Origin of the sequence: Flavobacterium amnicola (assembly GCF_004122165.1) — a bacterium.
Taxonomy (GTDB): Bacteria; Bacteroidota; Bacteroidia; order Flavobacteriales; family Flavobacteriaceae; genus Flavobacterium; species Flavobacterium amnicola.
In genome coordinates this window covers 173,015-226,964 of the sequence record NZ_SBKO01000003.1, presented here as the reverse complement: position 1 = coordinate 226,964, position 53,950 = coordinate 173,015, and the positions used below count along the sequence as shown (strand labels likewise).

43 protein-coding genes and 1 tRNA gene (1 of these 44 only partly in view) are annotated in these 53,950 nt (G+C 33.6%); 22 read left to right on the top strand and 22 right to left on the bottom strand.

Going from position 1 to position 53,950, the window contains the following annotated elements; translation table 11 throughout:
- Nucleotides 1-194: 194 nt before the first annotated feature.
- Complete coding sequence (locus tag EQG63_RS09310) at nt 195-920, bottom strand: DUF4294 domain-containing protein (RefSeq protein ID WP_129436099.1); 726 nt, start codon at nt 918-920, stop codon at nt 195-197.
- An 81-nt stretch (nt 921-1,001) separates the two neighbouring features.
- Here EQG63_RS09310 and EQG63_RS09305 point away from each other — a divergent pair, with 81 nt between their 5' ends.
- Nucleotides 1,002-2,090 (top strand): M42 family metallopeptidase, encoded by a 1,089-nt coding sequence (locus tag EQG63_RS09305; RefSeq protein ID WP_129436098.1) that lies wholly within the window; start codon nt 1,002-1,004, stop codon nt 2,088-2,090.
- 89 nt (nt 2,091-2,179) lie between these two features.
- Here EQG63_RS09305 and EQG63_RS09300 read toward each other — a convergent pair whose 3' ends face one another.
- Nucleotides 2,180-2,971, bottom strand: a complete 792-nt coding sequence (locus EQG63_RS09300; protein WP_129436097.1) for a hypothetical protein — start codon at nt 2,969-2,971, stop codon at nt 2,180-2,182.
- A 114-nt stretch (nt 2,972-3,085) separates the two neighbouring features.
- Here EQG63_RS09300 and EQG63_RS09295 point away from each other — a divergent pair, with 114 nt between their 5' ends.
- Both EQG63_RS09295 and EQG63_RS09290 read left to right on the top strand, forming a co-directional pair.
- The gene (locus EQG63_RS09295) at nt 3,086-3,547 is read left to right on the top strand and encodes a DUF1801 domain-containing protein (RefSeq protein WP_129436096.1); all 462 of its coding nucleotides are present in this window, start codon (nt 3,086-3,088) and stop codon (nt 3,545-3,547) included.
- 28 nt (nt 3,548-3,575) lie between these two features.
- Nucleotides 3,576-4,115, top strand: coding sequence for an SRPBCC family protein (locus tag EQG63_RS09290; protein WP_129436095.1), 540 nt, complete (start codon nt 3,576-3,578; stop codon nt 4,113-4,115).
- Nucleotides 4,116-4,175: 60 nt separating this feature from the next.
- On the opposite strand, the gene EQG63_RS09285 is transcribed toward EQG63_RS09290, so the two are convergent.
- From EQG63_RS09285 to EQG63_RS09270, 4 genes are all read right to left on the bottom strand, one after another.
- Complete coding sequence (locus tag EQG63_RS09285) at nt 4,176-4,589, bottom strand: ankyrin repeat domain-containing protein (RefSeq protein ID WP_129436094.1); 414 nt, start codon at nt 4,587-4,589, stop codon at nt 4,176-4,178.
- A gap of 173 nt (nt 4,590-4,762) precedes the next feature.
- Nucleotides 4,763-5,710 (bottom strand): phosphoribosylaminoimidazolesuccinocarboxamide synthase, encoded by a 948-nt coding sequence (locus tag EQG63_RS09280; RefSeq protein WP_129436093.1) that lies wholly within the window; start codon nt 5,708-5,710, stop codon nt 4,763-4,765.
- 77 nt (nt 5,711-5,787) lie between these two features.
- Nucleotides 5,788-6,603 carry an SDR family NAD(P)-dependent oxidoreductase gene (locus tag EQG63_RS09275; protein WP_129436092.1) on the bottom strand — a complete coding sequence of 272 codons (816 nt, stop codon included), beginning with the start codon at nt 6,601-6,603 and terminating at the stop codon, nt 5,788-5,790.
- Between the two features lie 115 nt (nt 6,604-6,718).
- Nucleotides 6,719-7,669 carry a PhoH family protein gene (locus EQG63_RS09270; RefSeq protein WP_129436091.1) on the bottom strand — a complete coding sequence of 317 codons (951 nt, stop codon included), beginning with the start codon at nt 7,667-7,669 and terminating at the stop codon, nt 6,719-6,721.
- Nucleotides 7,670-7,763: 94 nt separating this feature from the next.
- Here EQG63_RS09270 and EQG63_RS09265 point away from each other — a divergent pair, with 94 nt between their 5' ends.
- From EQG63_RS09265 to dnaN, 5 genes are all read left to right on the top strand, one after another.
- Nucleotides 7,764-8,591: an SAM hydrolase/SAM-dependent halogenase family protein gene (locus EQG63_RS09265; protein WP_129436090.1), complete on the top strand. Its 828-nt coding sequence runs from the start codon at nt 7,764-7,766 to the stop codon at nt 8,589-8,591.
- 21 nt (nt 8,592-8,612) lie between these two features.
- The gene (locus EQG63_RS09260) at nt 8,613-8,909 is read left to right on the top strand and encodes a putative quinol monooxygenase (protein ID WP_129436089.1); all 297 of its coding nucleotides are present in this window, start codon (nt 8,613-8,615) and stop codon (nt 8,907-8,909) included.
- Between the two features lie 76 nt (nt 8,910-8,985).
- On the top strand, nt 8,986-9,717 hold the full coding sequence (gene gldF / locus EQG63_RS09255) for a gliding motility-associated ABC transporter permease subunit GldF (RefSeq protein ID WP_129436088.1): 732 nt from the start codon (nt 8,986-8,988) through the stop codon (nt 9,715-9,717).
- On the top strand, nt 9,717-11,372 hold the full coding sequence (gene gldG, locus EQG63_RS09250) for a gliding motility-associated ABC transporter substrate-binding protein GldG (RefSeq protein ID WP_129436087.1): 1,656 nt from the start codon (nt 9,717-9,719) through the stop codon (nt 11,370-11,372). Before gldF ends, gldG begins: the two co-directional genes overlap by 1 nt.
- 100 nt (nt 11,373-11,472) lie before the next feature.
- On the top strand, nt 11,473-12,591 hold the full coding sequence (gene dnaN / locus EQG63_RS09245) for a DNA polymerase III subunit beta (protein WP_129436086.1): 1,119 nt from the start codon (nt 11,473-11,475) through the stop codon (nt 12,589-12,591).
- Between the two features lie 62 nt (nt 12,592-12,653).
- Here the strand turns inward: dnaN and EQG63_RS09240 are convergent, their stop codons facing one another.
- Nucleotides 12,654-13,052, bottom strand: coding sequence for a response regulator (locus EQG63_RS09240; protein WP_129436085.1), 399 nt, complete (start codon nt 13,050-13,052; stop codon nt 12,654-12,656).
- Complete coding sequence (locus tag EQG63_RS09235) at nt 13,049-16,375, bottom strand: PAS domain S-box protein (RefSeq protein WP_129436084.1); 3,327 nt, start codon at nt 16,373-16,375, stop codon at nt 13,049-13,051. The genes EQG63_RS09240 and EQG63_RS09235 overlap by 4 nt, the downstream gene beginning before the upstream one ends.
- Before the next feature lie 130 nt (nt 16,376-16,505).
- Here EQG63_RS09235 and EQG63_RS09230 point away from each other — a divergent pair, with 130 nt between their 5' ends.
- From EQG63_RS09230 to EQG63_RS09215, 4 genes are all read left to right on the top strand, one after another.
- The gene (locus EQG63_RS09230; RefSeq protein ID WP_129436083.1) at nt 16,506-17,852 is read left to right on the top strand and encodes a DEAD/DEAH box helicase; all 1,347 of its coding nucleotides are present in this window, start codon (nt 16,506-16,508) and stop codon (nt 17,850-17,852) included.
- Nucleotides 17,853-17,869: 17 nt separating this feature from the next.
- Nucleotides 17,870-20,161: a T9SS type B sorting domain-containing protein gene (locus EQG63_RS09225; RefSeq protein ID WP_129436082.1), complete on the top strand. Its 2,292-nt coding sequence runs from the start codon at nt 17,870-17,872 to the stop codon at nt 20,159-20,161.
- 33 nt (nt 20,162-20,194) lie between these two features.
- Nucleotides 20,195-25,246 (top strand): T9SS type B sorting domain-containing protein, encoded by a 5,052-nt coding sequence (locus tag EQG63_RS09220; RefSeq protein ID WP_129436081.1) that lies wholly within the window; start codon nt 20,195-20,197, stop codon nt 25,244-25,246.
- Nucleotides 25,247-25,357: 111 nt separating this feature from the next.
- Complete coding sequence (locus tag EQG63_RS09215) at nt 25,358-25,606, top strand: GlsB/YeaQ/YmgE family stress response membrane protein (protein WP_129436080.1); 249 nt, start codon at nt 25,358-25,360, stop codon at nt 25,604-25,606.
- A gap of 71 nt (nt 25,607-25,677) precedes the next feature.
- Here EQG63_RS09215 and typA read toward each other — a convergent pair whose 3' ends face one another.
- Nucleotides 25,678-27,474: a translational GTPase TypA gene (gene typA, locus EQG63_RS09210; protein ID WP_129436079.1), complete on the bottom strand. Its 1,797-nt coding sequence runs from the start codon at nt 27,472-27,474 to the stop codon at nt 25,678-25,680.
- Between the two features lie 180 nt (nt 27,475-27,654).
- On the opposite strand from typA, the gene EQG63_RS09205 reads away from it, so the two are divergent.
- Nucleotides 27,655-28,416 (top strand): DUF5995 family protein, encoded by a 762-nt coding sequence (locus EQG63_RS09205; protein WP_129436078.1) that lies wholly within the window; start codon nt 27,655-27,657, stop codon nt 28,414-28,416.
- Between the two features lie 77 nt (nt 28,417-28,493).
- Here EQG63_RS09205 and rpsT read toward each other — a convergent pair whose 3' ends face one another.
- From rpsT to proS, 3 genes are all read right to left on the bottom strand, one after another.
- Entirely contained in the window at nt 28,494-28,745 is a 252-nt protein-coding gene (gene rpsT, locus EQG63_RS09200) for a 30S ribosomal protein S20 (RefSeq protein WP_129436077.1), read from the bottom strand.
- A 155-nt stretch (nt 28,746-28,900) separates the two neighbouring features.
- Nucleotides 28,901-28,972 (bottom strand) — tRNA-Glu (locus EQG63_RS09195).
- Nucleotides 28,973-29,068: 96 nt separating this feature from the next.
- Complete coding sequence (proS, locus tag EQG63_RS09190; RefSeq protein ID WP_129436076.1) at nt 29,069-30,547, bottom strand: proline--tRNA ligase; 1,479 nt, start codon at nt 30,545-30,547, stop codon at nt 29,069-29,071.
- A 99-nt stretch (nt 30,548-30,646) separates the two neighbouring features.
- Here proS and EQG63_RS09185 point away from each other — a divergent pair, with 99 nt between their 5' ends.
- The 3 genes from EQG63_RS09185 to rimO all read left to right on the top strand — a co-directional run bounded on the left by EQG63_RS09185 (nt 30,647) and on the right by rimO (nt 34,678).
- On the top strand, nt 30,647-31,696 hold the full coding sequence (locus tag EQG63_RS09185; RefSeq protein WP_129436075.1) for a hypothetical protein: 1,050 nt from the start codon (nt 30,647-30,649) through the stop codon (nt 31,694-31,696).
- Nucleotides 31,697-31,731: 35 nt separating this feature from the next.
- Nucleotides 31,732-33,252, top strand: coding sequence for an OmpP1/FadL family transporter (locus tag EQG63_RS09180; RefSeq protein WP_129436074.1), 1,521 nt, complete (start codon nt 31,732-31,734; stop codon nt 33,250-33,252).
- 121 nt (nt 33,253-33,373) lie between these two features.
- On the top strand, nt 33,374-34,678 hold the full coding sequence (rimO, locus tag EQG63_RS09175) for a 30S ribosomal protein S12 methylthiotransferase RimO (protein ID WP_129436073.1): 1,305 nt from the start codon (nt 33,374-33,376) through the stop codon (nt 34,676-34,678).
- 61 nt (nt 34,679-34,739) lie between these two features.
- On the opposite strand, the gene EQG63_RS09170 is transcribed toward rimO, so the two are convergent.
- Nucleotides 34,740-35,108, bottom strand: coding sequence for a DUF1573 domain-containing protein (locus EQG63_RS09170; protein ID WP_235827827.1), 369 nt, complete (start codon nt 35,106-35,108; stop codon nt 34,740-34,742).
- Nucleotides 35,109-35,274: 166 nt separating this feature from the next.
- Here EQG63_RS09170 and EQG63_RS09165 point away from each other — a divergent pair, with 166 nt between their 5' ends.
- Together EQG63_RS09165 and EQG63_RS09160 are read left to right on the top strand one after the other, a co-directional pair.
- Nucleotides 35,275-36,531: a sensor histidine kinase gene (locus EQG63_RS09165; protein ID WP_129436072.1), complete on the top strand. Its 1,257-nt coding sequence runs from the start codon at nt 35,275-35,277 to the stop codon at nt 36,529-36,531.
- 3 nt (nt 36,532-36,534) lie between these two features.
- The gene (locus EQG63_RS09160) at nt 36,535-37,218 is read left to right on the top strand and encodes a response regulator transcription factor (RefSeq protein ID WP_129436071.1); all 684 of its coding nucleotides are present in this window, start codon (nt 36,535-36,537) and stop codon (nt 37,216-37,218) included.
- Between the two features lie 3 nt (nt 37,219-37,221).
- On the opposite strand, the gene EQG63_RS09155 is transcribed toward EQG63_RS09160, so the two are convergent.
- The 4 genes from EQG63_RS09155 to EQG63_RS09140 all read right to left on the bottom strand — a co-directional run bounded on the left by EQG63_RS09155 (nt 37,222) and on the right by EQG63_RS09140 (nt 44,728).
- Nucleotides 37,222-39,357 (bottom strand): response regulator, encoded by a 2,136-nt coding sequence (locus EQG63_RS09155; RefSeq protein WP_129436070.1) that lies wholly within the window; start codon nt 39,355-39,357, stop codon nt 37,222-37,224.
- A gap of 87 nt (nt 39,358-39,444) precedes the next feature.
- Nucleotides 39,445-40,206, bottom strand: coding sequence for a hypothetical protein (locus EQG63_RS09150; protein ID WP_164974491.1), 762 nt, complete (start codon nt 40,204-40,206; stop codon nt 39,445-39,447).
- Between the two features lie 101 nt (nt 40,207-40,307).
- On the bottom strand, nt 40,308-42,419 hold the full coding sequence (locus tag EQG63_RS09145) for an ATP-binding protein (RefSeq protein ID WP_129436068.1): 2,112 nt from the start codon (nt 42,417-42,419) through the stop codon (nt 40,308-40,310).
- Nucleotides 42,420-42,529: 110 nt separating this feature from the next.
- Nucleotides 42,530-44,728, bottom strand: coding sequence for a B12-binding domain-containing radical SAM protein (locus EQG63_RS09140; protein WP_129436067.1), 2,199 nt, complete (start codon nt 44,726-44,728; stop codon nt 42,530-42,532).
- A gap of 106 nt (nt 44,729-44,834) precedes the next feature.
- Between EQG63_RS09140 and bshC the strand changes: the two genes are divergently transcribed.
- The 3 genes from bshC (at nt 44,835) to EQG63_RS09125 (ending at nt 47,840) form a co-directional block, all read left to right on the top strand.
- The gene (bshC, locus tag EQG63_RS09135; RefSeq protein ID WP_129436066.1) at nt 44,835-46,418 is read left to right on the top strand and encodes a bacillithiol biosynthesis cysteine-adding enzyme BshC; all 1,584 of its coding nucleotides are present in this window, start codon (nt 44,835-44,837) and stop codon (nt 46,416-46,418) included.
- A 98-nt stretch (nt 46,419-46,516) separates the two neighbouring features.
- Complete coding sequence (locus EQG63_RS09130) at nt 46,517-47,344, top strand: formylglycine-generating enzyme family protein (protein ID WP_129436065.1); 828 nt, start codon at nt 46,517-46,519, stop codon at nt 47,342-47,344.
- A 76-nt stretch (nt 47,345-47,420) separates the two neighbouring features.
- On the top strand, nt 47,421-47,840 hold the full coding sequence (locus tag EQG63_RS09125; protein ID WP_035654699.1) for a nucleoside-diphosphate kinase: 420 nt from the start codon (nt 47,421-47,423) through the stop codon (nt 47,838-47,840).
- Between the two features lie 87 nt (nt 47,841-47,927).
- Here the strand turns inward: EQG63_RS09125 and EQG63_RS09120 are convergent, their stop codons facing one another.
- Nucleotides 47,928-48,224 (bottom strand): DUF721 domain-containing protein, encoded by a 297-nt coding sequence (locus EQG63_RS09120; RefSeq protein WP_129436064.1) that lies wholly within the window; start codon nt 48,222-48,224, stop codon nt 47,928-47,930.
- Entirely contained in the window at nt 48,205-48,642 is a 438-nt protein-coding gene (locus tag EQG63_RS09115) for a hypothetical protein (RefSeq protein WP_129436063.1), read from the bottom strand. Before EQG63_RS09115 ends, EQG63_RS09120 begins: the two co-directional genes overlap by 20 nt.
- Nucleotides 48,643-48,718: 76 nt before the next feature.
- Between EQG63_RS09115 and EQG63_RS09110 the strand changes: the two genes are divergently transcribed.
- Nucleotides 48,719-49,807: a serine hydrolase domain-containing protein gene (locus EQG63_RS09110; protein WP_129436062.1), complete on the top strand. Its 1,089-nt coding sequence runs from the start codon at nt 48,719-48,721 to the stop codon at nt 49,805-49,807.
- Nucleotides 49,808-49,840: 33 nt separating this feature from the next.
- Here EQG63_RS09110 and EQG63_RS09105 read toward each other — a convergent pair whose 3' ends face one another.
- The 3 genes from EQG63_RS09105 to EQG63_RS09095 form a co-directional block, all read right to left on the bottom strand.
- Complete coding sequence (locus tag EQG63_RS09105) at nt 49,841-50,434, bottom strand: glutathione peroxidase (protein WP_129436061.1); 594 nt, start codon at nt 50,432-50,434, stop codon at nt 49,841-49,843.
- A gap of 1 nt (nt 50,435) precedes the next feature.
- The gene (gene ccsA / locus EQG63_RS09100; RefSeq protein WP_129436060.1) at nt 50,436-53,576 is read right to left on the bottom strand and encodes a cytochrome c biogenesis protein CcsA; all 3,141 of its coding nucleotides are present in this window, start codon (nt 53,574-53,576) and stop codon (nt 50,436-50,438) included.
- Between the two features lie 143 nt (nt 53,577-53,719).
- Nucleotides 53,720-53,950, bottom strand: partial view of a hypothetical protein gene (locus EQG63_RS09095; RefSeq protein WP_129436059.1) — the 3' portion only. The gene runs 213 nt beyond the window's last position; 231 of the gene's 444 nt are visible here — the last part of the coding sequence; its start codon lies off the right edge, out of view; it ends in the stop codon at nt 53,720-53,722.

Here is a 53,950-nt window from a genome sequence, read left to right as displayed (position 1 = left end):
AAAACTCACGAGGGACGCGTGAGGGATGATAGCGGCATCCTTTTATAGTTGTCTTCGAGAACCTCAGACAACTTATAAAAGATACAGCGAACAGCCCGGCCCGAAGGGACACGCCCAAATAAGAAATACACTTATATATAGTAAATAAAAATCCCATCTGATACAGATGGGATTATAACAATATAAGTAGTGTGCTATTTGTTTTCTTCTATTTCTTTTTGCTTGGCTTCTTGCTCCGCTCGAATGGCTTTTACTTTTTCACGCCATATTTTTTGCAATTCAGTATAGTTGTGTCCGAGTTTTGATTCTTGCTTTTGCAAACGACCATCTATAAACGATCGGTACAAAATACTTTCAATTAAATAATCCTCGGCTACATTATTGGGTTCGTATTTCGATTTTAAATTAATATCAAACAAGCTAGCGGTATTGTTTGCCCAAAAGGCTTTCCATCCGCTTTTTAAATCATGAATCAAATCGAATGTTGTGGTTCCTGTTTGGCGATGAATTAATTTTACCAATATTTGTCCGTCCTTGCGACTTAGTTTTTTTAATTGTGCCTCAAATTCATCGGTTAGATAGCCTTCCACAATTTTGAAATACTTCTTCTTGTCTCTTTCTGATTTTAATAATTTCATTCCTTTATTTAACGCTACCAATCGATCGGCTGCAATTTTAGCATAAGGATAGGTTTTTTGCACGCGTCGTTGCAAAATCATAAATCGCTTTCGTTCCTCATCGGTTTTGAAATTATAAGCACGATTGGTCACCACAACCTCTTCCAGCTGATAGGACACTTGGGCAAGAGTATCTTTATCTTCTAACTTCTTCTCAACTTCAAGCGAATCAATCTTTATTTCTTGAGCATTGGATTGTAGCGCACCAAATAGCAAAACTATATATATAAGTAGGTGTTTCATAAATGAATTAAAATTTTCCAAATTTATAGAAATATCTATCAACTGTTATACCAATTTTATAAATTAGCAAAAAAATAATTTATGGCAACAAAATCGATACTAAATAAGAAGTCGATTGACTTTTTAGAAAAATACCTTAATAATGCATCTCCAACCGGATATGAAAGTGAAGGACAGAAAATTTGGATGGATTATATCAAACCTTATGTAGATACATTTATTACCGATACTTATGGAACTGCGGTTGGAATCATCAACCCAGATGCTAAATACAAAGTTGTCATTGAAGGACATAGTGACGAAATTTCTTGGTATGTGAATTACATTACGGATGACGGATTAATATATGTGATTCGAAATGGAGGTTCTGACCATCAAATCGCGCCATCAAAGCGAGTAAATATTCATACCAAAAAAGGAATCGTAAAAGGTGTTTTTGGTTGGCCAGCTATTCATACACGTGGAAGAGGAAAAGAAGAAAATGCCACTCAGTTTAATATTTTTATCGATTGTGGTTGTTCTACTAAAGAAGAAGTGGAAAATTTAGGCGTTCATGTGGGTTGTGTGATTACCTATCCAGATGAGTTTATGATTTTAAACGAAAACAAATTTGTATGTCGTGCCATTGATAATAGAATGGGTGGATTCATGATTGCCGAAGTCGCTCGTTTATTAAAAGAAAACAAAAAGAAACTGCCTTTTGGTTTGTATGTAGTCAATGCGGTTCAGGAAGAAATTGGACTTCGTGGTGCCGAAATGATTACTCAAACCATTAAACCCAATGTAGCAATTGTGACCGATGTTTGTCACGATACCACTACCCCAATGATTGATAAGAAAATTGAAGGAGATTTAAAAATTGGTCGTGGTCCTGTAGTAGCTTATGCTCCAGCGGTACAAAACAAGTTACGTGAATTGATAACCGATACGGCTGAAGAAAATAAAATCCCTTTCCAGCGTCATGCCACTTCAAGAGTTACCGGAACAGATACGGATGCTTTTGCATATAGCAATGGTGGAGTTGCTTCGGCATTAATTTCACTTCCGTTGCGTTATATGCACACTACTGTAGAAATGGTTCACAAAGAAGACGTGGAAAATGTAATTAAACTGATTTATGAAACTGTTTTAAAAATTGAAAACAACGAAAGCTTTTCTTATTTTAAATAAAAAATAAAAAGTTTGTCCTCAATAAAAAAACAAACCCTGTTAGAGTTTTTTAATTCTGACAGGGTTTTTATAATATTCTTTAAATACTTTTACTGATAAAAATAATTTAAAACTATAGAATTAACTGAACTTGAACTACTAATAGGATAATTATTTGAATTGTAACTGTAATGCTTTACACTATGTTCTATAGCGGTTCCGTTTTGTACGTCGTATAATCTCATTTCATTATTTATCGTACTTCTAGCTTGAACCTCATAACCAACAGACATATATTTTATTTTATCCAATCCTACAACATTTTTAAAAGGATTATTCTTATTATCATATTCAAAAGTTACTGTTGCATTGTATGAATCGTTTGCACTATCATAATCATAATCTTTACTTATTACATCACGGTTTGAATTTAAAGAAAGTTTTGATTGATCAAGTAGACTGAATGTAGTTCCTCCATTTGTACTTTGAAAAGCTCGAATAATTATTACACTATTAGCTAAAGAATACGACAAATATTCTTCTATTATATTGTTGGTTGAAATTTCATTTTGGGTTCTTTTAGAAAGTTTACCATTAGAATATTCATATGTTGTTTCATATTGTATTTGTCCAAGATTATCTCTTTTAATTACTTCTGTTATATAATTACCTTCATAAGTTATTTCAACTTTTTCCAAATTATAATTATTAGTAATACTAATTAATTTATTCCCTTCATAATTATAATACGTTTCATTTGAACTATCTCTATTTTTAGTTTTAATCAATTTTATTACTTTTGAAGTAGTTGGAGGAAGGTAATTGTTAGTGGAAACTTCATCACTTGAGCACGAAGTTGATAAAACAAACACACACAATACGTAGGCCATTATTTTTTTCATAAAAATTCAATTTGAGGGTGCAAATAAAAATAAAAAAAACAACAACCAATCAATGTAATTAAGATTTTAACATTTAGCATTTTTTATTAAATTTACAATACTAAAACCGACCAAATGCAATCGAAAGCTTTAACTGTAACTGACTATTTGAATGAAATTCCTGAAGAACGAAAAGATGGATTTAATAAGTTGAGAGATACAATTCTTAAAAATATACCCGAGGGTTTTCAAGAAGGAATGGGTTATGGCATGATGGGCTATTCTGTTCCACATAGTATTTATCCAAGTGGCTATCATTGCAATCCGAAAGATCCCCTTCCATTTGCTGGACTTGCGTCACAAAAAAACTTTATTGCCTTTTATCATATGGGGATTTACGCCAATCCAGAGTTACTGAATTGGTTTACTGCTGAGTTTCCGAAACATTCAAAAAAGAAATTAGACATGGGAAAAAGTTGTATCCGATTTAAAAAACCTGAAGATATTCCGTTTGAATTGATTGGCGAATTAATGCAAAAAGTAACCGTTCAAGATTGGATCACAACCTATGAAATGGCTTTCAAAAAATCAAAATAGCAAATAAACAATCTAAAACTATAAAACTATGAGAATTTTAAAGAGAATCCTTTTTGTCTTGCTGGCTCTTGTTGGAATTGTATTGCTAGCAGGATTAGTCATGACCAAAGATTATGCGGTAGAAAGAGAAGTAACGATAAACCAACCTAAAGACAGTGTTTTTAATTATGTTAAAATGATGAAAAACCAAGATTATTTCAGTGTTTGGAACATGAAAGATCCTAATTCGAAAAGAACTTTTACAGGAACAGATGGTGAAATTGGTTTCATTTACAGTTGGAATGGAAATGAAGATGTTGGAGAAGGCGAACAAGAAATTAAGAAAATTGCACCCGGCGAACGTATCGATATGGAATTACGTTTTAAACGCCCGATGGAATCTACTGATTATGCTTATTTTGTTACAGAAGGAATTTCTCCGAATCAAACTAAAGTAAAATGGGGCTTTAATGGAAAAATGCCTTATCCTTTTAATGTCATGATGCTTTTCATGAATATGGACGAAATGCTGGGTAAAGATTTACAAGCGAGTCTCGATAATTTGAAAAATAACCTTGAAAAGAAATAGTTTCAAACAACCTCAATAAAAAAAGTCCCTTTTAAAAGGGACTTTTTTAGTGACTAATTTTTACTTTAAAGCAGCAATGGCTTCACTTGCTTTAGACAATTCGGCATACTTTAACGCGGTATACCCTCTTTCATCTTTCGTTTTTTTATCCGCTCCGTTTTTCAACAATAGATCAATAATTTCTGACTTGTTGTAACGTGCCGCCAACATTAATGGTGTAACTCCATTTGAAGCTTGGTTCACATCCACTCCATATTCAATAAATTTCTTAACGGCTTCCAAGTCGCCTTTAATAATTGCATTACAAATCGGAGAATCTACGAAATAAACTGTTTCCGATTTTTGTGACAGTTTAACGTTTGATGCAAATGATTGATTTGCGAAAGCTCCAAGAGCTAATCCTAAAATAATGATTGTTTTTTTACTCGTGTTTAGTACATTGATTTTTTTGTACTCGTGAATCGTTGATTTCATAATGATTGATTTTTGATTAATGATTTATAAAAATAGACGTTGAAAAATCCCTTGCGTTACATAAAAATTAATATCCTAACAAAACTTTAACACTCACATTTTCAGAATCGATAAATACAAATCACAAAAAAACCACGCAAAGCGTGGTTCATGCAACTTAAAATAGTTTTGTTTTATTTATTCAAATAAGCGACAACATTCTTTTCAATTCGTTCTTGAATATTTGATACATCTGCTTTTACAAATGCTTCTCCGATAATATTTTCATACAATTCGATATAGCGTTCTGAAACAGTGGCAATATAATCATCGGTCATTTCTGGGATTTGTTGTCCTTCTTTTCCTTGAAAATGATTAGCAATTAACCATTGGCGTACAAATTCTTTAGACAATTGTTTTTGGGCTTCATTTTTGTCTTGTCTTTCTTGATAACCTTCGGCGTAGAAATAACGAGAAGAATCGGGTGTATGAATTTCATCAATCAATACAATTTTTCCTTCTTTGGTTTTTCCGAATTCATATTTAGTATCGACTAAAATCAATCCGCGAGAAGCCGCAATTTCTGTTCCTCTTTGAAATAAAGCTCGTGTATATTTTTCTAATACCAAATAATCTTCTTCCAAAACAATTCCGTTTTCTAAAATCGCTTCGCGAGAAATATCCTCGTCATGCGTACCTAAATCGGCTTTCGTAGTAGGTGTAATGATAGGTGTGGAAAACTTATCATTTTCTTTCATTCCATCTGGCATTGCAACGCCACACAACATTCTTTTTCCAGCGGCATATTCACGAGCGGCATGACCTGACAAGTAACCTCGAATCACCATTTCCACTTTAAACGGTTCACACAAATGACCAACCGCTACGTTTGGATCTGGAGTGGCAATAAGCCAATTGGGTACAATATCTTCCGTCAGCTGCATGAATTTGGTAGCAATCTGATTTAATATTTGACCTTTGTATGGAATTCCTTTTGGCATTACGACATCAAAAGCTGAAAGCCTATCGGTGGCAATCATGACCAAAATTTCATCATTAATATTGTAGACTTCACGAACTTTTCCGTGATAAACCGATTTTTGACCCGGAAAGTTGAATTGGGTCGAAGTAATTGTATTCATTAGTGTTGTGTTGCCCTTCGATAAACTCAGGATAAATTGTGGTGCAAAAATAGTTTTTTAAAACCGATGTTCAAAAATTATTTTAAAACGGATCTTCGAATCAAACTATTGAACAACTTGTAACCCAAGCATTGTCTTAAAAACTTCATGATTTTGGCATCAAAACCAATGGTGTAGCGTTTGAATGTTTTCGGTGGATTTTCGGCAATCTCAAAAATTTTATGGATAATTTTAGGTATCAGCTCTTTGTTTTTGTTTGATTTCTTAATCAAAATTGCTGAAATTCTATCCATTAACACATTATAGGATTCGATATCTGTATTTTCTGACTTGGTGACATTGGCTTGAAAATTCGTATTGGCATTTCCGAACTGAACGGTACAAACCTTAATATTAAAATCAATTAATTCGTAAGCCATGCATTCTGAAAAACTCTCCACTGCTTTTTTGGTCGAATGATAAAAACTACCCAAAGGCAAATTTACCAATCCGGCAATGGAAGAAATATTAATAAACAGTCCGCTTTTTTGATTTCGGAATACAGGAATAAATGCACGACATACTTTTACAACGCCAAGCCAATTGACTGCAACAATTTGATCTATTTTTTCGTCTTTAGAAAGTTCGACAAAACTTCGGTACCCAATTCCTGCATTATTAATGACTACATCAATGGTTTGGTATTTTTTTGCTATTTCAATTTTAGCATTTTCGATACTTTCCGAAGAAGTAACATCCAACAAATAACATTTTATATTGGGAAAGTCTTTAAAATCAAAACCATGATCCAAATGAATCATTGTCGCAATTACATTCCAACCATTTTTTGAAAAATGAAATGCAAGTTCCTTTCCTAATCCGCTTCCAGCTCCAGTTATAAGTACATTTTTCAAAATTCTATGCTTTAAAAAACAAATAAAAGCTATTTCATTATAATATGCAAAGTCGATTTACAAAAAAAGGAATGTCTTTACACATTCCTTTTTTCTATTATTTTCTAATGTCTTATTAATCATTGTTTTCAATACTCTTATAAGCATCAATTATCTTTTTAACCAATCGATGGCGTACAATATCTTTATCATCCAAATAAATAATTCCGATCCCGTCAACATCTTTTAATACCAAAATGGCTTCTTTAAGTCCCGAAATGGTTCTGCGAGGTAAATCGACCTGACCCGGATCGCCTGTAATGATAAATTTCGCATTTTTCCCCATACGCGTCAAAAACATTTTCATTTGACTATGCGTTGTATTTTGTGCTTCATCTAGAATCACAAAAGCATTATCTAAAGTTCTACCACGCATAAAAGCCAAAGGCGCTATTTGAATAATCCCTTTTAATAAATAATCTTCCAAGGTTTGTGGTGGAATCATATCACGCAAGGCATCATATAAAGGTTGCATGTACGGGTCTAACTTTTCTTTCATATCACCAGGTAGAAAACCGAGATTTTCTCCTGCTTCTACCGCAGGACGGGTTAAAATAATACGTTTCACCTGCTTTTCCTTTAACGCTTTAACGGCCAAAGCTACACCTGTATATGTTTTTCCGGTACCTGCAGGTCCGACAGCAAATACCATGTCATTTTTTTGAACATAATCGACCAATTTTTGCTGATTCGGCGTCATGGCCTTTATCAGCTTCCCTCCTAGCCCATGTACCAAAATTTGATCACTGGCATCCATCACCCCGGTTTGCTGTGCATCGCCTTCAATCACACGCATAATCACATTGTCGTCTATATTATTAAATCGACTAAAATGTGTCATCAATCGCCTAAATCGTATTTCAAATTCATCTAAAACTTCTTCTTCTCCAAACGCTTTCAAAGTTGTACCGCGAGCTACAATTTTAAGTTTTGGATAGTACTTTTTGATAGACTCCAAATGGCTATCATGAGCGCCCCAAAATTCTTTTGGCGCAATGTTTTCTAATTCGATGATTCTTTCGTTCAAAGGCTTAAAAATTTAGTTAAAAATAAATTCGTTATGTTTCTCTCAAATCTACTAAATTTACCAAAACATTTCAGGAATAGTTATAAACAAAATAATGTCAATAATTACACTTACAACCGATTTTGGTTTGAAAGATCACTTTGTGGGCGCACTAAAAGGTAAAATTTTATCTAAATATTCTGAAGCTCAGATTATTGACATTTCGCATGATATCGATTTGTTTAATATTGCAGAAGCCAGTTATGTTGTAAAATCAGCGTATACCAGTTTTCCTGAAGGAACAGTACACTTAATTGGGGTAGATAGTGAAAGAACGGTGGACAATAAACATGTGGTTTTACATTACAACAACCATTACTTTGTTTGTGCAGATAATGGCATTTTAAGTCTGATGTTGCAAAAAGAAAAACCCCAAAAGCTTTTTGAAATTACTATTGCCGACCGATTGGAAAGCAATGCAAGTGACATGGATATCTTTTTAAATGTGGCTTCCCATATTGCAAAAGGAGGTGCATTGAACGCTATTGGGATTGAATTGGAACATTTGAAACCTATAAATGAAATTCAAGCCAATACCGAATCTGACAACAACAGCATCAAAGGAAATATCATTTATGTGGATCATTTCGGGAATTGTGTTACCAATATTTCACAAGAGATGTTTTACAACATTGGAAAAGACAGAACTTTCGAAATTAAATTCGGCACTAAAACCATCAAAAAAATTCATCAATCGTATTCCGATTTCGTAGTACGAGAAAATTATACTTTAAAAGATTACGAAGGCGAAAAACTTGCTTTGTTTAATGAAGCGGGGTTTTTAGAAATTGCTATTTATAAAAGTAATCCAAATACTGTAGGCTCGGCGAATTCACTTTTAGGATTGAAATACCGCGATGTAATTAGTGTGCAATTTAAATAGCCTGCATTAAAAAATAAAATTATGTTTGTTAGAATAGTAAAATTAAGTTTCCACGAAGAAAATATCCCCTCATTTTTAGAAAATTTTGAAGAAATGAAAGAAAAAATCCGAAATGCTCCTGGCAATCGTTTTTTGGAATTGTATCAGGATAAAAATAATCCGTGTATCTTTTTTACTTATAGTTATTGGGAAACGGAAGACGATTTAGAAAACTATCGCAATTCGGAATTGTTTTATGACGTTTGGACATTTACTAAAAAACTCTTTAATGACAAACCAGAGGCATGGAGCGTCGATAAATTAGTTTCCTTAAAATAAACTTAAAAGTTTAGGCGTTTAGAAGTTTATGCTATTTTTGCCAAAGATTATCAAACAAATACACGAATAAACATAGATGAAAGCTATACTCTATAAAGAATTCCGGTCCTTTTTTGGCTCGCCGATAGGATATTTAGTCATTGCCATTTTTTTGCTACTCACAGGGTTGTTTTTGTGGGTATTTGATGGCGATTACAATATTTTAAACTCAGGCTTTGCCGATTTAACGCCATTTTTCACTATTGCCCCTTGGATTTTACTATTCTTAATCCCAGCGGTGACCATGAGAAGTTTTGCCGATGAAAAAAAACAAGGCACTATGGAATTATTACTTACCAAACCGATGAGCTTACTAGAAATAGTAAACGGTAAGTTTTTGGGTTCTTTCATTCTTTTAATTATTGCAATTATTCCGACTTTAGTATATGTTAAAGTAGTCTACGATTTAGGATTGCCTGAAGGTAATTTAGATTTCGGAAGTACGCTTGGCTCTTATTTCGGATTGCTTTTTTTAATGGGAGCGTATACTTCCATCGGTATTTACACTTCGTCTTTATCTGACAATCAAATTGTAGCCTTTCTACTTTCAGTTTTACTTTGTTTTGCTTTGTATTTTGGTTTTCAAGGAATTTCTACAATTGCAGCATTTGGAAACTTTGGCAACACTATTGCATCTTTAGGAATGGATTATCATTATAAAAGTATCTCACGTGGTGTGATTGATACACGAGATGTGATGTATTTTCTAAGTGTGATTATTGTCTTTATTTCATTAACTGTTTTAAAATTAAAAACCTACAAGCAATAATGAAAAAATTTCTATACTTAATCGTTGGTTTATTAGTTTTAAACATCATTGGTAATTTCTTTTTTTTCCGATTTGATTTAACGCAAGACAAAAGATATACGCTTTCTGATACTACTTTAGACATTTTAAAAAATGTAAAAGAACCCTTGTATATTGATGTGTTCTTGGAAGGAAATTTTCCACCTGAATTCAAACGATTACAATCGGAAACCAAACAAATGTTAGAAGAATTAAAAGCCTATAATTCCAATATCATCTTTCAGTTTGTGAATCCGTTGGAAAATCCTGATGAAGCAGAAGCAGTGATGGCATCTTTTTACGAACGTGGTCTAACGCCGATTAAAATCACAGTCGACGAAAAAGGGAAACAATCGCAAGAAGTGGTGTATCCGTGGGCCATTGCTACCTATAAAAGCAAGAGCACCAAATTGTCTTTATTGAAAAATAAATTAGGCCAATCGACCGAGCAAAAAGTGGTGAGTTCTGTTCAGCATTTGGAATATGCTTTTGCCGATGCTTTACACAAAATTTCGACTGAAAAAAAGAAAAAAATAGCCTTCATAAAAGGTAAAAAAGAATTGGCAGATGTTTTTAAGGCCGATTTCTTGCAAACGGTACGTGATACTTATTTTATTGCCCCTTTTCCGTTAGATTCGGTAAAAACCAATCCAGAGTTGTTTGCGAAAGCATTAAAAACTTTCGATTTGGCAGTCATTGCCAAACCAAAAGCTACTTTCACCGACCAAGAAAAACAAGTATTGGACCAATTTATCATCAATGGTGGTAAAACCCTTTGGTTATTGGATGCTGTGGATATTGATATGGACAACCTGAAGAAAACAGGAACCAGTTTAGCCTTCCCAATCGATTTGGGTTTAAACGATATGTTTTTTAAGTATGGTTTCCGAATCAATCCGTTTTTAGTCAAAGACATGCAAGCCGTTCCCATTGCTTTAGCGACCGGAAATCAAGGAAACGAAACACAATATCAAAACTATCCATGGCTGTATTCTCCGTTTGTTTTTACCGAAAGCAAACATCCTATCGTGAACAACATTGACGGAATTAAATTTGAATATGCCAACCCAATTGATACACTTAAAAACGGCATTAAAAAAACGATTTTATTAAAGTCATCTCCCTATTCTAAAAAAATTGGAACACCGGTAGAAGTTAATTTGGAAATGGTGAATGAAAAACCAAATGCGCAAGACTACTTACCCGGAAATATGAATGTTGGAATTTTACTGGAAGGGAAATTTCACTCGGTATTTGAAAACAGGGTTTTGGCTTTTAAAGATGCTACTTTTAAACCCACAAATAAAAATTCCAAAATGATTGTCGTTTCCGATGGAGATGTGATCAAAAATCAATTGGATGAGCGTGGACAACCAATGGAATTGGGATTTGATAAATGGACGAATCAAGTCTATGCCAATAAAGAATTCTTGATGAATTGTGTGAATTATTTATTAGACGACAACGGACTTATTAACATTCGTAGTAAAGAAGTTGATTTGCCTTTGTTGGATAAAGAGAAAGTATCGGAAAACTATACCTACACGCAGTTCTTGACTGTTGGGCTTCCGCTGGTGATTTTAGGTCTATTCGGCATCGCATTTACGTACTTGAGAAAACGCCGTTTTTCAAAATAGTTGTTGATAAAAAATATTTCATAAACTAATAGTTTACGATATATTTGTAACACATTAAAAAAATCCTAGTTTTTAGGAAAATACATTTAAATACAAAGCAATGAAATTTATTGTATCGAGTTCTTATTTATTAAAACAATTACAAGTCTTAGGAAGTGTTATTAATAGCAGTAACACCTTGCCTATTTTAGATAACTTTTTATTCGAATTAAAACAAAACCAATTAATCGTTTCTGCCTCTGATTTAGAAACGACAATGTCGGCTACATTAGAAATTGATTCGAAAAGTGAAGGAAGTGTGGCTGTTCCAGCAAAACTATTATTAGAAATTTTAAAAACATTTCCTGAGCAACCCTTAACCTTTACAGTAGAAGAAAACAATACTATTGAAATTAGTTCTCAATCGGGTAAATATGCATTAGCATATGCTCCTGGTGACGAGTTCCCGAAATCAGTAAATTTAGAAGAACCTTCACAAACGGTTGTTCCAGCTGAAGTATTGTCGACAGCGGTGAGCAAAACTATTTTTGCTGCAGGTAATGATGATTTACGTCCGGTGATGAGTGGTGTATTCTTTCAGTTTTCTCCAGAAGGATTAATTTTTGTAGCGACTGATGCACACAAATTAGTAAAATATGCGCGTACAGATGTAAAAGCATCGCAAGTAGCCGATTTTATTATGCCAAGAAAACCTTTAACTATTTTAAAAGGAATCTTAGCGACTTCAAATGCTGAAGTTACCATTGAATACAATGATGCGAATGCTACGTTCTCTTTCGATAATTACATATTGACTTGTCGTTTAATTGATGGTAAATATCCAAATTATGAAGCGGTAATTCCGAAAGAAAATCCGAATAAATTATTAATAGATAGAACACAATTTTTAAGTTCTGTTCGTCGTGTGGCTATTTTCTCTAACAAAACAACACACCAAATTCGTTTAAAAATTGCTGGTGCTGAGTTGAATATTTCTGCTGAAGATATTGATTACTCGAACAAAGCAGAAGAGCGTTTGACTTGTGATTACCAAGGTGATGATATGCAAATTGGATTCAACTCACGTTTCTTAATGGAAATGTTGACGAATTTACAAAGTGACATGATTCAGTTGGAAATGTCTATGCCAAATAGAGCAGGAATTTTAACTCCAGCGGATGGATTAGATGAAGGAGAAACTGTTACGATGCTTGTAATGCCCGTAATGCTTAACAACTAAACTATATTACCAAACCAAATATTTCTAAAAAAACCATTCGTTATTGAATGGTTTTTTTTTATTTAAGTCAAACTCAAACTCTCAATGATTCTATCGAGTTTATCGTGATTAATAGGTTTTGAAATAAAGTCTTTTACAACAGAATATTCTTTTGATTTTTCAATATCATTGGCATCTATAGATGAAGACATAATAAATACGTTGAGTTGGTTTTTGAGTTCGGTTTTTTCTAGTTGATCTAAAAATTGCCAACCATCTAATAACGGCATGTTCAAATCCAACAATATGACACAGGGCAATTCGGAATCTTTAGAAAACAATAATTCTAAAGCCTGATGACCATCTTTAAAATCGGCCACTTTTCCAAAATTGTGATGTTTTTCTAAAAGTTTTTTCAACACAAAAACAAAAATAGAGTCATCATCAATGATATACGTTTTTTTGATCTCTACTGTGGTCATATAAAATATAAATTAAAAGTGGTTCCTACATTTACTTGACTTTCTACTTCAATTCTTCCACCCATAGATTCCAGATGGTTTTTGATCATAAATAACCCCAATCCTACAGCATCGGTGTTTCCATGAAAGGTTTTATACATTCCGAAAATTTTATCTTTATTTTTTTTCAAATCAATTCCTATTCCGTTATCGGTAATCGAAAATTTCACTTCATCCTCAATTTTGGCGGCAGTGATTTTAATTTCCGGATTTCTTTCGGGCGACCTGTATTTGATTGCATTGGTAAGTAAATTAAAAATAATGCTTTCCAAATACGATTGCGTAGCAAAAATCTCAATATCCGAATCGACATCAATTGTAATGCTTGCATTATTCGTCAACACAATGGCATTAATTCCTGTTAATGCTTTTTCGATTTCTTTTTTAAGATTTAACGACGTTTTTTCATTTTTTATTCCGCTTTGAATAGCAACCGTTTCATTCAGGTAAAAAATTGTTTCCGATAGTTTGTTTGTACTTTGTTTTAGCATATTAAAATATTCACTTTGCTCGTTTCTATCGTCCGTTTCTTCGTACAAATCTAGAATCATAGACAAATTACTCGTATGCGAACGAATATCATGCGAAACAATATGAGTAAAGTTAATTAGCTTCTCATTTTGATTTTCAGTAATCTTATACAGTCTGTTTTTTTCTTTTTCCGTTTCTTTTCGTTCCGAAATATCTCGAGTAACTACAATATATTTGGTGTACTTGCCATTTTCATCATAAATGATATTGGCCGAATCTTCTCGCCAATGGTACACCCCATCAGCGCCCATAAATCGTTGTTCATATTTAATTTCTCTAACACGTTGCTCGAGCGAAGTATAAATTAAGGTTCTAACCCTATCTACATCTTCTGGATGAATTTTATCGAAAATGTCCTGCATCGAAAATTGTAAGTACTCGTTTTTATTATAGCCCAATAAAAGGCAATAAGATGGAGAAACATAAGTTAATCTTCCTTCTTCGATTACCGCTACCCCATCGGAAGTATTCTCGGTAATTAATCGAAGTTGCTGTTCACTTTCGACAAGTTGACTTTCAATATTTTTACGTTCATGAATATCTCTTGAGGTAATAATGTATTTCGAATAATTCCCTTCCTCGTCATAAATTATATTTGCTAAATCTTCCCGCCAATAATATTCTCCGTTTTTACTTCGAATTCTGAATTCACAAGTAAAGGTCTTCTTTTTCTCACTTATATTTTGGTAAACAAAATTTCTGACTCTTTCGTAGTCATCAGGATGCATTAAATCGAAAATACTGTTAACTGTAAATTCATTCAATTCATCATTTTCAAAACCTAAAAAGGATTGATAAGAAGGTGAAATGTATTTGAGTATTTGATTTTCAATGACAACAAAACCATCTGTAGAATTTTCAAAAATCAGTCGCAACTGATGTTCACTTTCTTTTAATTTAAGTTCGGTTTCTTTACGGTCTTGAATATCTCTGGAGATAACGATATAAACAGAATATTCATCACTATTTTCTTTATAAACGACACTTGCCGAATCTTCTCGCCAGGAATACTTTCCATCCGTTCCTAAAAGTCGGTATTCATAATTGAATTTAGAAACTTTATTTTCCAAATTATTATAAATAAAAGACTTCATCTCTTCTACATCATCCGGATGTATGAACGTAAATATTTCATCCAAGGATAAATTTTGAAGAAATTCAAAACTATATCCCGAAAGCTTGGAGTAAGCAGGAGAAACATAAGTGATTTTACTGTTTTCGATAATCATAATTCCATCAGAAGTATTTTCAGAAATAAATTCCAACTTCTTTTGATTTTCACTTAGCTTTAATTCCGCTTTTTTACGTTTTTCTTCTTCAATTGCCTGACTTAAATAATCAGCCAAAGCTCTCGCAAAGGAAATATCGTTTTCTGTCCAAACCCTAGGATCATCTCGGTGTTCGCAACAAAGCATTCCATGAAATTTACCACTCACCCGAATAGGAACATCTAACATATCCGTTATTCCCAAAGGTTTTAGATAATTATCGATGAGCTCAATGGTACTGTCATTATTGTAAACATCGTCGGCAACAATTGCCGTTTGATTATTTATGGCTTCCATGTACTTAGGTAGCTCTCTAGAATCGAGACTAAGAATTTTAGAATGACTGTTTTCTTTTTTATCGAAAAGATCTTTACAAACCAAACGATCTTTTTTTACTACCCAATAACTTGCTCTGTCTAAAGTCAAACCTTCAGTTGCTAAAAAAGTAATTTTTTTAATTTTTTCCTTTAAAGTAGTTTCACCATGTATCGAATACAGACTTAAGAGTAATTTATTTTGAAGGTCAGAAATATTTTTCTTCTTAATTAACTCGAGTTCTTGGTTCTTTTCTTCTGTGATATCCCGAGCAATCGTTACGGCTCTAAAGGCATGGCCAGTAATATCATAATGAATATTCATGATGTCTTCACGCCACATATAATCACCGTTTTTCTTATAACAACGAAAAGTATATTTTATGGATGGTAATTTAGCGGCCGCAGCGTCATATATTGTCTTGATTACTCTTTCTTTATCTTCAGCATGTGTAAGCTGGAACATATCATTTTTGTGGGAAAGATGCTTTTCTTGATCGGTCATTCCAATCATTTCCAAATAGGTTTTGGAAGCAAAAACCAGTTGCTCATTTTCAATAATATAAATACCATCGGAAATATTTTCGGAAATAAATTTAAAGCGATCCTGATTTTCCAACAACGATTGTTCGGCTTGTTTTCGTTTAAATTCTTCCGTAAAAAGAGTCAAAATATCCGCTACTGATCGAGCAAACGAAATGTCGGTTTCTGTCCAATTCTTCACCTCTTCTGTTTGTTCACAACACAAAATCCCTACCAGCTTTCCGTTTTCACGAATAGGGATATCTAGCATGCTTTCAATATTAAGGGGTTTTAAATAAATAGCATCCAAATTGCTAGTCCATTCATTTTTTGGTGCATTTGCTGCAACAATTGCTATCCCTTTTTGTAGTGCCTCAAAATATACTGGAAAATCTTCCTTTTTTAGAGCTTGTTGTTCAATAAAAACGGCATTTTCTGCATCGTACAATTTATTACATTTCAAAAGATCACCATCAAATTCCCAAATACTAGCTCTTGAAATTCCCAATCCTTGAGCAATAGATTTTGTAATTTGTTCTTGTAAATTATTTAAAGAGTTAAAACTGGAAAAAGAAGATTTGTACAGATTTAAAAGGATTTCAAACTGATTGATGGAGAAGTGTAATGAAATAGTATCTAATCCAGGCATTTATACTTCAATATTATTTAGTACAATTTAGTTTATTTTTTTCAAAAAAGCTATTTTTTTCTACGTAGTAACTCCTTTTATTGATAAATATTAACTTTAAACGATACCTTTGCAAAAAATAGTATACAAAATGGCATCATTTGAGCAGTTTAATTTAACCAAATCACTCCAAAAAGCGTTAGACGATTTACAGTTTACCACACCTACTCCTATCCAGGAAAAATCGTTTTCTGTAATTATGTCGGGACGTGATATGATGGGAATTGCTCAAACTGGAACAGGAAAAACATTTGCCTATTTATTGCCATTATTAAAGCAATACAAATTCGTTGACACCTACAACCCTAGAATTATGATTTTAGTGCCTACCCGTGAATTAGTGGTTCAGGTGGTAGAAGAAGTAGAAAAACTGACAACTTATATGTCGGTTCGTACACTAGGAATTTATGGAGGTGTCAATATCAACACACAAAAAAAACAAGTAAATCAAGGAATTGATATTATTGTGGGAACGCCAGGACGTATTATGGATTTGGCGCTTGATGGCGAATTAGGGCTTCAAGAAATAAACAAATTAGTAATTGACGAGTTTGATGAGATGTTGAACTTAGGTTTTCGTCCACAATTGACATCAATTTTGGCTATGTTAAAAAACAAACGTCAAAATATTTTGTTTTCGGCTACAATGACCGATGAAGTGGATGAAATTTTAAATGATTATTTCGATTTTCCGGAAGAAGTTACTTTGGCGCCATCGGGAACACCGTTAGAAAAAATCGAACAACTTTCGTATCATGTTCCCAATTTCAATACAAAAATCAATCTATTAAAGCATTTATTAAATACCGATGAGTCGTTAAGTCGAATTTTGGTTTTTGTGAACAACAAAAAAATTGCAGACATGCTTCACGAACGAATTGATGCCGAATTTCCGGAACAATTTGGGGTAATACACTCAAATAAATCACAAAATTACCGTTTGCAAACAATGGCGAGTTTTCAAGAAGGTGAACTACGTGGATTAATTACTTCCGATGTTATGGCACGTGGATTGGATATTTCAAATATCACTCACGTTATCAATTTCGAAATGGCGGAAATACCGGAACAATACATACACCGTATTGGTCGTACTGGTCGTGCCGATGCATCTGGAACTGCTATCAGTTTTATTGCACCAAGAGAAGAAGACATTAAAGTGGAAGCTGAATTATTGATGAATCTTGAAATTCCTGTTTTAGCATTACCCGCTGAAATTGAAATCTCAACCCAATTAATTGGCCCTGAAAAAGAAAAACAAAAGGTTAAATTTTTGATGAAAAAGGTCAAATTAGAAGGACAAGGAAATATTCACGAAAAAGCAGAAAAGAATAAAAAAGTTAACTTAGGAGGTCCTTCAAAAACGAAGAAAAAAACAGGAACTTCTGTCAATCGAAATATCTTGAAGGCGAGAGCCGCAAAGAAAAAGAAGAAATAAATACAACACTGTCCCAAATGAAAAAAATATCTTTTTTTATATTTTTTTTGATTCTTAAAAGTCAATGTTTTTTTTCTCAGTACATACAAGTCGACGATACTTATACTGCACAACAATTAATTGAAAATGTTTTCGCTGCTTCGGGGTGTGCTCAAGTCTCTAACTTTAGTGTAAATGGAGAAAATATTTCTGGTAATCTTAGTTATGGTTTTTTCCAAAGAGGAACCAGCAGTTTCCCTTTTCAAGACGGAATTTTATTAAGTACAGGTGCAGCAGTTTCAGCAATAGGTCCAAATTCTGGTTCGATTTTAAGTGATGGCTCAACCTCATGGGCTGGAGATGTCGATTTAGAAGCTGCACTGGGGATTTCCAATTCTATAAATGCGACCATTTTGGAGTTTGATTTTATTCCATTAACTTCAAAAATAAGTTTTGATTATATTTTCGCATCCGAACAATACCTTACCAATCCTTCCGCAAATCAATGTGGTTATACCGATGGATTTGCTTTTTTATTGAAACCCATTGGAAGTGCCACGTATACTAATATTGCTTTAGTTCCAGGCACATCAACTCCAGTATCAGTCAATACTATTAGAGGAAGCGGCACCGTTTGTCCTCCAGCCAATGAGATGTATTTTGATGCTTTCAATCCTAGTGAATATGCCACGGCCTATAATGGACAGACTAAAATTTTAAAGGCACAATCGGATGTTATTATTGGACAACAATATCATATCAAACTTGTGATTGCCGATCAAGGGAACAATTTATACGATTCAGGTATTTTTTTGGGAGGTGGTACTTTTCAAAGTGAAACTTTTTTAGGAAATAATAGAACCGTTGCCCTTGATAATCCGTATTGCTCGGGAGAGAATGTGATTTTGAACGCACAACAACCCGGAACCAATACTTATAAATGGTTTAAAGACGGAGTCGATACTGGAATTACAACTCCAACCTATACTGTAACCGACAATACCAATCCAAACGAAGTAGAATATTCGGTAGAAGTTGAAATCAATGGAAGTTGTATTTCTAAAGGAAAAGTCAGCATTCAATTTGTAGCGTTACCAATAGTAAGCAACCAAAATTTATCCCAATGCGACATCGATACCGATGGTCAAACCATTTTTAATTTATCGGAACTAGAAACGGTAATTAAAAATAATGATACAACGATAGAAACGGTTACTTTTTACGAAACACTTGGTGGTACTGTAATTACAAATCCTTCAAATTATAACAGCGGAAACAATACTATTTATGTGGAAGTTGAAAATAAATTCCATTGTAAAAGTACGGCTACTATAACTTTAAACATCTCAAGTACAGTATTTCAAACTGCAACTATATCTAAATGCGATACCGATACAAAAATTGACGGATTTACCGCCTTTAATTTACCGATCGAAGTCGACACAACACTAATTGCAACATTTCCTGGAACTACTACCGTTTCGTATTATAGTTCGGCCCCAAATGCAATCACACAAACTAGTCCACTATCTTCAAATTTTACAAATTCAATTATAGATTCCGAAACTATTTATGCTCGATTATCCAATGGTTTAAATTGCAACGGTATTGTAGCAGTAACCTTAATAATCAATCATATTGATTTAAATGATCTTACAGAAGAAACCCATTTTTTATGTAGCGGTCAAACTATGGTACTTAGTGTAAATCCGAGTTATTCACAGTATGATTGGTCTAATGAAACTGGAACGGAAACCTTTGAAACAACCATTTCCAATCCAAGCATCTATACCGTTGAAATGACCGATAGTAACGGTTGCAAGGGGTCAAAAAAATTTACGATAATTGGTTCGGGACCTGCTAGCAATATAAACGCGGAAATCAACGAGTTTTCGAATACTAACTCCATCTTAATAACCTATCAAGATAATGGGGGTAATTATGAATTTTCAATAGACAGTCAAAACTATCAAGACAGTCCATTTTTTAGCAACTTAAGCGCTGGAGAGTACACGATAAGTGTTCGAGATAAAAATGGTTGTTTGCCAACACCTTTTAAAGTAGTGTATATTTTAGATTATCCTCATTTTTTCACTCCTAATAATGATGGAATTAATGATTTGTGGAACATTAACAATTTAGATAAGCGAGAAAAATCAAATATCACAATCTTTAACAGATTCGGAAAACTCCTGACACAGATAAACTCAAGTTCAACCGGATGGGATGGTAAATATTTAAACCAAAACCTTCCAGCAGATGATTATTGGTTTGTTTTAACATTTTTTAACGGAAAATCGGTAAAAAGGCATTTTTCACTTAAAAGATAAAAAGCTATCTTTGGGGAATTTTAACAATCTCCCATGAAAACTAGAGTTTTAACTTTTTTAATATTCCTATCAACTTTATGTGGTTTTGCGCAATTTAGTAAAACACATTATATCCCGCCAATATCAAGTTCTAATGTACAAGTTCCTGGTTCACAATTTTTATATATCTCGTGTCCAAGTATCACACCTATTAATTTTAGAATTATTCCTTTGGGAGGAACGGCTATAACAGGTACCGTTTCTAGAGATACTCCCTATGTTTTAAACATTGGAAATGGCGCTTCACAAATTCTTGTGGATCAAGCGCAAGCAAATCAAATATTAAATGATAAAGGTTATGTTATTGAAGCGGAAGATTTGGTTTATGCTTCTGTAAGGGTGGCAGCCCAATTTCATGCTGGAAGTGTTGTTTCTAAAGGGCTTGCAGCTTTAGGAACTCAATTTAGAATCGGTGGTTTTTTAAATTTAGATGCCCCATCTTATAGTGACAACCATTATACTTTTGCCTCAATTTTAGCAACAGAAAACAATACAACTGTTTCCTTTTCAGACTTAAGACCTGGTATTTCTTTAGTAAACAATCCAGGTGCGGGAAGCACACCATCAAGTATAGTACTTAACAGTGGTCAGAGTTTTGTAATCGCGGTTCAAGGTCCAACCAATGCAAATCGAGATGGATTAATTGGAGGATTAATTTCTTCTGACAAACCGATTGCCGTAAATTGTGGTTCGTTGGCAGGTAGTAATAGTCCAACATCCAATTTAGATTTTGGATTGGATCAAATTGTCTCAGCAGAAAGAACTGGAAAAGATTATATTTTAGTCAAAGGTGCTGGTTTCAACGAAATAGAACGACCTACAATTATAGCACACGAAGACAATACACAAGTATTTATAAACGGAAATGCAACTCCAGCTGCAACCTTACAAGCAGGTGATTATTTGGTTTTAGATGGAACCAGTTTTACTGCAAACAATAATTTATATATTAACGCGACCAAAAATGTGTTTGTATATCAGGCTATAGGTGGTGCCGATGCAGGTGGAAATTCAAGTTATGCCAATCAAAACATGCACTTTGTTCCGCCATTGACTTGTGAAACTCCAAAAATCATCAATAACATACCTTTTATCAATCAAGTAGGTGGTGATGGTAGTTTTACAGGAACGGTATGTTTAGTAACAAAAACTGGAGCCAACCTTAACTTTATAATTAATGGCACTAACTATACATTAGCAACGTTAAACACCATTGGTATTAATTTTTCTGGCCCATCTACTGTCACTGGAAATACGAATTATGAAACCTATATTTTATATGGTTTAACAGGAAATGTATCGGTATTTTCTTCAGAATCAATTTACTTATCCTATTTTGGTAGTAGTGGTGCTGCAACCTATGGTGGTTTTTATTCTGGATTTACCTTTGAACCTGAAATTGCCTTTAGTAAAATCAATACAACAACTGACAATTGCATTCCTAATGTAAAATTAGAAGTAAGTAGCGTTACTTCGTTTGACCAATTTGAATGGTTTTTAAATGGAACTACCATCGCTGGAGCTAATACCAATTCTTATACGCCAACAGTACCCGGATATTACCATGTGAAAGCAACGATTTCGGCATGTGGAACCAGTTTAGAATCGGATAGAATTCCAGTAAGTGCTTGTCCTTCTAATCAAGATGGAGATTTAGCCAATGACAATATTGATATAGATTTTGACAACGACGGAATCACCAATTGCGTAGAATCACTTGGTAATCAAAATATAAACATTAGTAACCCTAGTGCAGGAATTGTGAGTTCTGGAACCTATAACAACGCCTTTACTGGAATTGTAACTAATTCGTTACCAACTGCTCCTGTTCCTTTTATAAGTGCTGCTGATGGAAGTTTCATAACCGATATTCCGGCTGGAAAAGGATATTTTGTAGGCTATGAATTAAATTTTGCCCAGCCTATCAACATTCAATTGGAGTATCCTGCCGTTGCTAATGTAACCGATTTACTAAATTCAAATGCAGAATATAGTGTCATTAGTGATATTAATAAAACGGTAACCGTCTTGAATCCAACCAATCAATTATTGATTGATACAAACTTTGATGGTATTTATGAAAGTGGTGTTACACAATTTTCTTCTTTCGAAATTCGTTTCCGCTTAAATGGAAGTACTCCTTTGGCAGCTGGAACAGCAACATTCAAATTTCAATCGTATCAAACACAATCGTTCAAAATTGTACATAAAAACTTATTAGATTCGACAGGAAATAAGTCCACTTTTAAATTAACAGCAACTTGTTTGCCTTTTGATACTGATGGCGATGGAAATCCGAATCAAACGGATACTGATAGCGATAATGATGGGATTTCTGACCTTACAGAAGCACAAGTAGATGCGGCTTTGGCTTTATCTAATACTGATACTAATTCAGATGGATTAGATAACACTTTTGAACCAGGTTTAACTCCTATTGATACTGATTTAGATGGCGTAGCAGATTATATAGATTTGGACTCGGATAATGACGGAATTTTAGACTTGAATGAAGGTATTGCCGATACGGATACAGATGGAATTAAAAATTACAGAGAATTAGATTCTGACAATGATTTGTGTTTTGATGTTATCGAAGCGGGATTTTTAGACGCTAACAACGATGGGATTTTAGGTGCTACAACGCCACCCACAACAAATGCAAACGGACAAGTGACTAGTGGTACAGGATATACAGCTCCAAACGGAAATTATATCCTTTTCGCACCAATTGTAATCACGACACAACCAACAGTTGCTCCGACTTGTGAATTAGAAAATGCAACAATTACTTTAGCTGATAATGGAGGGAATACGTACCAATGGCAATTGTCTACCGATGGTGTTACTTGGAATAACATTATCAATAACGCGACTTATTCTGGTGCGACAACAAATACTTTGACAATTACCAGTGTTACTAATAGTATGAACAACTACAAGTACCGAGTACAACTGAATAAAGTTGGAAATTCTTGTGGTTTACTTTCAGCGGAAACGACATTGACTGTTTATCCAAAACCTATTGTGACAGATGTAACTATCATTCAATGTGATGACGATTTAGATTTGTTAACTTTATTTGATTTGACAGATAAAAACAATGTTATTTCTGCAAATGCAGCAAATGAAACATTTACATATTACACAAGTTTTGCTGGTGCAAATAATGCAACTCCAGCTGATTTAATTTCTAATTTTAGAGCCTTCCCGAATACTAGTTCACCAATGTTAGTTTGGGCAAGAATTGTAAATGCAAACGGATGCTACAATGTGGCACAATTAACATTAATAACTTCTGCTTCTCAAATACCTTTAACCTACAGTTATATTGTACCTCCTGCTTGTGATGACACTCTAGCGACAGACGGTAGTACTTCTGGGGACCCAGAAACGAATAAGAGAGATGGAATTAGCAGTTTTGACATAAGAGCAGCTATTGCAGATGTTGAAGCGCAATTACCACCACCATTATCAAACTATATTATCACATATTATCGCAATAGAGCAGATGCTTTGAATCAGAATGACAGCAATGGAAATTCATTAGCTATAGCGCCTAGCGAATATGCTAATTTTAGAAATGACATTCCAAACAACCAAGATATTTGGGTAAGGGTAACAAATATATTACAAACAGCTTGTCCAGGTTTTGGTGGATTCATAAAATTATCGGTTGAAAAATTACCTTTTGCGAATCCAGTTATCGATTTTAAAGAATGTGATGACAATCAAGATGGTGTTTTCACTTTCAATACTGGAGTATTAGAAACAACATTAATTGGAACCAATCAATCGGCAATTCCATATACCATTGCTTATTTTGAAGAGGATGGTACTACTCCCCTAAGAGATTCTAATGGTGTTTTAATTACTAGTCCGTTCCCAGCAACATTTGCAACTACTACAAAAGATATTGTTGCTATTATTACCAACACAACGCCACAAGCATGTTTTGATAAAAGAACGATCAAATTTATTGTCGATTTAAGACCTGTAGATTTCACTATTACAGCTACAAATCTCAATCAATGTGACGATGAAGCCGATCCGAAAGACCAAAATGGTATTTTTAATTTCACTTCATCTGCCGCGATTCATAATGAAATTTTGGCTGCACAACCAACAGGAATGAATACGGTTATCAAATATTTTGATAGTTTAGGAAATCCATTATCATCTCCGCTACCAAATCCATTTACAGTCAATACAACACAAACAGTTACAGTGGTGGTTGAAAATGCAGACAATACAACTTGTCCGTTAACAAAGACAATTGTGTTTACAGTCAATCCAACTCCTAAAATTTATTTAACAGGGAATGATTTAGTATGTACCATTCCAATTACAAAAAGAATATTAGATGCTGGTCTTTATGATGGTTCTCCAATTACTGATTATGACTATACATGGACATACAATAATAGTCCCTTATTAGATAGTAATCAAATGCCAGTAACAACATATAGTGCTGAAATCTATGATCCAGGTACTTATACTGTTGAAGTTAAAAACAAAATAACAGGATGTCCTAAAACTAGAACAATAACTGTTGTATCGTCAATTAGAGCTACAATACTTCCACCAACTGTTATCGATTTAACAGATGACAACACTGTAACTATTAATGTTACGGGTAATGGTAACTATGTGTATAGTCTTGATAGCGAAGAAGGTCCTTATCAAGAAAGCAATGTTTTCTATGATGTACCAGCAAACATCTATACTGTTTGGGTGAAAGACTTAAACGGTTGTGGTATTAGTGATGCTAGTTTCAATGTATTGGGAGCACCTAAATTTTTCACTCCAAATGGAGATGGTTATCATGATACTTGGAATATAGGTGGCGTTTCAGCTAATTTCAATGATGATTCTATCATTTATATTTTTGATAGATATGGAAAATTACTATCGAAAATCACACCTCTTGGACCAGGATGGAATGGTACATTTAATGGTGAATTAATGCCTGCCACCGATTATTGGTACACGGTGAAGTTTGAAGACGGAAGAAGCATTAAAGGGCACTTCGCTTTAAAACGCTAATTAAAATAGAATCCAAATATAAAATCGGCTAGTGATAGCCGATTTTTTTTATTCAAATTTTTAAAGAAAAACCTTATATTTAAAATCTATTAACCAAATAATCAAATAATTATGGAATTATTAACGACATTATTAATCGGAGCCGTAGCTGGTTGGCTTGGGGCACAAATTTTTAAAGGAAGTAGTTTGGGACTTATCGGAAACATTGTTGCAGGTATACTAGGAAGCTTTGTTGGTTCATGGGCTTTAGGCCTGGCAGGAGTTAGTTTAGGAAGTGGGCTTCTTGGTGCTATTCTAACAGGAGCATTAGGCGCCATAATTATTTTAGCAGTAGTCAATTTACTTTTCAAAGCAAAATAGTTTCTTCTGTTTCATTCATAAAAAAAGGTGGACAAATTTGTCCACCTTTTCTGTATATAAACTATTTACCACTATATTTTAAAACGTTTTCTATCGTTTTCTGTCAAATGGATTTTTCTCAAACGAATCGATTTTGGAGTACACTCTACATACTCATCTTTTTGAATGTATTCTAAAGCTTCTTCCAAAGAGAAAATAATTGGCGGAATAATTCTTGCTTTATCATCATTTCCAGATGAACGAACATTTGACATTTTTTTCTCTTTAGTAACGTTGATACACATATCATCACTACGAGAATTTTCACCAATTACCTGACCTTCGTAAATTTCAGCATTTGGTTCCACAAAAAACTTACCACGATCTTGTAATTTATCGATAGAATAAGGTATTGCTTTTCCTTTTTCCATAGAAATTAATGAACCTTTGTTACGTCCAGCAATTTCTCCTTTGTAAGGCTCATATCCTATAAAACGGTGTGCCATAATAGCTTCACCGGCTGTAGCAGTCAACAATTGATTACGTAATCCAATAATTCCACGTGATGGAATATTGAATTTTACAATCATACGTTCTCCTTTTGTTTCCATGCTCAGCATTTCACCTTTACGCATAGTTACGAACTCAACCGCTCTACCTGAAAGAGATTCTGGTAAATCAATTGTTAATTCTTCAATCGGTTCACATTTTTGACCATCAATTTCTTTGATGATAACTTGTGGTTGACCAATTTGTAATTCATATCCTTCTCTTCTCATGGTTTCAATAAGAACCGATAAGTGAAGTACACCACGACCAAACACCATAAATTTATCAGCAGAATCAGTCTCAGCCATTCTCATCGCTAAGTTTTTCTCTAATTCTTTTGTCAAACGCTCGCGAATGTGACGAGAAGTCACAAATTTTCCTTCTTTACCGAAGAAAGGTGAATCGTTAATTGTGAACAACATACTCATTGTTGGCTCATCGATGGCAATCGTTTGTAATGCTTCTGGATTTTCAAAATCAGCAATAGTATCTCCAATTTCAAAACCTTCTACTCCAACAATCGCACAAATATCTCCTGCCACTACTTGCTCTACTTTTTTACGGCCTAAACCTTCAAAAGTGTGTAATTCTTTAATTCTTGATTTGATAACTGTACCATCTCTTTTTACTAATGAGATTGGCATATTTTCTTTTAATATCCCTCTTTCCAAACGACCGATAGCGATACGACCTGTAAAAGCAGAGAAATCTAAAGAAGTAATTAACATTTGTGGAGTTCCTTCCGATACTTTAGGAGCAGGTACATTTGCTAATACCATATCTAACAATGGCTCAATGTTTTCTGTTTGGTTTCTCCAATCATCCGACATCCAGTTGTTTTTAGCCGAACCGTAAACCGTTGGGAAATCCAATTGCTCTTCTGTAGCTCCTAATTCGAACATTAAGTCGAATACTTTTTCATGTACATCTTCTGGAGTACAGTTTTCTTTATCTACTTTATTAATAACCACACATGGTTTTAATCCTAAATCGATAGCTTTTTGTAATACGAAACGCGTTTGAGGCATCGGACCTTCAAAAGCATCTACTAACAAACAAACTCCATCCGCCATATTCAATACACGCTCTACCTCACCACCGAAATCGGCGTGACCTGGAGTATCGATAATGTTGATTTTTGTTCCTTTATACGTTACCGAAACGTTCTTAGAAGTAATTGTAATTCCTCTCTCACGTTCTAGGTCGTTGTTGTCAAGAATTAAGTCACCCGTATTTTCGTTGTCACGAAATAGTTGACAGTGGTACATGATTTTATCAACCAAAGTAGTCTTACCGTGGTCAACGTGAGCAATAATTGCAATGTTTCTAATAGATTCCATGTGTATTTTTTTGTGGGTGCAAAAGTACATAAAAAAATGTATTAATCATAGCATTGTTTTATCTCTTTAATTTTGAAGCAAATAACTTAACAATTTAGACTTATTAACAATACCTGTTTCACAAGGAATCTGTCTTAAAATTCTTTATATTTATCAAAATTTAATACGAATTTACTGCTAATGGAATGCAAAACAATAGACGAAGTATTACTTACGTTGGATAAAATAGTGGAAGATTGTAAAACCAATAATTGTCCATTGGGATTGTTTGCCGTTTTATACCGAAAAGTAACTCAAAATGTCAAACAAGGCATTAAAAACAATCGTTTCGAAGACAATATTCGCATGGAAAAACTTGATGTGCTATTCGCGAATCGGTATTTCAAAGCCTATTTTGATTATAAAAACAATCAATCGATTTCAAAAAGTTGGAAAGTGGCTTTCAATGCCAAAGACAACAACAGTTACATCGCATTGCAACACTTATTACTTGGCATCAACGCCCATATTAATCTCGATTTAGGAATCGCCACTATTCAAACTATTGAAGACCTTCCTTTAGACAGCATTCAAAATGACTTCAATCACATCAACCGATTATTATCGGACATGACCGATGAAGTAAAAAAAAATATGGGAAGTATTTCTCCAGTTTTTGGTGTACTGATGCCCTTAGCCAAGCGATGGGATGACAAATTAATTCAATTCAGTATTGAAATGGCCAGAGATGGCGCTTGGGAATTCTCAAATTGTTTGTATTCGGATGAAAACAAAGCAGCAAGTATTATTTCGGAACGAGATAGTACCATCGAAAAATTAGGAATTGCTTTGCTAAACCCAGTAAGAACTTTACAATGGATTTTAAACACCATCCGTTTTTTCGAATCGAAATCGATGGCTTTAAAAATTGAAATTTTAGAAAATAAAATGCAGAACTATTAAAGCTATTCGAATTAAAATAAATAAAAAAAGCCCCTTTAAAAAAGGGGCTTTTTGAAATTTTGAACACTAATTTATAATTATAGAGCAGCTACGTGTTTCGTCAATTTAGACTTTAAGTTTGATGCTTTATTATCGTGTATAATGTTTTTCTTAGCTAATTTATCAATCATTGAGATAACGTTTGATAATTTTGCAGAAGCTTCTGCTTTATCAGTAGCTAAACGGATTGCTTTGATTGCATTACGAGTAGTTTTGTGTTGGTATCTGTTTAACACTCTTTTTTTCTCGTTGCTTCTAATTCTTTTTAAAGCTGACTTATGATTTGCCATTGTTTCTTTTTTTTAATTGTAATAATTATTTATAAACTATCAGTTAAAAAAGAAAAACCTCCCACAATTGCTGAAGCAATCACTTTGGTTTTAACTAATAAAACAAAAACCGAGACACCAATTTTTATTTTATAAAACTTATTTACAACTAATTGTAGCCCGTGGGGGAATCGAACCCCCCTTACCAGGATGAAAACCTGGCGTCCTAACCGATAGACGAACGGGCCATCACATATCATTTCTGTAATGCGAGTGCAAAGATATACACATTTTTTATTTCTGCAATAGTAGTTTCGAAATTTTTTGTCTTTTTTTTGACTTTCTTAGTAAGCCTTTGCAAATAAGACTCTTCCGTTTGATGGTTTACCCGTAAAAACACAAGCTCCAGCTTCTTCTACTCTATCTAATGGAACACAACGAATCGTTGCCTTAGTCAATTCTTTTATTTTTTCTTCTGTTTCTGGAGTACCATCCCAATGTGCTGACACAAAACCACCTTTCCCGTCTAAAATTGCTTTAAATTCTTCAAAATCATTCACTTCAGTAGTATGAGTTGCTCTATAATCTACTGCTTTATCAAATAAATCCTTTTGAATTTGTTCTAGTAAATCTTGAATATAAGTCACAATTCCATCGGCAGGTTTCACTTCTTTGGTTAACGTATCTCGGCGTGCCACTTCAAAAGTTCCATTTTCTAAATCTTTCGGACCAATAGCAATTCGAACCGGAACTCCTTTCAATTCCCATTCTGCAAATTTGAATCCTGGTTTTTGAGTGGTTCTATTATCAAATTTAACGGAAATGTTCATTTTTTTGAACTGAGCCACTAAACCATTTGCCACTTCTGAAATTGTATCTAATTCCTCATCGGTTTTAAAAATTGGTACAATCACAACTTGGATTGGCGCCACATTAGGAGGTAATACTAATCCATTATCATCCGAATGCGTCATTACTAACGCTCCCATCAAACGAGTAGATACTCCCCATGACGTTCCCCAAACATACTCCTGTTTTCCTTCTTGACTGGTAAATTTCACGTCGAACGCTTGGGCAAAATTTTGACCTAAAAAGTGAGAAGTTCCCGCTTGTAATGCCTTTCCATCCTGCATTAAAGCCTCAATACAATACGTTTCTTCAGCACCGGCAAAACGCTCATTTTCTGATTTTAGTCCTTTAACCACTGGAATCGCCATAAAATTTTCAACGAAATCAGCATACACATGCATCATTTTTTCAGACTCTTCGATCGCTTCTGCTTTTGTAGCATGTGCCGTGTGACCTTCCTGCCATAAAAATTCAGCGGTACGCAAAAACAAACGCGTACGCATTTCCCAACGCACCACATTTGCCCATTGATTGATTAATAATGGTAAATCTCTGTAGGATTGAATCCATCCTTTATAGGTACTCCAAATAATAGCCTCACTAGTTGGACGAACAATTAGTTCTTCCTCCAATTTGGCATTAGGATCTACCATCAATTTTCCTGGTTTATCTGGATCGTTTTTTAATCGGTAATGTGTCACAACCGCGCATTCTTTAGCAAAACCTTCTGCATTTTTTTCTTCGGCTTCAAACATGCTTTTCGGAACAAAAAGAGGGAAATAAGCATTACTATGTCCAGTTTCTTTAAACATTCTGTCTAATTCGCCTTGCATTTTTTCCCAAATAGCATAACCGTAGGGTTTGATTACCATACAACCTCTTACTGCCGAATTCTCAGCCAAATCAGCCTTGACAACCAGCTCGTTATACCATTTTGAATAATCTTCTTCTCTTCTTGTTAAATTCTTACTCATATCGATGTTTGGCACAAAAATTGTTACCTTTATTTAATTGAAATAGTTACTGCAAAACTAACTATTTTTGTATTGTCCAACAATAAAAAAACAAACGATATGAAAACTAATTACTTTTCAGCAAAGAATACCATATTTAAATCCGTTGTTGGATTATTAGGCTTAACTGCTGTTTCATGTGGTAGCTATCAAAACACTTCCTATTATGACAATGATGGTATTTATGGTACAACCAAAAAAGAAGTTGTAGTGGAAGACAATTCTTCTTCAAACAAATACAAAGATTATTTTGCCAATAATGCCAATAATTATAGTACTGGAAATGAAGAAGTTTTTACAGATGTAGACAACTATACTAGTAGTACATCTAACGATACCATTGAAGTAAAAAAAGAAAATTACAGCAGCTGGGGCGATAACAATCGCGACATCACTATTAACGTATACGACAACAGTTGGGGGTATAACAACTGGAATTGGGGTTCTTACTGGGGGTATGGTTACTATAGCCCATGGAGAAGTCCTTACTACTGTGGCTATTCTTATTGGAATAATTGGCACAGTCCTTACTGGGGTTATACCGGATATTATGGCTCTTCATGGGGTTGGGGATGGAACTACCCATATTATGGTGGCTATTATGGATATAATAACTGGGGGTATAACAATTACTACGGAAATGGATATTATGGTAGAGACTATGCCTACGGAAATGGTAGAAGAGGTTCTATTTATGACAGAAACACTGGAAGTAACTATTATTCGTCAAACCGACACAATGGTACTAGAGACAATTCTTATGTAAGCACAGGAGTTAGAAGTCCGAGAAATCATTCAACTACACCAAGAAGCCCTAGAAATTATAATGGATCAACTGGTACACCAAGAAATTCAGGAAACGTATTAACTCCGAGAGGTTTATCTCCAAGAAGCGAGCCAAGACCTTCAAATCCTAGAAGTTACCAAACACCAAGAAATGAGCCAAGACCATCTAATCCTAGAAGTTTTGAATCACCAAGAAGCGAACCAAGACCATCTAGCCCAAGAAGTTATGAATCACCAAGAAGTTATGATTCACCACGTTCTTCTGGAGGGAATTATGGAGGTGGAAGTCCTACATTAGGTGGAAGTCGTGGTGGTAGAAGATAAAAATTTTCCATCTGTTTCAAATCAAACTATATCAAATGAAAAAATACATTTCTATACTTGTCCTTGTGACTGGATTTAATTTAAGTCAAGCGCAAGAAATAACCGATGCCCTTCGTTTTTCGCAAAACGATATGACCGGAACTGCACGATTTAGGGCAATGAGTGGCGCTTTTGGAGCTTTAGGTGGTGATTTATCTGCTATAAACAGTAATCCTGCGAGTTCTTCAATATTTGCTAACAATCAATTTGGAGGTACTTTAAATATTTCCAATGCTACTACTAAAACCATTTTTTTTGGATCTAATGCAACTGAAAAAAATGCCGAAGTAGACATCAATCAAGCCGGAGCCGTTTTTGTTTTCAATAACAATAGCGAAAAAAACAAGTGGAATAAATTTGCTGTTGCCATAAATTATGAAAACTTGAATAACTTTAATTCTAATTTATTTTATTCAGGAAGAAACATCAATTCCATCGGAAATTATTTTGTAAGCTACGCTAACGGAGTAAAACAAGGCACATTAAATGATTTTTACTACGACGAATTAACGTATAATGAACAACAAGCCTATTTAGGTTATTGGGCATATATTATAAATCCAATACCTTTAAATAGTGATCCTTTAAATCCAGACAATCCAAACATTTCACAATACGAATCGAATGTCGCTCCTGGAGGTAATTATTACCAACAAAATGATATCCTTAGCACAGGTTATAATGGAAAATTGAGTTTTAACGCTTCGGCACAATACGATGAAAAATTGACCATAGGAGTAAACATAAACTCTCATTTTACCGATTACACCCGTTCCTCACGTTTTTATGAAACGAATTTTAACAACACATCGGGTTCTACCGATTATGTTCATACTGTGTACTTCAATAACGACTTACACACTTTTGGAAATGGCTTTTCGTTTCAAGTAGGAGGAATTTATAAAGCTTCAGACCTTATTCGTTTAGGGGCTAGTTACGAATCTCCAACTTGGTTCAGACTTGAAGATGAATTAATACAAAGCGTAAGAGCGATTACCGGAAATCCAACAGATGGTGATTTACCTGCGGATGTGGTAAATCCGAACATTATCATGGTTTATCCATATAAATTACAAACTCCAGATAAATGGACCATTAGTGGCGCCCTTGTATTTGGAAAAGAAGGAATAATAAGCATTGACTATAGTACCAAAAACTACGGAAGTATGCAGTACAAGTCAGCCAATAATGACAGCGCTATTAATAATCAGTTGAGCACTGTATTTACCAATAGTACTGAGTATAGAATTGGTTTTGAAAAGAAATTAAATCAATGGAGTTTACGTGGAGGTTACCGTTTTGAAGAAAGTCCTTACAAAGACAAAACAAGAATGGGAGATTTAACTGGATATTCTGGTGGTTTTGGCTACAATTTTGGAGCGACAAAACTTGACTTTGCTTATTCCACAGCAAAAAGAAATTATACGGATCAAATGTTCTCGCAAGGACTTACTGATAAGGCATTCATCAATTCCAAAAACAACAACATAACCGTTACTTTGGCTTTCGAATTGTAACCAAACATAAAATAATTTTAAAATTCCATTTACCTCGTAAATGGAATTTTTATTTATATCCTACTAAAGAAAGCTACAAATACAACTTTTTGTCGTAATTTTGCACTCCTAAATTAAAGCGATGAGAACCAAATCATTAAAGAAAAACAAAATCAACGTAATCACTCTTGGATGTTCTAAGAACGTGTATGACAGTGAAGTACTAATGGGTCAATTAAAAGCCAGCGGGAAAGATGTGGTTCATGAACAAGAAGGAAACATTGTGGTCATCAATACTTGTGGATTTATCAATAATGCAAAAGAAGAATCGGTAAACACGATTTTAGAATATGTTGATAAAAAAGAGCAAGGAATTGTAGATAAGGTTTTTGTTACAGGATGTCTTTCTGAAAGATACCGTCCAGATTTAGAAAAGGAAATTCCAGATGTAGATCAATATTTCGGAACTACCGAATTGCCTTTATTATTAAAAGCATTAGGTGCCGATTATAAACACGAGTTATTAGGAGAGCGTTTGACCACTACTCCGAAGAATTATGCCTATTTAAAAATTGCAGAAGGCTGTGACCGTCCGTGTAGTTTTTGTGCCATTCCAATCATGCGTGGTAAACACGTTTCACAATCGATTGAAAAACTAGTGAAAGAAGCGGAAGGATTGGCTGCCAATGGTGTTAAAGAACTGATATTAATTGCCCAAGATTTAACCTATTACGGATTAGATTTATACAAAAAAAGAAATCTTGCCGAATTACTAGAAAACTTGGTAAAAGTAGAAGGTATTGAATGGATTCGTTTGCACTACGCCTTCCCTACTGGATTTCCAATGGATGTATTGGAATTAATGAAACGCGAACCAAAAATTTGCAACTATCTTGATATTCCGTTACAACACATTTCTGATAGTGTATTAAAATCGATGCGTCGTGGTACAACACAAGAAAAAACGACCAAATTGATACAAGAATTTAGAGCTCTTGTTCCGGAAATGACCATTAGAACTACCTTAATTGTAGGGTATCCTGGTGAAACCGAAGAAGATTTCCAAATTTTAAAAAATTGGGTCGAAGAAATGCGTTTTGAACGTTTGGGTTGTTTTGCGTATTCACACGAAGAAAACACACATGCTTACACTTTAGAAGACGATGTTCCGGAAGAAGTAAAACAAGCACGTGCCGCTGAAATTATGGATATTCAAGCGCAAATTTCATGGGATTTGAATCAAGAGAAAATCGGACAAACTTTCAAATGTATTATTGACAGAAAAGAAGGTAATAACTTTGTGGGAAGAACCGAATTTGATAGTCCTGATGTAGATAATGAAGTATTGATTGATGCTACTAAATTCTACCTAAAAACAGGTGATTTCGTAAACATCAAAATTACCGATGCTACCGAATTCGATTTGTACGGAGAACCAGCAGTATAAATTTTAACTCATAAAAAAATCCCAAATTCTTCACCTTGAGAATTTGGGGTTTTTTATTTCTTTATATCACGTTTCCTTTCAACGTTAATATTTTGGCTGTTTCATCAGCATTTGTAGTCACAGTTACCGTTTTGGTAAAATTTCCTTTCACTGCGGCATTATAAGTAGCTTTCACAAAACCAGATTTTCCTGGCGCAATAGCTTCTTTAGTATAATCGGATGCTGTACAACCACAAGATGTTTTTACACTACTAATAATCACTTCTTTATCACCAGTGTTTTTAAAAGTGAATTCAATCATTTTCGGAGTTCCTTGTGGAATTTCTCCAACATCTACAGTATCTGATTTCCAAGAAATAGCAGAATTAATAGAAAAAGACATTAATACTGTAGCCACAGCTACCATTGACATTTTAATTACATTTTTCATAATAGTTGATTTAAAATTAAACTTAATTATTGATTGGTTCGAACAAGTCAAAGGTAAATCAACCCAACATTGATGCTTGTTAATCAATTTCAAACGTTTGTTAACGAGTTGTTAATGCTAAAATGGTCGCATAATTTTTAGTAATATTACAGTAGCAAAATTTGAAATGAAAGCCAACAAACTAAATAGCATCATTGTACTTGGACTAGTAGCCACTATTGGAATTCTAATTGTACAGTTGCTTTGGACAAAAGAAGCCTTTAATTTGGAAGAGAAAAAGTTTTCTCAAAAAGTCCATGTTGCTTTATTGGAAGTGGTTAAAAAATTGTATCAAGGAACAAATAGAGATATTCCGGCTGATAATCCAGTGCGAAAAATTTCAAATGATTATTATGTCGCCAATGTCGAAAATGATTTTTCTCCCGATGTTTTGCAACATTACTTGAATGAAGAATTTACAAAATCGGCCATAAATACCGATTATGAATATGCCATGTACAATTGCCAAAGCGACGAAATGGTCTATGGAAAATACATTTCAACCAATAGTAATACGCCTGTAGATGAGCAAATCAACTTTCCGAAACATAAAAATTTGGTGTACTATTTTGCGATTCGTTTCCCAAATGAGACTTCCTATTTACTAAATTCGTTGCGTTTTTGGCTTTTCCTATCCATTGCATTAATCATTATTTTATTGGTATATGTGTATTCTATTTACACCATTATTCAGCAAAAGAAATACAGCGAATTGCAACGAGATTTCATTAACAACATGACACACGAATTCAAAACGCCTTTATCTTCTATTTTACTCGCTTCCAATTACCTCAGCAAACAAAACTGCATCACTGAAGATGAAAAATTGAATAATTACACCCAAATAATTATCAATCAAAGTAAAAAACTGAATAGCCATATTGAAAAGATATTAAACATTGCCAAATCGGATGATTCTATACTTTCATTAGAGAAAAAAGAAATTTCAGTGATTCCAATTTTGAATGAAGTAATTGAAAACATGAAACTCAAGCATCCAACTTTAGCCGTTACTTTAAATCATGGAAAAGAACATACGATACTCGCAGATGAATTCCATTTTACCAATATTGTGTACAACATTATCGACAATTCTGTAAAATACTGCAATGATACACCAGAAGTCACTATTTCTATAAATGAAGAAAAAAACAACTTAAAACTAAATTTTTCAGATAATGGAATTGGCGTTTCTGAAAATAACATTGCTCACTTATTTGATAAGTTTTATCGAGAAAACAACAAAAAAAGCAATGAAATTAACGGTTTTGGACTTGGTCTATTTTATGTCAAAAAAATATGCACACAACATCATTGGAAAATTTTCGCAGCCAATAACCCAAATAAAGGCTTGCTGATTTCAATACTAATTCCGAAAAATTAAGCCATGACAAAATTCAAAATATTATATGCCGAAGACGATACAACCATTGCTTTTTTAACCAAAGATAGTTTGGAAGAAAAGTATGAAGTTACCCATTGTAGCAATGGTGTTATAGCTTTAGAGAAATTCAAAGAAGAACATTTTGACCTTTGTTTGTTTGACATTATGATGCCAAAAATGGACGGTTTTGAACTTGCTGAAGCCATTAGAAAAATAAATGCTGAAATTCCGATTCTTTTCATCTCAGCCAAAACATTAAAAGAAGATCGTATAAAAGGATTACGTATTGGTGCAGATGATTATCTGGTAAAACCCTTTAGTATTGAAGAATTAGAGCTTAAAATTGAAATTTTTTTAAAGCGCTCCAGAAAGGACAATTCTACCGAAAAAACACTATATACCATTGGAAAATATTTGTTTGACACGAACAATTACTTAGTCTATAATGACACCGAAAAAATTGTGTTAACCCAACGCGAATCGGAACTACTAAAACTTTTTCTGGATAATAAAAACACAGTCCTCAAACGAGAAGAAATTCTTAAAAAACTTTGGGGAAGCGATGATTATTTTCTTGGTAGAAGTTTGGATGTTTTTATTTCCAGACTACGAAAAATCATTTGCAACGAAGAAGCCATTTCGATAGAAAACTTACATGGAATTGGTTTTAAATTCAATTCAAAATAAGACTTAAATAATATTTTTACTTCGCAATACTTTTTCAATCAAACTGTATAATTTTTCTTTCGAGATTGGTTTAGAAATATAATTGGTAAAGCCCGTTTTGAATATTTCTTCCACTTCTTCACTAGACGTGTAAGCGGTTTGCGCAATAATTGGCATATCGGGTTTCATCTTTTTGATTTCTTCAAAAGCTTTATGACCGGACATTTTCGGCATTTTGATATCCATCAAAATTAAGTCGATATTATCATTATTGAGACTGATTTCAACTGCTTCCTCTCCGTCTTCCGCACGAATTATCTTGTAATTTTTTAATTTCAATATTTTTTCAATCAACAAATAATTGAAGTTATCATCTTCCGCTACTAAAATCGTTTCAATTTTTTTACTTGGTGTTTTCTCAATTTCATCGATAGAGACAATTCCTAATTTTTCGGTTAAGGCCACATCCAATTTATTTTTCAGAATAAGCGGAATATAGAAATTAAACATTGCTCCTTTTCCTAACAGTGATTGTACCGATATTTCACCACCCAACATTTCGACATAGGCTTTAGACAAAGACAATCCCAAACCAATACCACCACCTCTGATGGCATGATCGGAATCTATTTTTCTAAAACGTTTAAAAATATAGTCGAAATTTTTGCTCTCAATACCTATTCCAGTATCAATAACCGTAATGTTAATTCGCTCTAATTTTTCATCCACATCATACAATAGCGAGACATTTCCTTCATTGGTAAATTTGATGGCATTCGACAACAAATGATAAATAATCTGTTCGAATTTAGCCTTATCAGAAATTACTTTTTGGGGAAGGTTTCCTTTTAAATTTTCAATTTTAAATTCTAATTTTTTGTTCTTGGCCCTTTTTTTGGCTTCTTCAAAAATATAATGAATCGTTTCTTCCAATTCAAATTCGGAATATCGCAATTGAATTTGGTCGGTATCAATTTGAGACATTTCCACCAAATCATCAATTATTGCCACTAAATTCTTACCACTTGTACTGATAATTTCACGGTATTTTTTTTCATCCGACTCTGAAATTTCGTGATTTTCCAATAAATCGGAAAAACCAACAATTGCATTCATTGGTGTTCGAATTTCGTGTGATAAATTGGTCAAAAATGCCGATTTTAATCGGTCACTTTCTTCTGCTTTTTCTTTGGCTTTGTTTAATTGTTCTCGTTGTTCGAGGTTTTCTTCAAACAATTTCCCGATGTATCGGAATTCTCCTTTAATGTTTTTAAGACTGGAGATAGAGTTTCTATCTTCAGAAGTTAGAATTTTTTTAATCAAACTGATTGGCAATTTGGCCCATTTCACCGAATAAAAATAATAGACGATTCCTGACAAGAACAAAGCCAAGCCCATTACAAACAATATCATTTTTGTAATTGAGAAATCAATATCATAGGCTCTTTTAAAATAAAGTTCTGCTATTTTCTTATCATTAAAATCATTTAAAGGAACAATTTTAAAAACGGTTTTCCCGGCTGTTTCTTTACCAGTATAAAATTTGATTTTAGAGCTACATATTTCTTCTATATTGGTGAAATAATTTTTATCTAATAAACGTGCTATAAAAAAATACCCGGATGGCTGTGTTTTATTTTTGAATGGATCATCAGAAGGATGAATAGTAGCTCCATACACTTCAACAATTCCTTCAGGGATTTTTAAATAAAATTTATTCGATTTCTTCTCATTTAAAATAGGGAAGACTTCCGTTGGGATAAAAATTCTAGTGCTAATTTTGGATGTGGAAGCCTTCGTCAAAAAGTTCCCTTCTTTATCATAAGCAACCAAATATTCTACTCTGTAGGTCTCCACTAAATTCGCTACCGATCTATTGAACCAATTAATGTCTTTTGTTTTGGTAAAAGAGACAAATTCATCCCAATACGTTATATCGGCGACAATTGAGGAATACGATTCTGAATTTAATTTAAGTAAAGCTTCAATTTCTTCATTGTAAAGCTCGTTACTATTTTTGAAGATTTGTTTTTCTTGTTGAAGTGTATAAAAATAGAGTGTAAGTACTAATAGCAATAAGCCAACAGTAACAATACTTAATAAAAACACCACTTTCGCAAAAGTAGATTTAAGATGTCTAAAGATATTTATTTTCAACATTTTAGCTTTCAGTTATATAAATATATTAAAAAATATTTTAGAAACACAAAAAAACAACTCACCAATATTCATGATGGTTAGTTGTTACTAATAGGTTAGGTTTGCACCAAAAATCAAAAAATTACGGCCAAACATCTGAGTGTTTTGTATTGTGGCATTGTGAGTGAAAACTAAAGAAATTGGCAGGTTTAGTTGTTTTGCAAGTTCAAATTCTTTGACCATTTCCAGCGACAAATTGACTAACGACGGTTTATTATAATCTCCTGACACGTAGTACTTAGCTTGGTTATTAAATACCATTCCTGCCGTTGGAGAAACAGTTATATTACGCATTACTTTATTATTCGTTTTTTTTAGAACATCTTCGAAAGTATAACCCACTTCAGCATAGGTGGTAAAGTTTTGCTTCGGATTTTTACCAAGTACATCGTATCGATAATCATTTCCAGCAATTAACGTACTTATGGTTGTAGTAAACGGAAGCCAAACTTCTGAAAAATCAAAAAGCAGGTTAAAATCGATTGTTTTCACACTGTTTTTTCCGTAGTTAAAAAACCCATTATCGATGCCTTCGACCTTCTTTACACTTGGCCAATAATAATCCCATAACTGGACCGACATATACTTATTTACATTATAAATTAAATACATATCGAACTCTTGATAGCCTTTATAGAATGAACCATCATTATAAAAATAATCCTTTTTAAAATTGGTAGTCGCCCAAACGCCTAATGTCATTTTTTTATTTGCTTTGTACTCAACAGTAGGTTGAATCACAAAATAATTGCCACCCCATGACTGACCTCGCCAAATATATCGCGATTGGATATCCAGTTTTAATGTCACTTTTTTTGGACTTATTATAGAATCGCTAGCAAGTTCCTGCGAAATTGCTTTAAAATGACACAAACCAAAGAATAAATAAAAAAGATGTTTTTTCAAATTGATTATTGTAAACTAGCACTAATATGATCAAATAGTTTTTGCTTGTCAATTGGTTTAGTAATTTGACTATCAAAACCTGCCAGTCTAATTTTTTCGATTTCATCAGAAGAAGAATAAGCAGTTTGGGCAATGACCATCATCTTGGGATTGATCGCTTTAATTTTATCCAATGCTTCATATCCACTCATTTTAGGCATCTTAATATCCATTAAAACTAAATCAATTGCTGCATTTTTTTTAAATAATTCAACTGCCTCTTCACCGTCTTTTGCTCTAATAATTGTAAAATTTGTGTTCTTCATTAATTTTTCAAAAAGCAAGTAATTGATATTATCGTCTTCAGCAATAAGAATTGTTTTATCTTTTATTTGCATCGAAACATTCTCTTTAGCCACTTCTATTTTTTCCAAAAGAATGTCTTCGCGTTTATCAAACATTAAAGGCAAGGTGAATTTAAATTTAGAACCCTCTCCTATTTCCGATTTTAAAGAAATTGTTCCTCCTAAAAGTTCAACATACGCTTTAGTGATGGCAAGACCCAGTCCCAAACCACCTACTTTAATAGAATAATCTCCATCTACACGTCTAAAACGTTCAAAAATAAACTCTTGATTTTCTTTTTCGATCCCCAAGCCCGAATCTTCCACCGTGAATTCGATGTTGTTTTTCTTTTTACTCCAATCGTAAGAAATAGTAATAAATCCGTGATCTGTAAATTTGATAGAGTTGGTTAAAAGATTAATTAAAACCTGTTTTAACTTTACCACATCGGTATACACATTATAAGGTAATACTGTTTCACTTTTAATGAGTTTGAAGTCTATTTTTTTATCTTTCGGAATGGTAATTTTAACAGAACTGTAAATTTCAGAAATACATTCTTCTATATTAACACTGTTCAAGTTTGGGGTGATTTGATTGGAATCAATTTTGGACATTTCAATTAAATCATCAATAATAGAAACCAAACTTCCACCACTTTTGTTGATGATTTCTATATATTCTTTTTTTTCCTCATTTGAAATTTCATCCGATTTTAACAATTCGGAGAAACCAATTATGGCATTCATTGGCGTTCGTATCTCATGGGATAAATTGGTTAGAAACGCCGTTTTAAGCTGATCGCTTTCTTCCGCTTTGGCTTTGGCTTTTTCTAATTGCTTTCGCTGTAAAAAGGTTTCATCAAACAAGTTGCCAATGCGACTAAATTCTCCAGGCGAAGACTTCAATTTTTTTATTGCTTTTCTGTTTCCTGTTTCCAAAATTTTTGTGGTTAACAATAAGGGCGTTGAAACCCATTTTCTCAAAAAAATCACATACACAAAAAGAAAAATTATAAAGAACCCTAAAATTATAAAGAGAATGTTTTCTGTTGCTTTGTAGTTCACATAAAACTTTCTTTGAAAAATAAGCGAAGCCACTGCTTCCCCTTTCCATGATTTCAGCACATAAATATCTTCAATAGTGTCTCCAAGATTTGTTTTTTTATCAACGGAATCACTAAAAGTAATTTTAGCTGTAGAAATTTCTTCTAGTTTTTTTAAATAATCTTTGTCCAACAAACGAATCATTACAAAATATCCTTCTGGATTGGTTTTTGTCTTGTTAGGATCACTTGAAGGATGAATCGTTGCCATAAAAACTTCAGCATTTCCTTCGGGTAATTTTATATAAAAATTTAAATTTTTCTTTTGATGTAATGCATCCAATAAAGGCTTATCTATGAATTGAATTGGAGTTTTAATTTTATTAGTGTATTTATTTCCAACCTCATTTCCATTGAGGTCAAATACACCAAGATACTCTACAAAATACATATCTATGGCACTCGCAATGGTATTGGTAAACCATTTTTGATTTTTTGATTTGATGTATTTTACCAATTCATCCCAATACGTAATGTCGTTTATAGTAGAAATATGGGACTCCGAATTCAGTTTCATTAAGGAATTTACTTCATTATCCAATTGTTTTTGAGTCATCTCATACACTTCATACTCTTGACGCATGGTGTAATAGAATAAAGAGACAAATAATAAAATAAAGGAAATACTTGAAACAACAATCAACAAGAGTAATTTGTAGTAAATCGAAAGTTTGTTGATTTTAGTCATGATACACGATATCAAATTCGTTGTATAAACTTAACAAAAAAGTAATTATTTAACAAAAAATTAAACAGAAAAAACACTAATTATCAGTAATTTAAAAAAATACCGGATCATTATAAAAGTAAAAGGCAATTTTCACGAAGTTGACTAATGGTTTTTGAAAACCAAAAAACTTCAAAATCAGAAAATTGTAATTCAAAAGAATCTTTTAATGTTTGTAACGTTACTAATTTGTCGTTTTTATAAGAGAGCGATGCTAGATTATTCAATAACCAATCTGCCTTGTCCTTTTCTATAGCAATTTCAAACGAATGTGTTTTTTGATGAAAGGTTAATTTGGTCATTTCCCAAGTGCTACCTTTTTTCGATTTCGTGAAGTTTTCAACCAAAGGAAGATTCCCGATAAAAGCAATTTTGGCCGAAGGTTTTATCGCCAATGCCAATTCTTTTTCCAGACAATTTTCAATAAAATCGGGGGCTATTTTTGTACGTGGAATTTTAAATTCAAACCAATCTTGTAAATCATATTCAAAACAAATGCCGTGCATGTAATTGAATAAGGATTTTTTTAATCCGAAACTGAATTTATCGTGATTGATTCCTGTTTTGTCTGTAAACTGAATATCGTTATTGGCAAAAGTCACTTTATTATGTTGCGGAGTGACTCCAAATTCCTCAGGATTAATGCCCACTGGACTATGAGCCGTCATGGCAAATTGATGCCAGAAACCCGATTGTAGGATTCCTAATTCGAACATTTGACGAACCATTTCCAAACTATCTATTGTTTCTTGAATGGTTTGGGTTGGATAGCCATACATTAAATAGGCATGAACCATAATGCCGCTTTCGGTAAAGTTTCGAGTCACTTGAGCTACCTGTTCTACAGTAACTCCTTTTTTAATGAGTTCTAAAAGTCTATCGGAAGCCACTTCCAATCCGCCCGAAACCGCTATACAACCCGAAAGTTTGAGCAGTAAGCACAAATCGGCTGTAAAACTTTTTTCAAATCGGATATTTGTCCACCAAGTCACCACTAAATCCCTTCTTAGAATTTCCAATGCCACTTCACGCATTAAAGCTGGCGGAGCGGCTTCGTCTACAAAATGAAAGCCATTTTCACCCGTTTGAGCAATCAATTCTTCCATTCTGTCTACTAAAATCTTGGCGTGAATGGGTTCATAGATTTTGATATAATCTAAAGAAATATCACAAAAGGTACATTTTCCCCAATAGCAACCGTGTGCCATGGTAAGTTTATTCCAACGACCGTCACTCCATAGACTGTGCATTGGATTGGCCATTTCTATTACCGAAATGTAATTGTCTAATAGTAAATCGGAATAATCGGGCGTTCCAACTTCGGTTTGTTTGTAATCGTGGCGTTGGGTGTCATTTTTGTATACAACTTGATTGTTTTCAATTAGAAAAGTTCTTTTGAATAACTTCTCTCCCAAAACTTCGGAAGTGCTAGAAGTGACAAACTCATGTAACAATTCCACTGGAAGTTCACCATCATCTAAAGTGATAAAATCGAAGAATTCAAAAACACGTTTGTCTTTTAAATCGCGTAATTCGGTATTTGGAAAACCGCCTCCCATGGAGATTTTAACCTCGGGATAATGTTCTTTAATATATTGTGCACATCGGAATGCACTGTATAAATTCCCTGGAAAAGGAACCGAAATTAAGACCAATTTTGGCTGAATTGCCGCGATTCTTTGACTTAAAATCTTTAGTGTAATGTCATCAATATAAGTCGGCTCGGTTTGCAAATAATTGTACAATTCATCAAACGAGTTTGCACTTCTACCCAAACGCTCGGCGTAGCGACTAAATCCGAAATTTTCATCCACACATTCGACAATAAAATCGGATAGATCTTCGAGATACAAGGTGGCCAAATGCTTGGCTTTATCTTGCATTCCCATGCTTCCGAAAGCCCATTCCATATCATCCAATTGCGAAAAACGAGAAGCTTCTGGAAGAAAATTACCGGAACATATCTGTCTTGCTAAAGTTGGTTTTTTACCTTGTAAAAAGGCAATTACCGAATCGATTGTATTAATATAGTCTTCTCTTAAACTATAAATTCTTTCAGTGTTGGCTGATAGCTCTTGACGTTTGGAAAAAGAATTGAAAATGTGCAGTAAACCTTCTTTGGAAAACAATTCTAGAATCACTTCTATTCCTAAATCCATTTGAAAAGCGGAGATATTTTTGGTCGATAAAAAACCTTTCAAATACGCTGTGGCTGGATACGGTGTATTCAGTTGGGTAAAAGGCGGGGTAATTAAAAGAATGTCTTTCAAAGGAATTGTTTTGACAAAGTTAAAATTAATTTTCAGTAAACTGAAATTTAGTATTTTTACACTCGAGACTTTAAGATCGAACTGTACGAAGTAAAAAAATATATTTATGCCAACCGACTGTATTACCTATCAAGAATCAGGTTATTTTTCAAAATTAATTGTTGATTATCTCAACGAAAAAGAAGCATTACAGTCGCTATACAATCGATTTCCATCTTTTGAAAACATAAAAGAGCAAGTAGCCGAAAAATCAAAAAACTATTCCGTTGAAAACAGAATAATTCTGGAAGCAGCTTTATTCAAGCAAAACCAAGATTTTGATTTATCGCTTGCTTCTCTCAATAACATTAAACTGCTACAACAAGAAAACACATTTACCATTACCACCGGTCATCAGCTTAATTTATTTACAGGGCCACTTTATTTTATTTACAAAATTGCTGACACCATTAATTTATGTAAAGCATTACGTCAGAAATATCCTGAAAATAATTTTGTTCCCATCTATTGGATGGCGACCGAAGATCACGATTTTGAAGAAATCAATCATTTTAAATTCAAGGGAAAGAAAATCGTCTGGAATACAACTAGTAATGGTCCCGTTGGAAGGTTATCTACCCAAGGATTACAAGAAGTTTACAATGCCTTTTCAAGTGAATTGGGTTTAGGTGACAATGCTTCCTATTTGAAAGAATTGTTTAAAAAAGCCTATTTAGAGCATTCCAATTTAGCTGACGCCACGCGTTATTTAGTCAATGAATTATTTAAAAACGAAGGTTTGGTGATTCTTGACGGGGATGATACTGAATTAAAGAAACTATTCATTCCTACTATTAAAGACGAATTATTACAGCAAACTTCTCATAAAAAAGTGACTGAAACGATTCAGAATTTTAAGTATGACGTTCAAGTAAATCCGAGAGAAATCAATCTTTTTTACATAGAAAATGATTTACGAGAGCGCATTATTTTGGAAAATGGAAAATACAAAATCAACAACACAGATAGCGTATTTACTCCAACAGAAATTTTAGAATTAGTTGAAAATTCACCAGAGAAAATCAGTCCGAATGTAATTTTGCGACCACTGTATCAAGAAATTATCTTACCCAATTTGAGTTATATAGGTGGTGGTGGAGAAATTGCGTACTGGTTGGAATTAAAATCGATGTTTGAGGCCCATAACATTACGTTTCCTATGTTACTACTTCGGAATTCGGTTGTAATTGCTTCAGAAAAACAAATGCAAAAAGCGGATAAACTGGAATTGACATGGGGGAATTTATTTTCAAAACAAATCGATTTGATCAATTCTAAAGCCAAAGAATTATCAAAATTTAACATCGACTTTTCAGAACAAAAAATCATTTTACAACAGCAATTTGAAAAGTTAAATCAGATCGCGCTCCAAACCGATAAGTCATTTATTGGCGCTGTAAAAGCACAAGAAGCAAAACAAACAAAAGGTTTAGACAATCTTGAAAAACGATTATTGAAAGCGGAAAAAAGAGTCCATTCCGAAAAATTAGCCCATATTACAACACTTCAAAACGAATTGTTCCCGAATCAATCCCTTCAAGAAAGACAACTCAATTTTGCTGAATTTTACTTAAACAATTCAAATTTTATTTCGCTAGTCTTAAGCAAATTAGAACCTTTAAAGAAACATTTTTTGTCGATTATCGATTAAAAATAACATTTGGTCTAGTATTTGTTAAAAAACCTTGCATGGCAAAAAAATAAATTTACTTTTGCGCGCCCAATTAACAATACATTTACACAAAGACAATGATTAAAAAATACTTTTTTCTTATTTGCCTAGCAAGTACCACATTATTTTGTTCTTTTATTACGCTTCAAAATCCTATTCTAGCACTTGTCAAAATTGAAGGTGGAAGTTTTTTAATGGGATCTAAAGACGACAATAGAGTTGCCGAAAACGACGAACAGAAACAACACGAAGTAAAAGTAAGTCCATTCGAAATTAACCGTCTAGAAGTGACCGTTTGGGAGTGGAAAGAATACTGTAAAAAAACCAAAATAGCAATGCCTAAAACACCGGTTTGGGGTTGGAATGACAATTATCCAATTACTAATGTAACATGGTTTGATGCTATTAAATATTGCAATTGGTTAAGCAAACAAGATGGGTTAAAACCTGCTTATACTCTAGCTGGACCAAATGTGGTATGTGATTTCACAGCCAATGGCTATCGTTTGCCTACAGAAGCCGAATGGGAATTCGCGGCAAAAGGAGGCGTAAAATCTAAAAACACTTACTTTTCAGGTTCTAATGATATCAATGAAATAGCATGGCATGTAAAAAACAGCGAAAGAAGACCACATGCGGTAGGTACAAAATTGCCTAATGAACTAGGTATTCATGACATGAGCGGAAACGTTTGGGAATGGTGCTGGGACTGGTACAATAAAGATTACTACAAAATAGAAGACGGAAATAATCCAAAAGGACCTATTCGCGGTGAGAAAAAATCAGTACGTGGTGGTTCATGGGATAGCCAAGAAAGTTATTTAAGAACAGCTAACAGAATCAGTACTGTACCAACTATTACCAATGAATTTTACGGTTTTAGATTGGCAAGAACGATTAACTAAAAATTATTTAATAGTTAGGTGCTTTTGATTTCATTTTAAAAACACTACTTTTGCACCCGAATTAAAAAATAAAAAAATGGCAACAAATAGAACATTTACTATGATTAAGCCTGATGGTGTTGAAAACGGACACATCGGTGGTATTTTAAATATGATTACTGAAGGTGGTTTCAGAATTGTATCAATGAAATTGACACAATTAACTGTAGCTGACGCACAAAAATTTTATGCTGTTCATTCGGCAAGACCATTCTTTGGAGAATTAGTTGAATTCATGACTCGTGGTCCTATCGTAGCAGCTATTTTAGAAAAAGACAACGCTGTAGAAGATTTCCGTACTTTAATTGGAGCTACTAACCCAGCTGATGCTGCTGAAGGAACTATCCGTAAAAAATATGCAACTTCAATTGGAGAAAATGCAGTACACGGATCTGATTCTGATGAGAATGCAGCTATCGAAAGTGCTTTCCATTTTGCAGGAAGAGAGCAATTCTAATACTGAATCTTAATAAAATAAAAATCCCGCTTCGAAAGAAACGGGATTTTTTTATATACTATATATTGAATCTATAAACACTCCATTTTATCTTAATACCACATCTTTTATAATCTCACTTCCCAATTCTTCATTGATCATTTTGATGATTTTATCTTTACCATAGCTCAGTTCTTCCCGAAGTACTGCCGAAGTGAGCTGAACGTACAATGTACTACCTTTTAAGATAACGTCTTTGGTATAGGTATTTACTCCATTACCCATTAAGTTTTTCCAAGCATCAGCCACAGATATTTGATTCAAGCCTTTATCTAAGTGATTGGTTTGAATGATTTCTTTTAAAATATCGCCAATAGAACTCTGGTTACTCAGCCTTTTTGCCATACTGTGGTAAGGTATTTACATTGACTTTTTTATAATAAAATTCGGAACCATTTTGGGATTCTAAGACCAATACACTATCGGAAAGTTGATTCACCATTTCAGTGTGTTTTCCAAACTTTGAAGAAAATTTTAGCTGCACATGATCTTGATTTTGATTGGCTTCCACTTTTTCCTGCAAATCGTCTACTAAAAACGTACCCATCGGTTGCCAACGTACCTTTTTATGAAAACCCACTTTGTTTTTTAATTCAAAGTATTCATAATTCTCATTGACTTTATATTCTTTCTTTTCTCCTTCTTTTGGCTCCACCTTGGTTATTTGCCAATATCCGTTTATTTTTTCGATTTGATTGATATCCACTTTTTCGGCACAAGAAAAAGCAATACAACTCAATACTATTATAATTTTTTTATTCATAATGTAAAAATAACACTTTCGATTAAACCATTCCGAAAAAATAAAGTCTAAATTTGAAATAATAATCCATAACCAAATGAAAAAAACAATCTTCTCTTTACTAGTACTTTTTGGTTTCATTGCTTGTAGTTCTGATGAATCTACACCGATTATTCCGATACCAACACCGACCCCTTCAGAATCAATGTACTTCCCTCCTATCGGATCTTCCACTTGGGAAACCAAATCGATAGCCAATTTGAAATGGAATCAAAGTGCCGTACAACCTTTAAAAGATTATTTGACTTTGAAGAACACCAAATCGTTTATGATTCTAATCAATGGAAGAATTGTCATGGAAGAATATTTTAATAGTCACACTCAAACCTCTCCTTGGTATTGGGCAAGTGCAGGTAAGACGCTAACCGCTTCTTTATCGGGAATTGCACAAGAAGAAGGAATAATAAATATCAATAACAAAGTTTCCACATATTTAGGTACTGGGTGGACAAGTGCTCCATTGGTAAAAGAAAATCTGATTACTTGCAAACATTTATTAAGCATGTCTTCAGGTTTAGATGATACGTTAGGAGATGATGTAAGTCCTGCTAATCTTCAATATGTTGCCGATGCTGGTACCCGTTGGGCTTATCATAATGTCTATGTAAAAATGCAAGATGTGATTGCGCAAGCGTCGGGACAAACTTGGACAAATTATTTTAATGCAAAACTTAGAGATAAAATAGGAATGACTGGTACATGGATTCAAAATGGAGGCTTAAGTGTGTATTGGAGTGACACCAGAAGTATGGCTCGTTTTGGATTATTATCCTTAAACAAAGGAAAATGGAATAGCCAACAAATTATACCAAGTACTTATTTTAGTGAAGCTACTTCTACCTCACAAAATATAAATTTATCTTATGGTTATTTGTGGTGGTTAAACGGGAAATCAAGTTTTCATTTACCGCAATCGCAATTACAATTTAACGGAAGTTTAATTCCTTCAGGTCCAACAGACATGTATATGGCGTTAGGTAAAAACGATCAGAAAATATATGTAATTCCAAGTAAGAAAATGGTAGTGATTAGAATGGGAGAAGTATCTGATCCTGCAAATCCAACGTTTGCTTTATCTGGATTCGACAATGAATTATGGCAAAAAATAAATGCGCTATACCAATAGCGCATTTATTTCATTTAGTCTATATTATTATTTTTAAGCTTTTATCCAATTAATGATTACCTCATCAGTAGGCAATATTTGTGGCGCAATGACTTTATCCAAATGCCCCGATTCGTTAATCAAGTATTTTTGAAAATTCCAACGTATTGTATTGTCTTCCAATCCATTTTTATCTTTTTGAGTTAAAAACTGATACAAAGGGTGTTGATCATCTCCTTGAACCGAAATTTTACTCATCATCGGAAAAGTAACACCATAGTTTTTAGTACAAAAAGTAGCAATTTCTTTGTTGGTACCTGGCTCTTGTTGTTCGAAGTTATTGGCTGGGAAACCAACAATAACAAAGTTCTTTCCTTTATATTCGGTATAAAGCGATTGTAAATCTTCATACTGAGGCGTTAAACCGCATTCGGAAGCCGTATTGACAACCATTATTTTCTTCCCTTTCAATTTAGAAAAATCAAAATCATTTCCCTCAATGTCTTTTACTTTAAACTGATAAATTGATTGTCCTTCCATATTGGTACTAATTTGGGCAGCTGGTTCTTCCATATTCTTCAAACTTTCTTCTTGATTTTTACACGAAAAAGCTAATATTGAGATTGCGATTATGGCTATTTTTTTCATTTTACTTAGTTGACTGTTTTTCTATTTGCTTCCTACGAAGATAGACAATTATTGAAAATATCAAAAATCCTATAAGAATTTTCATATATATATCCACATTTTGCTTTTCGCCAGTTGCATAAGAGTGTAAACCACTCAAATGAAAATTTACTCCGAAGTAAGTCATAAGTATGGAAGCAAAAGCTAAAACACTCATAAAATTGTAGACAAACTTACCTCGTAAAGCCGGAACAAAACGCATGTGAATTACAAAAGCATAGACCATAATACTAATTAAAGCCCATGTTTCCTTAGGATCCCAACCCCAATAACGTCCCCAACTTTCATTGGCCCACTGTCCACCTAAAAAGTTTCCAATTGTTAGCATTACTAATCCAACCGTAAGTGCCATTTCATTGATATACGTAATTTCTTTGATGTTTAAATCCATTATTTTTTTGTTGTTTTTATTGGTAAACAACATCAGTAATAAGGCTACCAAACCTAGAATCGCACCCAATGCAAACGGACCGTAACTTGCTACAATTACGGCTACGTGAATCATTAACCAATACGAGTTTAAAACAGGCTGTAAGTTGGCAATTTGAGGGTCCATCCAATTCCAATGAGCAATCATTAAAATCATAGCCGCTACAAAAGCCGTAGAGGCAACTGTTAAAGCTGATTTTCTTCCGAAAGCCAATCCGAAAAACATAATCGACCAACCCACATAAATCATCGATTCATAGGCATTACTCCAAGGTGCATGCCCCGAAATGTACCAACGAGCAATTAAGCCTAATGTATGTAAAACAAACAATAATCCTAAAATGACATGGAAGGTTTTAACTCCATATACCACCCATTTTTTGCTGTTGAAGATACTGATGATTACAAACACAAACATCAACACTCCAGCATACATGTACCAAGAGTACAATTTCTTAAAAATATCGTGTTTGTTATAGGCTATTTCTAAATCGATTTGTTTATCTGTTGGACGCACTTTACTTCCAAATTTCTTCTGATAATTTTCTAAACCAATTACCAAACTATTGGTCAATTTATAATCTTTAGAAAGAGTCGCTTTGTCCAATGAATTCAAATAAAATGGCAATACATTTTTAACGGTATCGATAGCAGTTCCAGTTGGTTCATTGACTTCCAAGAAACTCACCCATTTGTTGTTTTTATCATTCGGAATTGGGAATATTTTTAAGATTTGCCCCGAAATTGCCGAGTATAACAAATTCACCTTCTTATCTGCTTCAATGAAATCTTTTTCAAAAGCATTGGGTACCGCTGCTTTATAGGCTTTATCCAGTTGTTGGCTTAATTTATAATTTCCTTTATCGTCAAAGAAGTTAATTAACTTAGCGTATTTTGCCTCTTTCTCTACTCCGATTAATTTACGAATACTATCATTTCCTCTTTTTAAATAAATGATAGGCACTTCGTACCATACTTGAGGAAATTGCGTCATTGACAAGAAAACCTGATCGGAATTCATATCCTTGTAGGTATCACTTTTACTAACTTTACGCAATAATTCGGAAGAGAACGTATTAATTGGCTTCATTCTTCCTCCCGCATCCTGAATAATCAGTCGACCGAATTTTGCCGCTTGTTCATCTGGAACCAAATATTTTTTTAAGATGGTATCTATTTGTTGCTCGGTTGGGATGGCTTTTTTATGATTGTGCTCTTGAGAAAATCCATTAAAGGAAACCAATAATGCTAAAACAGAAATTAAACTCGCTTTTTTTGCTTTTACTTTTTCTAATTTTTGTTTCAAATCGGCAAAACGAGAATGCTTGGTAAATAGAATGGCCATCATTCCGAAATACAATAAGAAATACCCAATATAAGTAATCCAAGTTCCCCAGTAATCATGATTTACAGATAATTTAGTTCCTTTCTCATCCGGATCGAAACCTGACTGAAAAAAGCGATAGCCTTTATGATCTAAGACATTATTCATAAAAATACGCGTCACAAATGGTTTCTCATCTTTAATAGTCACTAAACTTTCAAATGCAGAATAGCTTTTATCCGTTCCTGGATATTTTGAAGCTGTAAATTTATTCAGTTGAATTTTAAATGGTAATTCATACACTTTACTTCCGTAAAAAATCGTGTATTCTAAGTTTCCTTGTTTAAAAGCTTGAGGTTCTCCGGCACTACCTTTTTGACCTAAAAGCGTAATTGTTTTTTCTTTTCCTTCATTCGAAATTTTTAAAACAATGGCGTCGTTACTTTCTTTGTCTTTGTAATTTCCATTTGATTTGTACTCTTTCACACCTTTAGTAGCGGCTTCGGGAAAGACAAATTGGGTTCCGCCCACATTATACAAAGAACGATACATTAATTCGGCTTTGGTGTCTTTTACTACATTTCCTTTCATTTGATCGGCCATTCGCATAAAATTTCCATCAAAAGGGGTTTCAATGGAAGAAGATTTATCATCAATAGTAATGTTTACAGCACCTTTAGTATATTTATTTAACGCAAAAAGAATGTTGTGAATGCTTTGTACTTCTCCTTCTTTCAAAAAGTGTTCGTGTCGTTTTCCTGAGCCAGCTTCCACCATTTTAAGGAAAAGTACACCTTTAACATCTGGTTTTACAACTTCGGTGGCACCCATGATAAAATCGACTAACTCGACTTTAAATGGAATTTTATCAAAAGTATAGTTATCGGTAAAACTATTATCAACCGCTCCTGAAAGCAATAATGGTTTTTCGAAGGTGCGTCTTTTTAATTCTCCTTCGTGTTGTCCGTCTACCAACATTGTCAAATAAGTTCTATCTGAAAATACTTGATTTTCGGTAGCTCCTTCGCGAATAGGCATAACTCCTTCGTAACTAATATATCGGGTTATAAAAGCTCCCAATAAAATTAAGATGAAAGATAAATGCAAGGTTAAAGTTGCCCACTTTTCTTTTTTGTATAATTGATAACGCTTTATGTTCCCTAAAAAGTTAATCATAAAGAAAACCATGATAACTTCAAACCACCAAGCGTTATAAACAATCACTCTTGCGGTATCTGTATTATAGGCATCTTCAATAAATGTTCCTGCAGCCATTGCAGCAGCAAAAACAATAAACAATACGGCCATTAATCGAGTAGAAAATAGGAAGGAAAGTATTTTTTTGTCCATGTTTGGAAATTCAAATTAAAGTGGAACAAAAATACTTAATTTGTTTGTCAAACGAGTTTAAAACGATAGAATTTTAAGGATTTTTAACAAATAAAAAAGCGAAACCAGATTGATTTCGCTTTCTATATTTTTGAAAAAGAAAATTATGACTTTTCAAATAATTTTTTAACATCGTCAATATTCATCATCTCCGAAATACCTGTAGAAGAAGTTACCTTGTTGGTTGTCATAAACTGTACCGTAGTTTTTGCAGTAGTTTTGGTATAATGTAACCATACATAATCATTTGGTAATTCCAATTTGATGTCATACATCGGCGAAGCATTAAAACCATCTATAATAATTTTATATAAGTTTTCGTAATCGTTTTCAAC

Bases quoted from the DNA above. Each gene is read 5' to 3' on its own strand.
- EQG63_RS09310 (WP_129436099.1), bottom strand. From the start codon at position 920: ATGAAACACCTACTTATATATATAGTTTTGCTATTTGGTGCGCTACAA.
- EQG63_RS09305 (WP_129436098.1), top strand. From the start codon at position 1,002: ATGGCAACAAAATCGATACTAAATAAGAAGTCGATTGACTTTTTAGAA.
- EQG63_RS09300 (WP_129436097.1), bottom strand. From the start codon at position 2,971: ATGAAAAAAATAATGGCCTACGTATTGTGTGTGTTTGTTTTATCAACT.
- EQG63_RS09295 (WP_129436096.1), top strand. From the start codon at position 3,086: ATGCAATCGAAAGCTTTAACTGTAACTGACTATTTGAATGAAATTCCT.
- EQG63_RS09290 (WP_129436095.1), top strand. From the start codon at position 3,576: ATGAGAATTTTAAAGAGAATCCTTTTTGTCTTGCTGGCTCTTGTTGGA.
- EQG63_RS09285 (WP_129436094.1), bottom strand. From the start codon at position 4,589: ATGAAATCAACGATTCACGAGTACAAAAAAATCAATGTACTAAACACG.
- EQG63_RS09280 (WP_129436093.1), bottom strand. From the start codon at position 5,710: ATGAATACAATTACTTCGACCCAATTCAACTTTCCGGGTCAAAAATCG.
- EQG63_RS09265 (WP_129436090.1), top strand. From the start codon at position 7,764: ATGTCAATAATTACACTTACAACCGATTTTGGTTTGAAAGATCACTTT.
- EQG63_RS09260 (WP_129436089.1), top strand. From the start codon at position 8,613: ATGTTTGTTAGAATAGTAAAATTAAGTTTCCACGAAGAAAATATCCCC.
- gldF (WP_129436088.1), top strand. From the start codon at position 8,986: ATGAAAGCTATACTCTATAAAGAATTCCGGTCCTTTTTTGGCTCGCCG.
- gldG (WP_129436087.1), top strand. From the start codon at position 9,717: ATGAAAAAATTTCTATACTTAATCGTTGGTTTATTAGTTTTAAACATC.
- dnaN (WP_129436086.1), top strand. From the start codon at position 11,473: ATGAAATTTATTGTATCGAGTTCTTATTTATTAAAACAATTACAAGTC.
- EQG63_RS09240 (WP_129436085.1), bottom strand. From the start codon at position 13,052: ATGACCACAGTAGAGATCAAAAAAACGTATATCATTGATGATGACTCT.
- EQG63_RS09235 (WP_129436084.1), bottom strand. From the start codon at position 16,375: ATGCCTGGATTAGATACTATTTCATTACACTTCTCCATCAATCAGTTT.
- EQG63_RS09230 (WP_129436083.1), top strand. From the start codon at position 16,506: ATGGCATCATTTGAGCAGTTTAATTTAACCAAATCACTCCAAAAAGCG.
- EQG63_RS09225 (WP_129436082.1), top strand. From the start codon at position 17,870: ATGAAAAAAATATCTTTTTTTATATTTTTTTTGATTCTTAAAAGTCAA.
- EQG63_RS09220 (WP_129436081.1), top strand. From the start codon at position 20,195: ATGAAAACTAGAGTTTTAACTTTTTTAATATTCCTATCAACTTTATGT.
- EQG63_RS09215 (WP_129436080.1), top strand. From the start codon at position 25,358: ATGGAATTATTAACGACATTATTAATCGGAGCCGTAGCTGGTTGGCTT.
- typA (WP_129436079.1), bottom strand. From the start codon at position 27,474: ATGGAATCTATTAGAAACATTGCAATTATTGCTCACGTTGACCACGGT.
- EQG63_RS09205 (WP_129436078.1), top strand. From the start codon at position 27,655: ATGGAATGCAAAACAATAGACGAAGTATTACTTACGTTGGATAAAATA.
- rpsT (WP_129436077.1), bottom strand. From the start codon at position 28,745: ATGGCAAATCATAAGTCAGCTTTAAAAAGAATTAGAAGCAACGAGAAA.
- proS (WP_129436076.1), bottom strand. From the start codon at position 30,547: ATGAGTAAGAATTTAACAAGAAGAGAAGAAGATTATTCAAAATGGTAT.
- EQG63_RS09185 (WP_129436075.1), top strand. From the start codon at position 30,647: ATGAAAACTAATTACTTTTCAGCAAAGAATACCATATTTAAATCCGTT.
- EQG63_RS09180 (WP_129436074.1), top strand. From the start codon at position 31,732: ATGAAAAAATACATTTCTATACTTGTCCTTGTGACTGGATTTAATTTA.
- rimO (WP_129436073.1), top strand. From the start codon at position 33,374: ATGAGAACCAAATCATTAAAGAAAAACAAAATCAACGTAATCACTCTT.
- EQG63_RS09170 (WP_235827827.1), bottom strand. From the start codon at position 35,108: ATGAAAAATGTAATTAAAATGTCAATGGTAGCTGTGGCTACAGTATTA.
- EQG63_RS09165 (WP_129436072.1), top strand. From the start codon at position 35,275: ATGAAAGCCAACAAACTAAATAGCATCATTGTACTTGGACTAGTAGCC.
- EQG63_RS09160 (WP_129436071.1), top strand. From the start codon at position 36,535: ATGACAAAATTCAAAATATTATATGCCGAAGACGATACAACCATTGCT.
- EQG63_RS09155 (WP_129436070.1), bottom strand. From the start codon at position 39,357: ATGTTGAAAATAAATATCTTTAGACATCTTAAATCTACTTTTGCGAAA.
- EQG63_RS09145 (WP_129436068.1), bottom strand. From the start codon at position 42,419: ATGACTAAAATCAACAAACTTTCGATTTACTACAAATTACTCTTGTTG.
- bshC (WP_129436066.1), top strand. From the start codon at position 44,835: ATGCCAACCGACTGTATTACCTATCAAGAATCAGGTTATTTTTCAAAA.
- EQG63_RS09130 (WP_129436065.1), top strand. From the start codon at position 46,517: ATGATTAAAAAATACTTTTTTCTTATTTGCCTAGCAAGTACCACATTA.
- EQG63_RS09125 (WP_035654699.1), top strand. From the start codon at position 47,421: ATGGCAACAAATAGAACATTTACTATGATTAAGCCTGATGGTGTTGAA.
- EQG63_RS09120 (WP_129436064.1), bottom strand. From the start codon at position 48,224: ATGGCAAAAAGGCTGAGTAACCAGAGTTCTATTGGCGATATTTTAAAA.
- EQG63_RS09115 (WP_129436063.1), bottom strand. From the start codon at position 48,642: ATGAATAAAAAAATTATAATAGTATTGAGTTGTATTGCTTTTTCTTGT.
- EQG63_RS09110 (WP_129436062.1), top strand. From the start codon at position 48,719: ATGAAAAAAACAATCTTCTCTTTACTAGTACTTTTTGGTTTCATTGCT.
- EQG63_RS09105 (WP_129436061.1), bottom strand. From the start codon at position 50,434: ATGAAAAAAATAGCCATAATCGCAATCTCAATATTAGCTTTTTCGTGT.
- ccsA (WP_129436060.1), bottom strand. From the start codon at position 53,576: ATGGACAAAAAAATACTTTCCTTCCTATTTTCTACTCGATTAATGGCC.